57 protein-coding genes, 1 tRNA gene and 1 pseudogene (2 of these 59 only partly in view) are annotated in these 55,777 nt (G+C 60.6%); 33 read left to right on the top strand and 26 right to left on the bottom strand.

Annotation, left to right across the window (positions count from 1 at the left end):
• The 3 genes from clpB to rluD all read right to left on the bottom strand — a co-directional run.
• Window positions 1-2,088, bottom strand: the 5' portion of a protein-coding gene (gene clpB / locus AB4O23_RS00280; protein WP_460085384.1) for an ATP-dependent chaperone ClpB. Its footprint begins 477 nt before the window's first position; only the first 2,088 of its 2,565 coding nucleotides appear in the window; the start codon lies at window positions 2,086-2,088; the stop codon falls past the left edge of the window.
• 131 nt (window positions 2,089-2,219) lie between these two features.
• Window positions 2,220-2,945, bottom strand: coding sequence for a peptidoglycan editing factor PgeF (gene pgeF, locus AB4O23_RS00285; protein ID WP_460070277.1), 726 nt, complete (start codon window positions 2,943-2,945; stop codon window positions 2,220-2,222).
• Window positions 2,942-3,904, bottom strand: coding sequence for a 23S rRNA pseudouridine(1911/1915/1917) synthase RluD (gene rluD, locus AB4O23_RS00290; protein ID WP_003171668.1), 963 nt, complete (start codon window positions 3,902-3,904; stop codon window positions 2,942-2,944). Before rluD ends, pgeF begins: the two co-directional genes overlap by 4 nt.
• 149 nt (window positions 3,905-4,053) lie before the next feature.
• Here rluD and AB4O23_RS00295 point away from each other — a divergent pair, with 149 nt between their 5' ends.
• Window positions 4,054-5,079 (top strand): outer membrane protein assembly factor BamD, encoded by a 1,026-nt coding sequence (locus AB4O23_RS00295; RefSeq protein WP_017529870.1) that lies wholly within the window; start codon window positions 4,054-4,056, stop codon window positions 5,077-5,079.
• 124 nt (window positions 5,080-5,203) lie between these two features.
• Window positions 5,204-5,437 (top strand): PP0621 family protein, encoded by a 234-nt coding sequence (locus tag AB4O23_RS00300; protein WP_017529871.1) that lies wholly within the window; start codon window positions 5,204-5,206, stop codon window positions 5,435-5,437.
• On the opposite strand, the gene thiO is transcribed toward AB4O23_RS00300, so the two are convergent.
• The 5 genes from thiO to pilV all read right to left on the bottom strand — a co-directional run bounded on the left by thiO (window position 5,424) and on the right by pilV (window position 8,727).
• Window positions 5,424-6,533: a glycine oxidase ThiO gene (gene thiO / locus AB4O23_RS00305; protein WP_065877318.1), complete on the bottom strand. Its 1,110-nt coding sequence runs from the start codon at window positions 6,531-6,533 to the stop codon at window positions 5,424-5,426. The genes AB4O23_RS00300 and thiO overlap by 14 nt on opposite strands.
• Before the next feature lie 62 nt (window positions 6,534-6,595).
• Complete coding sequence (locus AB4O23_RS00310; protein ID WP_065877319.1) at window positions 6,596-6,997, bottom strand: type IV pilin protein; 402 nt, start codon at window positions 6,995-6,997, stop codon at window positions 6,596-6,598.
• A gap of 11 nt (window positions 6,998-7,008) precedes the next feature.
• Window positions 7,009-7,533, bottom strand: a complete 525-nt coding sequence (locus AB4O23_RS00315; RefSeq protein ID WP_223495058.1) for a pilus assembly PilX family protein — start codon at window positions 7,531-7,533, stop codon at window positions 7,009-7,011.
• Window positions 7,534-7,543: 10 nt separating this feature from the next.
• A complete protein-coding gene (locus tag AB4O23_RS00320; RefSeq protein ID WP_460106321.1) occupies window positions 7,544-8,251 on the bottom strand; it encodes a PilW family protein in 708 nt (235 codons plus the stop codon).
• Window positions 8,248-8,727, bottom strand: coding sequence for a type IV pilus modification protein PilV (gene pilV, locus AB4O23_RS00325; protein WP_065877320.1), 480 nt, complete (start codon window positions 8,725-8,727; stop codon window positions 8,248-8,250). Before pilV ends, AB4O23_RS00320 begins: the two co-directional genes overlap by 4 nt.
• 202 nt (window positions 8,728-8,929) lie before the next feature.
• Here pilV and AB4O23_RS00330 point away from each other — a divergent pair, with 202 nt between their 5' ends.
• The gene (locus AB4O23_RS00330; protein ID WP_017529877.1) at window positions 8,930-9,502 is read left to right on the top strand and encodes a GspH/FimT family pseudopilin; all 573 of its coding nucleotides are present in this window, start codon (window positions 8,930-8,932) and stop codon (window positions 9,500-9,502) included.
• On the opposite strand, the gene ispH is transcribed toward AB4O23_RS00330, so the two are convergent.
• The 6 genes from ispH to murJ all read right to left on the bottom strand — a co-directional run bounded on the left by ispH (window position 9,465) and on the right by murJ (window position 16,981).
• Window positions 9,465-10,412 (bottom strand): 4-hydroxy-3-methylbut-2-enyl diphosphate reductase, encoded by a 948-nt coding sequence (gene ispH, locus AB4O23_RS00335; protein ID WP_017529878.1) that lies wholly within the window; start codon window positions 10,410-10,412, stop codon window positions 9,465-9,467. The genes AB4O23_RS00330 and ispH overlap by 38 nt on opposite strands.
• 179 nt (window positions 10,413-10,591) lie before the next feature.
• Window positions 10,592-11,029: an FKBP-type peptidyl-prolyl cis-trans isomerase gene (gene fkpB / locus AB4O23_RS00340; protein WP_175404195.1), complete on the bottom strand. Its 438-nt coding sequence runs from the start codon at window positions 11,027-11,029 to the stop codon at window positions 10,592-10,594.
• 7 nt (window positions 11,030-11,036) lie between these two features.
• Entirely contained in the window at window positions 11,037-11,546 is a 510-nt protein-coding gene (lspA, locus tag AB4O23_RS00345) for a signal peptidase II (protein ID WP_017529880.1), read from the bottom strand.
• A complete protein-coding gene (gene ileS, locus AB4O23_RS00350) occupies window positions 11,539-14,370 on the bottom strand; it encodes an isoleucine--tRNA ligase (RefSeq protein ID WP_460061675.1) in 2,832 nt (943 codons plus the stop codon). Before ileS ends, lspA begins: the two co-directional genes overlap by 8 nt.
• A gap of 14 nt (window positions 14,371-14,384) precedes the next feature.
• Window positions 14,385-15,323 (bottom strand): bifunctional riboflavin kinase/FAD synthetase, encoded by a 939-nt coding sequence (gene ribF, locus AB4O23_RS00355; RefSeq protein WP_017529882.1) that lies wholly within the window; start codon window positions 15,321-15,323, stop codon window positions 14,385-14,387.
• Between the two features lie 119 nt (window positions 15,324-15,442).
• A complete protein-coding gene (gene murJ / locus AB4O23_RS00360; protein ID WP_065877323.1) occupies window positions 15,443-16,981 on the bottom strand; it encodes a murein biosynthesis integral membrane protein MurJ in 1,539 nt (512 codons plus the stop codon).
• Between the two features lie 253 nt (window positions 16,982-17,234).
• On the opposite strand from murJ, the gene rpsT reads away from it, so the two are divergent.
• Window positions 17,235-17,513 (top strand): 30S ribosomal protein S20, encoded by a 279-nt coding sequence (gene rpsT / locus AB4O23_RS00365; protein WP_016976313.1) that lies wholly within the window; start codon window positions 17,235-17,237, stop codon window positions 17,511-17,513.
• A gap of 182 nt (window positions 17,514-17,695) precedes the next feature.
• On the opposite strand, the gene AB4O23_RS00370 is transcribed toward rpsT, so the two are convergent.
• Window positions 17,696-18,181, bottom strand: coding sequence for an FKBP-type peptidyl-prolyl cis-trans isomerase (locus tag AB4O23_RS00370; protein WP_003171645.1), 486 nt, complete (start codon window positions 18,179-18,181; stop codon window positions 17,696-17,698).
• Here AB4O23_RS00370 and AB4O23_RS00375 point away from each other — a divergent pair.
• The 3 genes from AB4O23_RS00375 (at window position 18,180) to AB4O23_RS00385 (ending at window position 21,546) form a co-directional block, all read left to right on the top strand.
• Window positions 18,180-18,467 carry a DUF3565 domain-containing protein gene (locus AB4O23_RS00375; RefSeq protein ID WP_065877324.1) on the top strand — a complete coding sequence of 96 codons (288 nt, stop codon included), beginning with the start codon at window positions 18,180-18,182 and terminating at the stop codon, window positions 18,465-18,467. The two genes, AB4O23_RS00370 and AB4O23_RS00375, sit on opposite strands and share 2 nt — an antisense overlap.
• 79 nt (window positions 18,468-18,546) lie before the next feature.
• On the top strand, window positions 18,547-20,646 hold the full coding sequence (gene pta, locus AB4O23_RS00380) for a phosphate acetyltransferase (protein ID WP_017529885.1): 2,100 nt from the start codon (window positions 18,547-18,549) through the stop codon (window positions 20,644-20,646).
• The gene (locus tag AB4O23_RS00385) at window positions 20,647-21,546 is read left to right on the top strand and encodes an acyltransferase (RefSeq protein WP_017529886.1); all 900 of its coding nucleotides are present in this window, start codon (window positions 20,647-20,649) and stop codon (window positions 21,544-21,546) included. It abuts the gene before it with no gap.
• A 50-nt stretch (window positions 21,547-21,596) separates the two neighbouring features.
• Here the strand turns inward: AB4O23_RS00385 and cysN are convergent, their stop codons facing one another.
• The 3 genes from cysN to AB4O23_RS00400 form a co-directional block, all read right to left on the bottom strand.
• A complete protein-coding gene (cysN, locus tag AB4O23_RS00390; protein ID WP_017529887.1) occupies window positions 21,597-23,495 on the bottom strand; it encodes a sulfate adenylyltransferase subunit CysN in 1,899 nt (632 codons plus the stop codon).
• A 9-nt stretch (window positions 23,496-23,504) separates the two neighbouring features.
• Window positions 23,505-24,422, bottom strand: coding sequence for a sulfate adenylyltransferase subunit CysD (cysD, locus tag AB4O23_RS00395; RefSeq protein ID WP_460061680.1), 918 nt, complete (start codon window positions 24,420-24,422; stop codon window positions 23,505-23,507).
• Window positions 24,423-24,578: 156 nt separating this feature from the next.
• Window positions 24,579-25,337, bottom strand: a complete 759-nt coding sequence (locus tag AB4O23_RS00400; protein WP_460106324.1) for a Nif3-like dinuclear metal center hexameric protein — start codon at window positions 25,335-25,337, stop codon at window positions 24,579-24,581.
• 102 nt (window positions 25,338-25,439) lie between these two features.
• On the opposite strand from AB4O23_RS00400, the gene algW reads away from it, so the two are divergent.
• Both algW and AB4O23_RS00410 read left to right on the top strand, forming a co-directional pair.
• Window positions 25,440-26,594, top strand: coding sequence for a Do family serine endopeptidase AlgW (gene algW / locus AB4O23_RS00405; RefSeq protein WP_017529890.1), 1,155 nt, complete (start codon window positions 25,440-25,442; stop codon window positions 26,592-26,594).
• A gap of 146 nt (window positions 26,595-26,740) precedes the next feature.
• Window positions 26,741-28,801 (top strand): TonB-dependent siderophore receptor, encoded by a 2,061-nt coding sequence (locus AB4O23_RS00410; protein WP_460150539.1) that lies wholly within the window; start codon window positions 26,741-26,743, stop codon window positions 28,799-28,801.
• 62 nt (window positions 28,802-28,863) lie between these two features.
• Here the strand turns inward: AB4O23_RS00410 and hemH are convergent.
• Together hemH and AB4O23_RS00420 are read right to left on the bottom strand one after the other, a co-directional pair.
• Window positions 28,864-29,890, bottom strand: a pseudogene (gene hemH / locus AB4O23_RS00415) (ferrochelatase).
• 14 nt (window positions 29,891-29,904) lie between these two features.
• Entirely contained in the window at window positions 29,905-30,804 is a 900-nt protein-coding gene (locus tag AB4O23_RS00420) for a TIGR01777 family oxidoreductase (protein ID WP_137219983.1), read from the bottom strand.
• 222 nt (window positions 30,805-31,026) lie between these two features.
• Here AB4O23_RS00420 and AB4O23_RS00425 point away from each other — a divergent pair, with 222 nt between their 5' ends.
• The 12 genes from AB4O23_RS00425 to AB4O23_RS00480 all read left to right on the top strand — a co-directional run bounded on the left by AB4O23_RS00425 (window position 31,027) and on the right by AB4O23_RS00480 (window position 41,007).
• The gene (locus AB4O23_RS00425; RefSeq protein ID WP_065877327.1) at window positions 31,027-32,013 is read left to right on the top strand and encodes an NAD(P)/FAD-dependent oxidoreductase; all 987 of its coding nucleotides are present in this window, start codon (window positions 31,027-31,029) and stop codon (window positions 32,011-32,013) included.
• Window positions 32,010-32,225: a TIGR02450 family Trp-rich protein gene (locus tag AB4O23_RS00430; protein ID WP_068935953.1), complete on the top strand. Its 216-nt coding sequence runs from the start codon at window positions 32,010-32,012 to the stop codon at window positions 32,223-32,225. Before AB4O23_RS00425 ends, AB4O23_RS00430 begins: the two co-directional genes overlap by 4 nt.
• A 112-nt stretch (window positions 32,226-32,337) precedes the next feature.
• The gene (locus tag AB4O23_RS00435) at window positions 32,338-33,297 is read left to right on the top strand and encodes a YbgA family protein (RefSeq protein WP_017529896.1); all 960 of its coding nucleotides are present in this window, start codon (window positions 32,338-32,340) and stop codon (window positions 33,295-33,297) included.
• A 3-nt stretch (window positions 33,298-33,300) separates the two neighbouring features.
• A complete protein-coding gene (locus AB4O23_RS00440; RefSeq protein ID WP_065877328.1) occupies window positions 33,301-34,230 on the top strand; it encodes a MerR family transcriptional regulator in 930 nt (309 codons plus the stop codon).
• Complete coding sequence (phrB, locus tag AB4O23_RS00445) at window positions 34,231-35,673, top strand: deoxyribodipyrimidine photo-lyase (RefSeq protein ID WP_017529898.1); 1,443 nt, start codon at window positions 34,231-34,233, stop codon at window positions 35,671-35,673.
• A complete protein-coding gene (locus AB4O23_RS00450; RefSeq protein ID WP_017529899.1) occupies window positions 35,666-36,088 on the top strand; it encodes a nuclear transport factor 2 family protein in 423 nt (140 codons plus the stop codon). The genes phrB and AB4O23_RS00450 overlap by 8 nt, the downstream gene beginning before the upstream one ends.
• The gene (locus AB4O23_RS00455; protein WP_017529900.1) at window positions 36,085-36,867 is read left to right on the top strand and encodes an SDR family NAD(P)-dependent oxidoreductase; all 783 of its coding nucleotides are present in this window, start codon (window positions 36,085-36,087) and stop codon (window positions 36,865-36,867) included. Before AB4O23_RS00450 ends, AB4O23_RS00455 begins: the two co-directional genes overlap by 4 nt.
• Window positions 36,864-38,111: an NAD(P)/FAD-dependent oxidoreductase gene (locus AB4O23_RS00460; protein WP_460061694.1), complete on the top strand. Its 1,248-nt coding sequence runs from the start codon at window positions 36,864-36,866 to the stop codon at window positions 38,109-38,111. Before AB4O23_RS00455 ends, AB4O23_RS00460 begins: the two co-directional genes overlap by 4 nt.
• The gene (locus AB4O23_RS00465) at window positions 38,108-38,917 is read left to right on the top strand and encodes a DUF1365 domain-containing protein (protein ID WP_065877330.1); all 810 of its coding nucleotides are present in this window, start codon (window positions 38,108-38,110) and stop codon (window positions 38,915-38,917) included. Before AB4O23_RS00460 ends, AB4O23_RS00465 begins: the two co-directional genes overlap by 4 nt.
• Window positions 38,904-40,175, top strand: a complete 1,272-nt coding sequence (locus AB4O23_RS00470; RefSeq protein WP_065877331.1) for an SAM-dependent methyltransferase — start codon at window positions 38,904-38,906, stop codon at window positions 40,173-40,175. The genes AB4O23_RS00465 and AB4O23_RS00470 overlap by 14 nt, the downstream gene beginning before the upstream one ends.
• The gene (locus tag AB4O23_RS00475) at window positions 40,168-40,647 is read left to right on the top strand and encodes a DUF2878 domain-containing protein (protein ID WP_068935961.1); all 480 of its coding nucleotides are present in this window, start codon (window positions 40,168-40,170) and stop codon (window positions 40,645-40,647) included. Before AB4O23_RS00470 ends, AB4O23_RS00475 begins: the two co-directional genes overlap by 8 nt.
• A 54-nt stretch (window positions 40,648-40,701) precedes the next feature.
• Complete coding sequence (locus tag AB4O23_RS00480; RefSeq protein ID WP_017529905.1) at window positions 40,702-41,007, top strand: YkgJ family cysteine cluster protein; 306 nt, start codon at window positions 40,702-40,704, stop codon at window positions 41,005-41,007.
• 74 nt (window positions 41,008-41,081) lie between these two features.
• On the opposite strand, the gene AB4O23_RS00485 is transcribed toward AB4O23_RS00480, so the two are convergent.
• From AB4O23_RS00485 to hemA, 6 genes are all read right to left on the bottom strand, one after another.
• Complete coding sequence (locus AB4O23_RS00485) at window positions 41,082-41,600, bottom strand: acyloxyacyl hydrolase (RefSeq protein ID WP_065877333.1); 519 nt, start codon at window positions 41,598-41,600, stop codon at window positions 41,082-41,084.
• Between the two features lie 102 nt (window positions 41,601-41,702).
• Window positions 41,703-42,497 (bottom strand): glutamate racemase, encoded by a 795-nt coding sequence (murI, locus tag AB4O23_RS00490; RefSeq protein WP_137219987.1) that lies wholly within the window; start codon window positions 42,495-42,497, stop codon window positions 41,703-41,705.
• Complete coding sequence (locus AB4O23_RS00495; protein ID WP_017529908.1) at window positions 42,490-43,245, bottom strand: molybdopterin-synthase adenylyltransferase MoeB; 756 nt, start codon at window positions 43,243-43,245, stop codon at window positions 42,490-42,492. The genes murI and AB4O23_RS00495 overlap by 8 nt, the downstream gene beginning before the upstream one ends.
• Complete coding sequence (gene prmC / locus AB4O23_RS00500) at window positions 43,239-44,069, bottom strand: peptide chain release factor N(5)-glutamine methyltransferase (RefSeq protein WP_017529909.1); 831 nt, start codon at window positions 44,067-44,069, stop codon at window positions 43,239-43,241. The genes AB4O23_RS00495 and prmC overlap by 7 nt, the downstream gene beginning before the upstream one ends.
• Window positions 44,070-45,152 carry a peptide chain release factor 1 gene (gene prfA / locus AB4O23_RS00505; protein ID WP_017529910.1) on the bottom strand — a complete coding sequence of 361 codons (1,083 nt, stop codon included), beginning with the start codon at window positions 45,150-45,152 and terminating at the stop codon, window positions 44,070-44,072.
• Window positions 45,149-46,438: a glutamyl-tRNA reductase gene (hemA, locus tag AB4O23_RS00510; protein WP_065877336.1), complete on the bottom strand. Its 1,290-nt coding sequence runs from the start codon at window positions 46,436-46,438 to the stop codon at window positions 45,149-45,151. The genes prfA and hemA overlap by 4 nt, the downstream gene beginning before the upstream one ends.
• Window positions 46,439-46,620: 182 nt before the next feature.
• Between hemA and AB4O23_RS00515 the strand changes: the two genes are divergently transcribed.
• From AB4O23_RS00515 to sctJ, 12 genes are all read left to right on the top strand, one after another.
• On the top strand, window positions 46,621-48,345 hold the full coding sequence (locus AB4O23_RS00515) for a tetratricopeptide repeat protein (protein ID WP_065877337.1): 1,725 nt from the start codon (window positions 46,621-46,623) through the stop codon (window positions 48,343-48,345).
• 4 nt (window positions 48,346-48,349) lie between these two features.
• Window positions 48,350-48,967 (top strand): lipoprotein insertase outer membrane protein LolB, encoded by a 618-nt coding sequence (gene lolB / locus AB4O23_RS00520; protein WP_017529913.1) that lies wholly within the window; start codon window positions 48,350-48,352, stop codon window positions 48,965-48,967.
• Window position 48,968: 1 nt separating this feature from the next.
• Window positions 48,969-49,820, top strand: coding sequence for a 4-(cytidine 5'-diphospho)-2-C-methyl-D-erythritol kinase (gene ispE / locus AB4O23_RS00525; RefSeq protein ID WP_460070262.1), 852 nt, complete (start codon window positions 48,969-48,971; stop codon window positions 49,818-49,820).
• 37 nt (window positions 49,821-49,857) lie between these two features.
• A tRNA-Gln gene (locus AB4O23_RS00530) sits at window positions 49,858-49,932 on the top strand.
• A gap of 46 nt (window positions 49,933-49,978) precedes the next feature.
• Entirely contained in the window at window positions 49,979-50,920 is a 942-nt protein-coding gene (locus AB4O23_RS00535) for a ribose-phosphate pyrophosphokinase (protein WP_003171603.1), read from the top strand.
• Between the two features lie 138 nt (window positions 50,921-51,058).
• The gene (locus tag AB4O23_RS00540; protein ID WP_003171597.1) at window positions 51,059-51,658 is read left to right on the top strand and encodes a 50S ribosomal protein L25/general stress protein Ctc; all 600 of its coding nucleotides are present in this window, start codon (window positions 51,059-51,061) and stop codon (window positions 51,656-51,658) included.
• 166 nt (window positions 51,659-51,824) lie between these two features.
• On the top strand, window positions 51,825-52,409 hold the full coding sequence (gene pth, locus AB4O23_RS00545; protein WP_017529915.1) for an aminoacyl-tRNA hydrolase: 585 nt from the start codon (window positions 51,825-51,827) through the stop codon (window positions 52,407-52,409).
• Window positions 52,410-52,430: 21 nt separating this feature from the next.
• A complete protein-coding gene (ychF, locus tag AB4O23_RS00550; RefSeq protein WP_017529916.1) occupies window positions 52,431-53,531 on the top strand; it encodes a redox-regulated ATPase YchF in 1,101 nt (366 codons plus the stop codon).
• Window positions 53,532-53,788: 257 nt separating this feature from the next.
• Window positions 53,789-54,703, top strand: coding sequence for a sigma 54-interacting transcriptional regulator (locus tag AB4O23_RS00555; RefSeq protein WP_460150363.1), 915 nt, complete (start codon window positions 53,789-53,791; stop codon window positions 54,701-54,703).
• A 168-nt stretch (window positions 54,704-54,871) separates the two neighbouring features.
• Window positions 54,872-55,030: a hypothetical protein gene (locus tag AB4O23_RS00560; RefSeq protein WP_017529918.1), complete on the top strand. Its 159-nt coding sequence runs from the start codon at window positions 54,872-54,874 to the stop codon at window positions 55,028-55,030.
• 87 nt (window positions 55,031-55,117) lie between these two features.
• Window positions 55,118-55,483, top strand: coding sequence for a hypothetical protein (locus AB4O23_RS00565; protein WP_460061715.1), 366 nt, complete (start codon window positions 55,118-55,120; stop codon window positions 55,481-55,483).
• 4 nt (window positions 55,484-55,487) lie between these two features.
• On the top strand, window positions 55,488-55,777 hold the 5' portion of the coding sequence (gene sctJ / locus AB4O23_RS00570; RefSeq protein WP_017529920.1) for a type III secretion system inner membrane ring lipoprotein SctJ. 493 nt of this gene lie beyond the right edge of the window; only the first 290 of its 783 coding nucleotides appear in the window; the start codon lies at window positions 55,488-55,490; its stop codon lies off the right edge, out of view.

A 55,777-nucleotide genomic window follows, 5' to 3' on the forward strand; every position in this document is an offset into this window, starting at 1 on the left:
ATCCTCCAATACTTGCAGCAAGATGTTGAACACATCCGGATGCGCCTTCTCCACTTCATCCAGCAGGATCACCGAGTAAGGCTTGCGCCGCACCGCTTCGGTCAGGTAACCGCCCTCTTCATAGCCCACATAGCCTGGCGGCGCACCGATCAGGCGAGCCACCGAGTGTTTCTCCATGAACTCAGACATATCGATCCGCACCATGGCCTCTTCAGTATCAAAGAGAAACTCGGCCAACGCTTTGCAAAGCTCTGTCTTACCCACACCGGTCGGGCCGAGGAACATAAACGAGCCGCTTGGACGGTTCGGGTCGGACAGGTCGGCCCGGGAACGGCGCACCGCATTGGACACCGCCACCACAGCTTCTTCCTGGCCGATCACGCGCTGGTGCAACAGGTGCTCCATCTTCAGCAGCTTATCGCGCTCGCCTTCGAGCATTTTCGACACCGGAATGCCGGTCCACTTCGAGACGACTTCGGCGATTTCCTCTTCGGTCACCTTGCTGCGCAGCAGCTGGTTTTCCGCCTTCCCGTGCTGGTCAACCATTTGCAGGCTGCGCTCCAGGTCGGGAATGACCCCGTACTGCAACTCGGCCATGCGGTTCAAGTCGCCTTTACGGCGCGCGGCTTCCAGTTCCTGGCGGGATTGCTCGATCTTCTGCTGGATTTGCGCAGAGCCCTGCACTTCGGCTTTTTCCGAAGTCCAGATTTCTTCGAGGTCCGAATATTCACGCTCCAGGCGCACGATTTCTTCCTGGAGTTTTTCCAGGCGTTTCTTCGCGGCGTCGTCCTCTTCTTTTTTCAGCGCCTGGGATTCGACTTTGAGTTGAATCAAGCGTCGGTCGAGACGGTCGAGCACTTCCGGCTTGGAATCGATTTCCATGCGAATACGGCTGGCCGCTTCGTCGATCAAGTCGATCGCCTTGTCCGGCAACTGACGGTCGGTGATATAGCGATGGCTCAGTTTGGCCGCCGCAATGATCGCGCCGTCGGTGATCGCCACCTTATGGTGGACCTCGTAACGCTCCTTCAGGCCGCGCAGGATCGCGATGGTGTCTTCCTCGCTCGGCTCTTCTACCAGCACTTTCTGGAAACGCCGCTCAAGGGCTGCGTCTTTTTCAATGTATTGGCGATATTCGTTGAGCGTGGTCGCACCGACGCAATGCAATTCGCCCCGCGCCAAGGCGGGCTTGAGCATGTTGCCAGCATCCATGGAGCCCTCGCCTTTACCGGCGCCGACCATAGTGTGCAGTTCGTCGATGAATAGAATGATCTGCCCTTCCTGCTTCGACAGCTCATTGAGCAGGGATTTGAGGCGCTCTTCGAACTCGCCACGGAACTTGGCACCCGCGATCAACGCCCCCATGTCCAGGGACAGCAAGCGCTTGCCTTTAAGGCCGTCCGGCACTTCACCATTAATGATGCGCTGGGCCAAACCCTCGGCAATCGCGGTTTTACCCACGCCAGGCTCACCGATCAGTACCGGGTTGTTCTTGGTACGCCGCTGCAGGACCTGGATGGTGCGACGGATTTCATCGTCACGCCCGATCACCGGGTCAAGCTTGCCGTCTTCGGCGCGCTTGGTCAGGTCGACGGTGTACTTGTCCAGGGCCTGGCGCGACTCCTCGTGGTTGGGGTCGTTGACCGCGTCGCCACCACGCAGGTTGTTGATGGCATTTTCCAAGGCTTTCTTGCTCACGCCCTGCCCCAACAGCAATTTGCCGAGCTTGCTGTTTTCGTCCATCGCGGCGAGCAACACCAGTTCGCTGGAAATGAACTGGTCGCCTTTTTGCTGGGCGAGGCGGTCGGCCTGGTTAAGCAGGCGCGCCAAGTCCTGCGACATGTTCACGTCGCCGGTCGGGTTCTGGATTTTCGGCAGTTGGTCGAGCTCTTTGCTCAACTCCTTGCGCAGGCTGTTGACGTCAAAGCCCACCTGCATCAGCAAAGGTTTGATAGAACCACCTTGCTGCTCCAGGAGCGCCTGCATCAAGTGCGCGGGCTCGATGGCCGGGTGGTCGAGGCCGACCGCCAAGGATTGGGAGTCCGATAAGGCCAACTGCAATTTGCTGGTTAAACGATCAATACGCATTAGTCACCTTCCTTTTGAGCAGGCCGGAGCTATAAAACATTCCTGAATGAAGAAACCTGCCAGATACCCTTATAGATGGGGTGGATTCTGGAGGATTCAAGCGGGCGATGCTTGATATGGATCAGGAGAGTCTAGCGTTCCAGCCAGATAAGGGAGGCAAACCGACCGGTGCGCGGGCTGCGGCGGTAAGAGAAGAAACGCGGGTCGGTCACCGTGCACAAACCGCCACCGTACACGGCCGTGACGCCACGCGCAGCGAGGCGCAGACGCGCCAGCATATAAATGTCGGCCATGAACTTGCCAAGGTTGCGGCTCGGCACAAAGGCGTCGACGGTACCCGGCAGTTGCTTCACGAAGGCGTCACGCACTTCCGGGCCGACCTCGAAGGCTTGCGGACCGATTGCCGGGCCCAGCCAGACCAATACATCGGCGGGCTCTGCGGCCAGGCTTTCAAAAGCAGCTTCCAACACACCCGCCGCCAGCCCACGCCAACCGGCATGGGCCGCCGCGACACGGGTACCCGCACGGTTGCAGAACAACGCAGGCAGGCAATCGGCGGTCATGGCGGTGCAGGCGATGCCCGGCGTGCTGGTCCAACTGCCATCGGCTTCAGCCGTGCGGTCGGGGTCGACCTCGACCACACTCACGCCATGAACCTGGCGCAGCCAGGCCGGCTGAATACCAAAGGCTTCGGTAAGACGGCGGCGGTTCTCGAGGATGGCCTCAAGGCTGTCCTCGACATGATCGCCCAGGTTGAGGCTGTCGAACGGCGCCAGGCTCACGCCGCCCGCACGGGTGGTGACGCAGGCCTTTACCCGGTCCGGCGCGGGCCAGTCAGGTATCAGCCAGTCACTCATCCGACAAACGCCTCGCGATCTTGCTTGAGCAGCGACAGCAACCAGACAAAATCGTCAGGAAGTGGCGATTCCCAGCTCATGCGCTGACCGCTCGTCGGATGGTCCAGCTCCAGGAAGCGCGCATGCAGCGCCTGGCGCGGGAACGTTTTGAGCGACTCGACCATGGTCTGGCTGGCTGCCGGCGGAATACGGAAACGACCACCGTAGGCAGGATCGCCGACCAGCGGGAAGTTGATATGGGCCATGTGCACGCGAATCTGGTGGGTACGACCGGTTTCCAGCTTAACCCGCACGTGGGTGTGGGAACGGAAACGCTCCAGCACGCGGTAGTGGCTCACGGCCTGCTTACCACCTTCCATCACCGCCATACGCTGGCGCTGCTGGCCGTGGCGACCGATCGGGGCGTTGATCTTGCCACCCGCCACGACCACGCCGATCACGATGCACTCATAGATCCGGCTGACGCTACGGCTCTGCAACTGCGTAACCAGTTGCGTCTGCGCCTGAATGGTCTTGGCCACCACCATCAAGCCGGTGGTGTCCTTGTCCAGACGGTGCACGATGCCGCAGCGAGGCACATTGATAATGTCGGGGATGTGGTGCAACAAGGCATTGAGCAAAGTGCCATCAGCGTGCCCGGCCGCCGGGTGAACCACCAGGCCTGCGGGTTTATTGATGACCAGGATGTCGTCGTCTTCATAGACGATATCCAGCTCGATGTCCTGGGCGACCCATTCTCCCTGGGCTTCCTGCTCGGCAGTCAGCTCAAGAATCGCACCGCCATGGACTATGTCTCGCGGGCGGATAACCGCTCCATCCACAGTCAGGCGGCCGTCTTTGATCCAGGCGGAAAGGCGCGAGCGCGAGTGCTCAGCGAATAATTGTGCGGCGACTTGATCGAGGCGTTGGCCGCCCAATTCGGACGGCACCTCTGCGCGAAGTTCAATTTTATCGGACATGCTCAGACTAGGCGTGGCACAGCCTTTGGTTTCGGCTGCGCGCTTGTGGTTAAATACGGCGTCTTTTGCCCCGAGGCTTTCAACGGGGCGCTCATCATAACAGGACGGCCCCGCCCAAGACAGCGGCCGTCATAGGGACGCAAGCCGCCATGCAAGTGAAACACCTGCTGCTGATCGCCATCCTCGCCATGACTGCTGCTTGCTCGTCAACAAAGGAAGTCGTCGACGAAAACCTGAGCGAAGTCGAGTTGTACCAACTGGCTCAGAAAGACTTGGACAATAATAGCTACACCAGCGCCACAGCGAAGCTGAAGGCACTGGAGTCGCGCTATCCGTTCGGGCGCTATGCTGACCAGGCGCAGCTTGAACTCATCTACGCCAACTACAAGAACGCCGAGCCGGAGGCCGCCAAGTCCGCCGCCGAGCGCTTTATCCGCTTGCACCCACAGCACCCGAACGTCGACTACGCCTACTACATGAAGGGCCTGACCTCGTTCGATCAGGATGTTGGCCTGCTGGCGCGCTTCCTGCCGCTGGACATGACCAAGCGTGACCCCGGCGCCGCCCGCGATTCCTACAACGAGTTCGCCCAGCTGACCAGCCGCTACCCCAACAGCCGCTACGCGCCGGACGCCAAGCAGCGCATGATCTACCTGCGCAACCTGCTGGCGTCCTACGAAATTCACGTGGCGCACTACTACCTGACCCGTCAGGCCTACGTCGCTGCCGCCAACCGTGGCCGTTACGTGGTCGAGAACTTCCAGGAAACCCCTTCGGTGGGTGATGGCCTGGCCGTGATGACCGAGGCTTACCAGCGCCTGCACCTGGACGATCTGGCCAGCACCAGCCTGGAAACCCTGAAGCTCAACTACCCGGATCACCCTAGCCTGAAAGACGGCCAGTTCGTGCCTCAGGTTGCCGAAGCGGACAACCGTTCGTGGTTGAGCAAATATACCCTGGGCCTGATCGAGTCCCGCCCACCATTGCCGCCGGGCGAAACCCGCGCCAATCAGGACGTGATCAAGCAGTACCAGGACGCGAAAGACGCCATCCCTTCGGATCTCAAGCCTCACGACGAGAACGGCGACGTGATCGAAGAGGAAGCACCGCAAGCCCTGGGCAACAATCAGGACCGCTCGTGGTTCAGCTACATGACGTTCGGCGTGTTCGACTGATCAGTCGGCGAAACGTAAAAAGGAGCCCCCAGGGGGCTCCTTTTTTATGGGTGAGCATTATTACTCTGTGCGCCCGACATGTCCTTGGCTAAACTGGCGCATTACTTGTCGAGAACTGCCCACTATGCTTCGTCTTCTGTTCTGGATCGCCGTTATTGCTGCCGCGGTATGGTTCTGGCGCAAATTCAAAAGCCCAGCCGCCAAGCAACAGCGTGCCGGCGAGCCCCATTCGGCACTGATGGTGCGCTGCGCTCACTGCGGCGTGCACCTGCCGCAGGACCGCGCCCTCAGCTTGCGCCAGGAGTGGTACTGCACCCAGGCGCATTTGGAGCAAGGGCCGAAGTCTATCCAGCGTTGACTCGCCCTTCAGGCGCATAAGGTGAAGGGTCGATGATCGGCGTACGAGCCAGCAACAGATCGGCGAACAACTGACAGGAAGCCGGCGCCAGCACCAGGCCATTGCGATAATGCCCGCAATTGAGCCACAACCCTTCGAAGCCCGGCACCTGGCCGATATACGGAATGCCTTCCGGCGAACCTGGCCGCAAACCGGCCCAGTGCCCAACCACCTCGGCGTCCGCCAGTGCGGGAATCAGCTCGACGGCTGAGGCCTTGAGGCTTTCCAATGCGGTGTCAGTGGGGGTCTTGTCGAAGCCTTCGTGCTCCAGAGTACTGCCAATCAGGATATGCCCGTCGCGCCGCGGGATCGCATAACGCCCCTTGGCCAGCACCATGCACGACAGAAAATCCGCAGCGCATTTGTAGAGGATCATCTGGCCTTTTACCGGCTCCACTGGCAGCGACAAGCCCAGCGTGCCCAGCAGTTCACCGCTCCACGCGCCCGCCGCCAGCACCACCTGTTTGCCCAGGATCGGGCCATGTGCCGTATTCACCCCCAACACGCGCCCATCGCCGAGGACAAACCCGCTGACTTCGCACTGTTCGTGGAGGGTGACGCCGGGTAGAGCCAGCAACGCAGCCTTGAGCGACTTGACCAGGCGCGGGTTACGCACATTCGCCACGTCGGCCATATGGATCGCCTGGGAATACCCACCACCCAGCACCGGAACCGCGTCATGGGCAGCCGCCATATCGACCTTGCTCAGGGGGCGACCTTCACGGGCAGCCCAAGCCAGCGCCTCGGTTTCGTCGTCCAGGTCCAGCCAGTACAGGCCAGTGGTATGTACCTGCGGGTCGATACCCGTAGCGGCAAACAGCCGCTCGGCCAGTTGTGGATAAAAATCTTGGGACCAATGCGCCAGCGCGGTGACCGCCGGGCTATAGCGCCACGGATACAGGGGCGAAACAATACCGCCCCCCGCCCAGGACGACTCCTGCCCCACGCCCGCGCGCTCCAGCAGCACCACCGCCTGCCCCTGGGTCGCAAGGTTGTACGCCGTCAACAAACCGATGACTCCGCCACCGACGATCACCACTTGCTGTTGCCTAGCCATCATTCGATCCAGCCGATAAAAAGAAACAAGCGCACCCGGCGCCCAGTCATCCAACACTCTCATCACTGCCCCCAGCACTGGTGCCGCGACATTTCAGGCGCTGCACCCGGGTTTTCCCGCGCACCGGTGCTGGTCAAGCTGAAGTTACCGCACGGGTCGTCGACCATAGCTGAGCCTGTGATCGGCACCGCCAGCAGGTGGAAATCCTGAGGATTCAACACAGCGGTGATTCTATAGCGATCATTGCCCGCGCTGATGCCACTGGCGTCAATAAAAGTGCCGTTGCTCGTATAAAAGCGCTCCAGGTGCTGGGCTTGCTCGTTCAACAACGCGACAATTTCCGCGCGATAAACCTTCTTCACATGGCCGGAGTAGCCGGGGTAAGCGATCCCGGCCATAAATGCGATGATCGCCATGGCGATCAGTAACTCGATCAGGGTAAAGCCCAGGCTGTCCTTGCCCATCCCACTGCTCCTCATTGAAGTTGTCGCCACGCCACTCGCTGAAACCGCGAGCACCCCTGCTCTTCTACCCGCGCATACACGGTCTCCAATACGGTGCGCGATTGACCACTGAGGCCGACCGCCGTGACCCGGAACAACGCCGCAGAACTGTGCGGCGGCAAATGCACCAGCCCGGTCCCAACCCCCAAGGATTGAACCCCATAAAGCCCAGCCTTGAGGGCAACCCAGCTAACCGCCGAAACAGGATGAGCCCCGGCGCCCAGCACCGAAAATGCCTCGCCCGGCGGCGCACAATGGATGATCGACCGGCACAGGGGCATGACGGCGCCCATTTGCTGCACAGCCCGTTCCCCCAGCCTCAAGCCGCTCTCGGCACTTTGGAACGACTGGTTGCGATGCCAAAGGCTGCCGGCGATCTTTTGCTGGGTAACGGCCCCCTGCATCGACGACAAGCCGATCAACGACAACAGCAGCAGAAGGACCAGGCTGGTCAGCAAGACCATGCCCGTCTGTCGCGAAGAAATACCCACCATCATCAAGATGCCCCTACCCCAGGCGGTTTCGCAGCGCCGCCACGACACTGTAGGTTTGGTCTTTGACACGGCCAGCTGGGTCTTGCAGAGTCATGCGCAGGCGCACGCTGCGGATCAAGGCTTCGTCGGCGGGGCGGGTCTCGTAACGCACAACGCCTGTCGAATCCAACCTGGCGGCCACGCCGAAACTGATATCGAATGCCCGTACGTTATCCACCAGTACCGCCTTGGCCGGTGCATTGGGCGTGGCGACCTTCAACTGCCCGGTCTCGAAGGTATAGGTGAGTTGGCGTATAGCAAAACGGATCTGCCCGGGCTCGGGCGCAGGAGCGTTACCGATATAGGCGTGGGCAGTGGACGTGCAGTCCGACAGTACCGTCCAATCCGGCTCGCCACCCTCTTCGCCAACCTGCGCCGTGAGCAACGTCAGCGAAGTCGAACCGCCCCCGGCACTCCAGGTGATGGGTCGATCAAAGGCTAAAGGCGCATTCTCGATAAACGCCGGGGCCAAACAGCCAAACATGCCTGCCTGACGAATATCCTGGATCATTTTGCTCAGTACAAAGCGTGCGTCATCTTGCAGCAGCATCGCCGCCTGTTGACTGGCGTGGGTCACGCGGGAACTGATCAGCACCTGGCTTGCGCCAAGCAACAGCACAAGCCCGATAACCAAGGCCAATAACAACTCCACCAGACTGAAACCGCGAACCCGGTACCTCATTGCGCCACTCGTGACGCAGAGCCGATGCGACTGGTCAGCGTGAACGTTTCCCGGGCTCCGGCCGTGTGCGTCGCCCTGCTGTCATCCCAACGGATGCTCACGGTCACTTCATCTGCACTGACCGCTACCGCGCCTTTGGCGCTCTCGCCGGCAAACCCGAGGATGTTGCTCTGGAAATCGCGCAGATCCAGGTCGCGCACCCCGGCAGAGGTGGTCGGGGCTCGCTCAATTCGCCCCCATTGGTAGTCCGCGCTGGAATTGGCGCGGATTCGGTCGAGCATGTCATAGGCGATGAAACTGGCTTGGCTGGCCATCCTCGCGCTGTCGGTGTACTTGAGCGCATTGAGCTGAAGCGCAGCCGCACCTAACAGACCAACGGTAAGAATCAGCACCGCTACCAGCGCCTCGATCAGCGTCATGCCGATTTGGTACCGGGGTAAAGAGCAGGAAAAACAAGTGTTCACATAAATCTGCATTACCGTCGCGATCCGTGTCGAAGGCCAGAAAAGCAGGCAAAGCCCGCCGTGCGACTCAAGCCTAGCGCTGGTTTTTCGCCCGTGCCGCTCGCGGAACAAAGGGAAATACTTTGGACGTAAAGGCCATCATCCAGCGCCTCGTTCCAGCCGCTATACCTTTGACTGAGCCGCATCCAGACCTGCGTCCACGGAGGGACATTACATGCGCCAACGGGGTTTCACTTTAATAGAGCTGCTGCTCGGGCTGCTGGTGAGCGGCATCCTGGCGCACCTGGCCGTGCCCGGTTTCAAGAGCCTGCTCGAGTCACAGCAACGACAGAGCGCGGCACGATCACTGGCGAGCGGGCTTCGCTTCGCCCGCACTGAAGCCATCGTACGCAACCGGGCGGTGGTCATTTACGCCGTCAATGATGACTGGAGCCAAGGCTGGCGGGTAATCGCGGATCTGAGCGGGCGCGGTCAAGAGGACGATGACAACCCCGTACTGCTGGAGCGTCAGGACAGCGGGCGCGTGCCCATCGTCGGCAATGGGCCGGTCAAGAGCCAGGTACGTTTCAACGGGCTGGGCGAACCGGTGTTTTCAGGAGGAGGGTTTCGGGCCGGCACGGTGCATGTCTGCGCCACGGACCAGCCCCAGAGCTTGCACCAGGTGGTGCTGGCACCCAGCGGGCGCATCAGCCTGCGCAGCGACAAAGCCGAGCAGGCGTTGTGCCGGAGCTATTCCGGCATCCCGGCCGTCACAGCAGCGAGCGCACCCGCAGCTCCTTGGGCATAGAGAACGTGATGTTCTCCTCACGGCCAGCCAATTCATCAGCGCCGGTAGCACCCCAGGCATGCAGTTGCTGGATAACGCCGCGCACCAGCACTTCCGGGGCCGAGGCGCCGGCGGTGATACCAATCCGCTCGACACCGTCGAACCAGCTGCGCTGCAGGTCTTCGGCACCGTCGATCAGGTATGCCGGTGTCGCCATGCGCTCAGCCAACTCGCGCAGGCGGTTGGAGTTGGAGCTGTTTGGGCTGCCGACGACCAGTACCACATCGCATTCATCAGCCAGTTGCTTGACCGCATCCTGGCGGTTTTGGGTGGCGTAGCAAATGTCGTCTTTGCGCGGGCCGCCAATGGCTGGAAAGCGGGTGCGCAGGGCATCGATCACGCGACTGGTATCGTCCATGGACAAGGTGGTCTGGGTCACGAAGGCCAAACGTTCAGGGTTATTCACCTGTAGGCTGGCGACGTCTTTTTCGTCTTCCACCAGGTAAATCGCGCCGCCATTACTGGCGTCGTACTGGCCCATGGTGCCTTCAACTTCCGGGTGGCCGGCATGGCCGATCAGGATGCATTCACGACCGTCGCGACTGTAGCGCGCGACTTCGATATGCACCTTGGTGACCAGCGGGCACGTGGCGTCGAAGACTTTCAGGCCACGGCCTGCCGCTTCGGTACGCACGGCCTGGGAAACACCATGGGCGCTGAAGATAACGATAACGTCGTCCGGCACCTGATCCAGCTCTTCGACAAAGATCGCACCGCGTGCGCGCAGGTCCTCGACCACGAATTTGTTGTGGACGACTTCATGGCGCACGTAGATAGGCGGCCCGAAGACTTCAAGGGCGCGGTTGACGATTTCGATCGCCCTATCCACGCCGGCGCAGAAACCACGGGGGTTGGCGAGTTTGATTTGCATGCTGTGCCTCGTGTTTTGCAGCCACATTGAGTCAATTTGACACTGACTCAACCAACAATGGAGATCAAAGGTGGGAGGGGGCTGGCTCCCGATATCGGTATATCAGTCTGTACATATTTAGCTGATACGCCGCTATCGGGAGCTAGCCCCCTCCCACATTTTAGAGCGCGTACGCTCAGTTACAGCGCTTTGACGTTAATAATCTCGACGTCAAAGGTCAGTGTCTTGCCAGCCAACGGGTGGTTGAAGTCGATGGTCACTTGCGCGTCATCAAATGCTTTCACCACGCCAGGCAATTCAGTGTTCGCCGCATCGTTGAAAATCACCAGCAGGCCTTCCGACAGTTCCATATCCTGGAACTGCGAACGCGGGATGATCTGTACGTTTTGCGGGTTGGGCTGGCCAAAGGCGTTTTCCGGCAGGATCTGCAGGGTGCGCTTGTCACCGGCCTTGAAACCGAACAGTGCCGCTTCGAAACCCGGCAGCAGGTTGCCGTCGCCGACTTTGAAGGTCGCCGGGGCCTTGTCGAACGTGCTGTCGACCGTGTCGCCATTTTCCAGACGCAGTGCGAAATGCAAAGTGACTTCCGTGTTCTGGCCGATGCGTTGCTCAGCCAATACCTGATCAGTCATTGACGGTCTCTCCGGTTTTCTTACTTTTAAACATATCCAGCGCCAGCATGATTGCGCCCACGGTGATGGCACTGTCGGCGAAGTTGAACGCAGGGAAATAATGACGGTTCTGCCAATGCACCAGGATGAAGTCGATCACATGGCCGAGGGCAATGCGGTCGTACAGGTTACCCAGTGCACCGCCCAGCACCAGGGCCAGGGCGACGGCAAGCCAGGTGTCATCACGGCCCAGGCGCTTGAGCCAGACCACCAGCACCGCACTGACCACCAAGGCGATCAGGGCAAACAACCAACGCTGCCAACCACCACCATCGGCGAGGAAACTGAAGGCGGCGCCGGTGTTGTAGGCCAGGGTCCAACTGAAGTAATCCGGGATCACCACGATTTGCTGGAACATTTCCAGGGAGCCTTCGAAGTGAGCCTTGCTGACCTGGTCAATGATCAGGATCAGCAGGCTCAACACGAGCAAGCCCAGGCGTCCGAAACGACGGGTGTCAGGCATAGTGACGAACCTCGCCTTCACCGGAAATGTTGTCGACGCAACGACCGCAGATTTCCGGATGCTCCGGGTTTACGCCGACATCTTCACGGCAGTGCCAGCAACGCGCGCACTTGGGGAAGGCCGACTTGACCACTTTGAGCTTGAGGCCCGGCACTTCGGTGGCCACGGCGTCCGCCGGGGCCTGGGCGAATGGCGCCAGGCTCGCGGTGGAGGTGATCAGCACAAAGCGCAGTTCGTTGCTCAGCTTGGCCAGGTCGGCCGTCAGGCCTTCCTCGGCAAACAGGGTGACTTCGGCTTGCAGGTTGCCGCCAACGGCTTTGGCCGCACGCTGAACCTCCAGCTCCTTGTTCACCGCGACCTTGACGGCCATTACGCCTTCCCAGTATTCGCGGCCCAGTTCGAAGTCAGCCGGCAACTCGGTCAGGCCTTCATACCAGGTGTTGAGCATGACCGATTCGTTACGCTCGCCCGGCAGGTATTCCCACAGCTCGTCGGCGGTGAAGGCCAGGATCGGCGCGATCCAGCGCACCAGCGCTTCAGAGATGTGGTACAGCGCGGTCTGCGCCGAGCGGCGTGCCTTGCTGTTGGCGCCGGTGGTGTACTGGCGGTCCTTGATGATGTCGAGGTAGAAACCACCGAGCTCCTGCACGCAGAAGTTGTGGATTTTCGAGTAGACGTTCCAGAAGCGGTATTCGCCGTAGTGTTCCTGCAACTCGCGCTGCAGCAACAGGGTACGGTCCACGGCCCAACGGTCCAGGGCGAGCATGTCCTCGGCCGGCAGGATGTCGGTGGCCGGGTTAAAACCGGTCAGGTTCGACAGCAGGAAGCGCGCGGTATTACGGATACGGCGGTAGGCATCGGCGCTGCGGGCCAGGATCTGGTCCGACACGGCGATTTCGCCCGAGTAATCGGTAGACGCCACCCACAGGCGCATGATGTCGGCGCCCAGGGTGTCGTTGATTTTTTTCGGTTCGATCACGTTTTTCAGCGACTTGGACATCTTGCGACCCGTCTCGTCGACGGTGAAGCCGTGGGTCAGCAGTTCGCGGTACGGCGCGTGATTGTCGATAGCGCAACCGGTCAGCAACGAAGAGTGGAACCAGCCACGGTGCTGGTCGGAACCTTCCAGGTACAGGTCGGCACGCGGGCCAGCGTCATGGCCCATCGGGTGCGAACCACGCAGCACGTGCCAATGGGTGGTGCCGGAGTCGAACCACACGTCGAGGGTGTCGCTGATCTTGTCGTACTGCGGCGCTTCGTCGCCCAGCAGCTCGGCGGCGTCCAGCTTGAACCAGGCTTCGATGCCTTCCTGTTCAACGCGCTGGGCCACGACTTCCATTAGTTCGACGGTGCGCGGGTGCAGTTCGCCGCTTTCCTTGTTCAGGAAGAACGGGATCGGCACGCCCCAGTTACGTTGGCGGGAGATGCACCAGTCCGGGCGATTGGCGATCATCGAGTGCAGGCGCGCCTGGCCCCAGGTCGGCACGAACTGGGTGTCTTCAATGGCTTTGAGCGAGCGAACACGCAGGGTATCGCCGCTGGTCGGCGCCTTGTCCATGCCGATGAACCACTGCGCAGTGGCGCGGTAGATCAGCGGAGTCTTGTGGCGCCAGCAGTGCATGTAGCTGTGCTTGATGGTGTCGGTTTGCATCAGCGCACCGACTTCACGCAACTTGTCGATGATCGGCTGATCGGCCTTGAAGATGAACTGGCCGCCGAAGAACTCCAGCGACGGCACGTAGACACCGTTGCTCTGTACCGGGTTGATGATGTCGTCGTTGACCATGCCGTATTTCTTGCAGATCACGAAGTCGTCCACGCCGTAGGCCGGCGAGCAGTGGACAATGCCAGTACCCGAACCCAGCTCGACGTAGTCAGCCAGGTACACCGGCGACAGGCGGTCATAGAACGGGTGACGGAAGTTGATCAGTTCCAGCGCGGAGCCGGTGGTGGTGGCGATCACCGAGCCTTGCAGTTCGTAACGCGCCAGGCACGCCTCGACCATTTCCTCGGCGAGCACCAGCAGGCGATCACCCACGTCCACCAGGGCGTAGGTGAATTCCGGGTGCACGTTCAGCGCCTGGTTGGCGGGAATGGTCCAGGGGGTGGTGGTCCAGATCACGATGGCAGCCGGCTTGGCCAGGCTTGCCAGGCCGAAAGCCTCGGCCAGCTTGGCGTCGTCGGCGATCGGGAAGGCCACGTCGATGGTCGAGGACTTCTTGTCTTCGTACTCGACTTCCGCTTCAGCCAGGGCCGAACCGCAGTCAAAGCACCAGTTCACGGGCTTGAGGCCCTTGAACACGAAACCGCCCTTGACGATTTCGGCCAAGGCACGGATTTCACCGGCCTCGTTCTTGAAGTTCATGGTTTTGTACGGGTTGGCCCAGTCGCCCAGCACACCCAGGCGGATGAACTCGGACTTCTGCCCTTCGATCTGCTCGGTGGCGTAGGCACGGCACAGTTCGCGGGTTTTATCGGCACCCAGGTTCTTGCCGTAGGTCACTTCGACTTTGTGCTCGATCGGCAGGCCGTGGCAGTCCCAACCCGGGACATAGGGTGCGTCGAAGCCCGAAAGGGTTTTGGAGCGCAGGATCATGTCCTTGAGAATCTTGTTCAGCGCATGACCGATGTGAATCGTGCCGTTGGCATAAGGAGGGCCGTCGTGCAGGACGAACTTCGGACGATCCTTGCCAATTTCGCGCAACTTTCCGTACAGGCCAATACTGTCCCAGCGCTGCAGGATCTGCGGTTCGCGCTGTGGCAGGCCGGCCTTCATTGGGAAGGCGGTGTCCGGAAGGTTTAGCGTGGCTTTATAGTCGGTCATTTAAGGCTCTTCGGTTAGCGATGGGCGCTAGGTGCGGCTAGTGCACGGGCGGCGGCGACATCCGCATTGATCGCCGTTTTCAACGCCTCAAGGGAGGCGAAACGCTGCTCTTCACGCAGCTTTTGGTGGAAAACCACCGTCAAACGCCGGTCGTATAAATCACCGGCAAAATCCAAAAGGTGAACTTCCAGGTGGGCCTTGCCATCACCTGCAACCGTGGGCCTGACGCCTATATTGGCGACTCCCGGCCACGATTGGCCGTCGATGTCGACGCTCACCAGGTAAACCCCGGTCAACGGCACTCGACGGCGCTTGAGTTGCACGTTGGCGGTAGGCGTGCCTAATTGGCGCGCCAACTTCTGGCCGTGCAACACCCGCCCGGCAATGCGGAACGGGCGACCGAGCAATCGCTCGGCCAAGGCGAAGTCGGCAGCGGCCAGGGCGTTACGCACCTGTGTACTGCTCACGCGCAGGCCGTCCAGTTCGACGGTTTGCGCGGCCTCGACGGTAAAACCCTGCTCTACGCCAGCGTGTTGCAGGAAATCGAAATCGCCGACGCGGTCGCAACCAAAACGGAAGTCGTCACCGACCTCCAGGTGTTGTACGCCCAAGCCATCCACCAGGATGCGATCGACGAATTCGGCGGCGCTGAGGCTTTGCAAGCGCTGGTTGAAAGCCAGGCAGAGAACGCGGTCCACGCCTTCTTCAGCCAGCAGTTGCAGCTTGTCCCGCAAGCGGGCCAGGCGGGCCGGAGCCGTTTCTGGGGTAAAGAACTCCCGCGGCTGTGGCTCAAAAATCACCACGCAGCTGGGTACGCCCAACTCGACGGCGCGCTCGCGCAGCCGGGCCAGGATAGCCTGGTGGCCACGGTGAACACCGTCAAAGTTGCCAATAGTGGCGACGCAGCCCCGATGCTCGGGGCGCAGGTTGTGGAGACCTCGAACCAGCTGCATAACGCGCTTCTTGCTCATAAAGTGGTCGATTATAACCACACCCGGCCCCGGACGACAGGCAACAGCGCAGGCCAAATGGGTCGAATCGATAAAACTGCCGTTTTATCGCGGCAAACTCTCTAACTCAGGGACTTGCGATTGAAATCCCGCAAACGGAAACCCTGCAGCAGCAACATGCCGAAGTACACCACCACGCCAGCGACGACCAGCACGCCCAGGCGCATGAAGCGCTCCAGCATATGGCCTTCGCTCCAGGCGGGCATCACGTGCATCAGCCCGAGCAGCACCGCCGACATCATTGCCACCGCCACCAGCAGCTTGAGCGCAAACAGGCCCCAACCCGGCTGCGGCTGGAACATCTGCTGTTTGCGCAGTTGGTAAAACAAAAGGCCAGCGTTGATGCACGCACCGGCGCTGATCGCCAGGGCCAGGCCGGCGTGGGCCAGCGGGCCGATAAACACCAGGTTCAGCAGTTGGGTGACGATCAAGGTGAAGATCGCGATTTTTACCGGCGTACGGATGTTCTGCTGCGCATAAAACCCCGGTGCCAGCACTTTGATCACGATGATGCCCAGCAGGCCCACGGAATAGGCGACCAGCGCGTGCTGCGTCATTAACGCGTCATGGGCATCGAATTGCCCGTATTGGAACAGCGCCACCGTCAGCGGCTCGGCGAGGATGCCCAGGGCCAGGGCGCAGGGCAACACCAGGACGAAGCACAGGCGCAGCCCCCAATCGAGGATGCGCGAGTATTCCTGGCGGTCCTTGCTCGCGTAGGTGCGCGCCAGGGTTGGCAGCAGAATGGTACCGAGGGCCACGCCGAGCACGCCGGAGGGCAGTTCCATCAGGCGGTCGGCGTAGTACATCCACGACACAGAGCCCGACACCAGCAACGAAGCGAACGCAGTGTTAATGATCAGGGAGATCTGGCTGACCGACACGCCGAGGATCGCCGGCAGCATATTGCGCATGACGCGCCACACGCCGGTGTCCTTGAGGTTCAAACGCGGCAACACCAGCATGCCGATCTTTTTCAGGTGCGGCAGCTGGTACAACAATTGCGCCAGGCCACCGGCCAGCACGGCCCAGCCCAGGGCCATCACCGGCGGCTCGAAGTACGGCGTGAGGAACAACGCGAAGACGATCATGCTGACGTTAAGCAGGGTCGGTACGAATGCCGGCACCGAGAAACGGTTCCAGGTATTGAGGATCGCCCCGGCCAGGGACGACAGGGAGATCAGCAATATATAAGGAAAGGTCACTCGCAGCAGGTCGGTGGTCAGCGCGAATTTTTCCGGGGTATTGGCAAAGCCGGGGGCCGTGGCCCAGATGACCCAGGGCGCCGCAAGCATGCCGATGAGCGTCACCAGCATCAACACCAGGGTCAGCAGGCCCGAGACGTAGGCAATAAAGGTTCGGGTCGCCTCCTCGCCCTGCTGGGTTTTGTATTCCGCCAGGATCGGTACAAATGCCTGGGAAAAGGCCCCCTCGGCGAAGATCCGCCGCAGCAGGTTGGGCAATTTAAAGGCAATAAAGAACGCATCCGTGGCCATACTGGCGCCAAAAATACGCGCCAGCAGGGTGTCACGCACAAACCCTAAAACCCGGGAGATCATCGTGATAGAGCTGACGGCGGCCAACGATTTGAGCAGATTCATTGAAAGAGTTTGCGCCTATGGATAAAGAGCAGGCGAACAAAGCGCCTACTTATGCGATACTGCGCGCCTGCAACAGCACAGAGCCAAAGCTCGCGAGTTTACAGGTCAAGCGCCGGAAATAAATCACCCGCCTCTTCAGATCGACCACTCAGCAGTTCGCATCAGCCGCCCTTGACAACCCGTCAAGTCATCGGCATGATTCGCGGCCTATTTTGTTTGCTATTTCCTAAAAAGTCTTTCGAGGAGCTCGACGGTGGCCAACACACCTTCCGCCAAAAAACGTGCAAAACAGGCTGAGAAGCGTCGCAGCCACAACGCCAGCCTGCGTTCCATGGTTCGTACCTACATCAAGAATGTAGTTAAAGCCATCGACACCAAAGACGCTGAAAAAGCTCAAGCAGCTTACGTTCTGGCTGTGCCTGTTATCGACCGTATGGCCGATAAAGGCATCATCCACAAGAACAAGGCCGCTCGTCATAAGAGCCGCCTGAATGGCCACATCAAGGCTCTGAGCGTTGCTGCCGCAGCCTAAGTGGTAACAACTGCAACGCAGCCCAGGTTGCGAAACAGTTAAGAAATGCCCCGTACCGAAAGGTCCGGGGCATTTTTGTTTTCTGAAGTGCGCCTCCCACATTTGGAACGCGGTGAATTTCAGATAAAAAAACGCCCCGAACAGGTCGGGGCGTTTTGGCTACCGCTTGATCAAAACATCAATCAATGGTGATGACCGCCTTCACCGTGGACGTGACCATGGGCCACTTCTTCCTGGGAGGCGTCGCGGATGGCAACGATCTTCACCTGGAAGTTCAGGCGCTGACCCGCCAGCGGGTGGTTGCCATCAACGGTCACGTCGTCGCCGTCCAGATCACGGATGGTCACGATCTGCATTTGGCCATCCGGCGCGGAAGCGTGGAACTGCATGCCCACTTCCAGTTCGTCGACGCCTTCGAACATGCTGCGGCTCAGGGTGCTGACCAGTTCGGCGGAATATTCGCCATACGCATCTTCAGGTTCTACGGCAACGGTCAGTTCATCACCAACTGCCTTGCCTTCCAGAGCCTTTTCCAGGCCTGGGATGATGTTACCTGCGCCTTGCAGGTAGACCAGCGGCGCGCCGCCGGCTGAGCTGTCGATGACCTCACCAGCGTCGTTGGTCAGGGTATAGTCGATGGAGACAGCCTTGTTAGCGGCGATCGTCATGGGGCGAGACCTTTTGCATAAGAATGAAGAACGGACAAGTCTAAACAAGGATTTGCCCGAAAGCGAACGGAACCCGGACAGACGGGGCCGACAAACGGTCACTGTCTGTGGTTTTCATCAGGACGAAGACGGGCACTGGGTGGCCGAGCTGTCCTGCGGCCACACCCAGCACCTGCGCCACCAGCCGCCATGGCAGTCGCGCGCCTGGGTGCTCGACCCCGCACAACGTCTGGAAAAAATAGGCCAGCCCTTTGCCTGCGGCTGGTGTACGCAAGCGCGTGAATAACGATAACCTTGGCGCCTGATTCCCGGTAGGCACTCAGCCATAGAGCGCCGCCGAAGCCATGCACCTCCAGAGAATTCGCATGCAGACTTTTTTTATCGCGCCCACCGATTTTGGTGTGGGCCTGACCTCCATCAGCCTTGGGCTGGTGCGTACCCTTGAGCGAGCCGGGCTTAAAGTCGGCTTTTTCAAGCCGATTGCCCAACCGCACCCAGGCGATACCGGCCCTGAGCGCTCCACCGAACTGGTGGCACGCACCCACGGCCTCAAACCGCCGCCCCCGCTGGGCCTGCCCCATGTCGAGCGGATGCTCGGCGACGGCCAGCTCGACGAGTTGCTCGAAGAAATCATCACGCTGTATCAGCAGGCGGCCGTGGGCAAAGACGTGCTGATCGTCGAAGGCATGGTGCCCACGCGCAGCGCCAGTTATGCGGCGCGGGTCAACCTGCACTTGGCCAAGAGCCTGGATGCCGAGGTGATCCTGGTATCGGCGCCGGAAAACGAAGTGCTCACCGAACTCTCCGGCCGCGTGGAATTGCAGGCACAACTGTTCGGCGGCCCAAAAGACCCGAAAGTACTCGGCGTCATCCTGAACAAGGTGCGCACCGACGAGAGCATGGAAGCGTTCTCGGCGCGCCTTAAAGAACATTCGCCGCTGTTGCGCAGCGGTGATTTCCGCCTGCTTGGCTGCATTCCTTATCAGCCCGAACTCAACGCGCCGCGCACCCGCGACGTGGCCGACCTGATGGGCGCACAGATCCTCAATGCCGGCGACTATGAAACCCGGCGCATGACCAAGATCATTATTTGCGCGCGCACCATGCGTAACACCGTGGAACTGCTCAAGCCCGGCGTGCTGGTGGTAACGCCCGGCGACCGTGACGACATCATCCTCGCCGTCAGCCTGGCCGCGATCAACGGCGTGCCCTTGGCCGGCCTGCTGTTGACCAGCGATACCCTGCCCGACCCGCGCATCATGGAGCTGTGCCGCGGCGCGTTCCAGGCCGGGTTGCCGGTGCTGTCGGTGAGTACCGGTTCCTACGAGACCGCCAACCTGCTTAACAACCTGAACAAGGAAATCCCCATCGATGACCGCGAGCGGGCCGAGATCATCACCGATTTCGTCGCCAGCCACCTCGATGCGCGCTGGCTGCACCAGCGTTGCGGCACGCCACGGGAAATGCGCCTGTCGCCGGCGGTGTTCCGCTACCAACTGATCCAGCGAGCCCAGGCCGCCAACAAACGCATCGTGTTGCCCGAAGGCAGCGAACCGCTGACCGTGCAGGCGGCCGCCATCTGTCAGGCCCGTGGCATTGCCCGTTGCGTGCTGCTGGCCAAGCCTGCGGATGTGGAAGCGGTGGCCCGCGCCCAAGGCATCGAATTGCCCGAAGGGCTGGAGATCCTTGACCCGGACCTGATCCGCCAGCGCTATGTCGAGCCAATGGTGGCGCTGCGCAAGAGCAAGAGCCTCAACGCGCCGATGGCCGAGCAGCAACTGGAAGACACCGTGGTGATCGCCACCATGATGCTCGCGCTGGATGAAGTCGACGGCCTGGTCTCCGGCGTCATTCACTCCACCGCGAATACCATCCGCCCCGCCCTGCAACTGATCAAGACCGCGCCGGGCTGTACGCTGGTGTCGTCGGTGTTCTTCATGCTGTTCCCCGAGCAGGTGCTGGTGTATGGCGACTGCGTGATGAACCCGCACCCAAGCGCCGCCGAACTGGCAGAAATCGCCCTGCAAAGCGCCGACTCGGCGGCCGCGTTCGGCATCACCCCGCGCGTGGCGATGATCAGCTATTCCAGCGGCGATTCCGCCAGCGGCGAGGAAGTGGAGAAGGTTCGCGAAGCCACCCTGCTCGCCCATGAACAGCAAAGCTCTCTGTTGATCGACGGCCCGCTGCAATACGACGCCGCCGCCAACGAAAACGTGGCACGGCAGTTGGCCCCCAATAGCCAGGTCGCCGGCAAGGCCACGGTGTTTGTGTTCCCCGACCTGAACACCGGCAATACCACCCACAAAGCGGTGCAACGCAGCGCCGATTGCGTGAGTCTGGGGCCGATGCTCCAAGGCCTGCGCAAACCGGTCAACGACCTGCCGCGCGGCGCCCAAGTGGATGACATCGTGTACACCATCGCGCTGACTGCGATCCAAGCCGCCAACCGACCTATGGATATCTAAATGCTGGCTTTTCTACCTGCCGCCATGCGCGGGGTGATCGCATCACTGCTGTTGGCGCTGAACACGATCCTGCTGTGTTCGTTCCTGTTTATCGTCGCGCTGTTCAAGGCACTGCCGTTTGCCAAGCGTTTCAGCGAATGGCTGATGAACCACACTCACGAAGCCTGGGTCACCAACAACAAAGGCTGGATGAACCTGGTGCAACGCACGCGCTGGCACCTCAAAGGGCTTGAGGGCCTGGACTATCAGCACTCGTACCTGGTGACCAGCAACCACCAGAGCTGGGTCGACATCATGGTGCTGCAATACGTGCTCAACCGCCGCATTCGCCCGCTCAAGTTCTTTCTCAAGCAAGAGCTGATCTGGGTGCCGGTGATTGGCCTGGCGTGGTGGGCGCTGGGCTTTCCGTTCATGAAGCGCTACACCAAGGCCTACCTGGAGAAACACCCGGAGAAGAAAGGCAAGGACCTGGAAACCACCCGTAAGACCTGCGCGAAATTTCGCGACAACCCGGTGGGCATTTTCAACTTTGCCGAGGGCACACGGTTTACGCCGGGCAAACATGCGCAGCAGAACTCACCGTTTCGCTATTTGCTCAAGCCCAAGGCTGGCGGTATCGCGTTTGTGCTGGATGCCATGGGGGAACAGCTCAAATCACTGGTCAACGTGACCATCCACTACCCTCCCGGGCGCCCAGGCTACTGGGATTTGCTGTGCGGCAAGGTGAAGGACGTGGTGGTGCAGTTTGAAGAAGTGCCGATCCCGGCCGAGTTCATTGGCAAGAATTATGAGCAGGATGCCGAGTACAGGCTGGCGTTCCAGGGCTGGATCAACCGGCTGTGGGAAGAGAAGGATCAGTTGCTGGACAAGCTGCACACCGATTACCCAGACAAAAAATGATCAAAATGTGGGAGGGGCTTGCCCCCTCCCACATTTGACCGCGGCGAGTGTTAGATCGCGCCGCGCTGACGCAACAGCTCCAGCACTTGCTTGACGCTCTCTTCCAGCGACAGGGCCTGGGTGTCGATTACCAGATCGGCGTTCAACGGCACGTCGTAAGGGAAGGATTCGCCAGGGATGTTATCCCCGCCCGCAGCGTACAAACCTTGCGGATCACGCTCGGCACACACCAGCGGCGACGCCTGCACGTACACGGTCAGCAGGCGATCGGCGCCAATCAGCGACTTGGCCTGTTCACGGCCTTCGGCATCCGGGGCGACAAACGCGGCCAGCGTCAACAGGCCGGCTTCGTTGAACTGGCGCGCAACGTGGGCGGCACGACGCCAGTTCTCGGTACGGCCGGCACGGTCATGCGGCAAGCCCTTGTTCAGGTCATGACGCAGGTTCTGGCCATCCAGTACGAACACGGCACGGCCCATGTCGAACAGCTTGCGTTCAACCGCATAGGCCAGGGTGCTCTTGCCGGCGCCCGACAGGCCGCTGAACAACACGGTGGCCGGCTGCTGGCCGAAGCGCAGGGCGCGCTCCTCGGTGGCTACATGGGCCAACTTGCCGTGCTGCGCCGCGCTGCCGTGAGTGACCGGCGGTGCGATGATCATGCCGGCGGCCACGGTGCCGTTGGTCAAGCGGTCGATGACGATAAACGCGCCGGTGGTGCGGTTGCTGTCATAACCGTCCAGGGCGATGGCTGCGTCGAGGCTGACCTTGACCCGGCCAATCTCGTTCAATTGCAGCGAACTCGCAGGGCCTTCGGCCAGGGTGTTCACGTCCACGCGGTGCACGATGCTGGTGATGGAGCCCGGCACGTAGCTGGTGGCACGCTTGATGTCATATTTCTTGCCCGGCAGCATCGGTTCTTCGGCCATCCACACCAGCATGGCGTCGAAGGCGTCGGCCACTTGCGGCACGTTGTCGGCATGCACCAGCAGGTCGCCACGGGAGATGTCGATCTCGTCTTCCATGGTCAGGGTCACGGCCTGGCCTGGGCCGGCATGCTCCAGTTCACCGTCGAAGGTGACGATGGATTTGACGCGGCTGCTCTTGCCCGACGGCAGCACCACGACTTCGTCGCCCTTGTGCACGATGCCGCTGGCCAGGGTGCCGGCGAAACCACGGAAGTTCAGGTTCGGACGGTTGACGTACTGCACCGGGAAACGCAGGTCGGTGTAGTTGCGGTCGTTGGCGATCTCGACGGTTTCGAGGATCTCCATCAGCGACTGGCCGGTGTACCAAGGCGAGCGCTCGCTCTTGTTCACCACGTTGTCACCCTTGAGCGCCGACATCGGCACAAAGGCCATGGTGCTCGGCTTGAACGCGATACCGTCGGCAAACTTCAGGTAATCGGCCTTGATGGCCTCGAATACGCTTTGGTCAAAGCCATTGATGTCCATCTTGTTGACGGCGATCACGATGTGCTTGATACCCAGCAACGAGGCGATATAGCTGTGGCGACGGGTCTGGGTTTGCACGCCGTAGCGGGCGTCGATGAGGATGATCGCCAGGTCACAGGTAGACGCGCCAGTGGCCATGTTGCGGGTGTACTGCTCATGGCCTGGGGTGTCGGCGATGATGAATTTGCGCTTGGCGGTGGAGAAGTAGCGGTAAGCGACATCGATGGTGATGCCCTGCTCACGCTCAGCCTGCAAGCCGTCGACCAGCAACGCCAGGTCGATGTCATCGCCGGTGGTGCCGGACTTCTTCGAATCGCGGGTAATGGCTTCCAGGTGATCTTCGTAGATCATCTTGGAGTCGTGCAGCAGGCGCCCGATCAGGGTGCTCTTGCCGTCGTCGACGTTGCCGCAGGTCAGGAAGCGCAACATCTCTTTGCGCTCGTGCTGGCCCAGGTAGGCGAGGATGTCCTCGCTGATCAAATCAGATTGATGCGACATGACAGCCCCTTAGAAATAACCTTGACGTTTTTTATCTTCCATTGAGCCTGCGCCATCGTGGTCGATGACCCGGCCCTGGCGCTCGGAAGTTCGCGTCAGGAGCATTTCCTGGATGATGTCCGTCAGCGTCTCGGCTTCGGACTCCACCGCGCCCGTCAACGGGTAGCAGCCAAGGGTACGGAAACGTACTTTCTTTTTGACGATGCGGGCTTTGTCTTCGTCGGACAGGTGCTCGAGGATGCGGTCGTCGTCGATCATGATCAACGTGCCGTTCTTCTCGATCACGTCACGCTCGGCGGCGAAATACAGCGGAACGATCGGGATGCCTTCGAGGTAGATGTATTGCCAGATGTCCAGCTCGGTCCAGTTGGACAGCGGGAACACGCGAATCGACTCGCCCTTGTTGACGTTGCCGTTATAAACGTTCCACAGCTCCGGGCGCTGGTTCTTCGGGTCCCAGCGGTGCTTGCTGTCGCGGAACGAGTACACGCGCTCTTTGGCGCGGGATTTCTCTTCATCGCGACGGGCACCGCCGAACGCGGCATCGAAACCATGCTTGTCCAACGCCTGCTTGAGGCCTTCGGTCTTCATGATATCGGTGTGCGTGGCGCTGCCGTGGGTGAACGGGTTGATGCCCTGCGCAACACCATCCGGGTTGACGTGGGTGATCAGGTCCAGGCCAAGCTCCTCGACCATCTTGTCGCGGAACCTGTACATCTCCTGGAATTTCCAGCGGGTGTCGACGTGCATCACGGGGAACGGCAGTTTGCCCGGGAAGAAGGCCTTGCGTGCCAGATGCAGCATCACGGCGGAGTCTTTACCGATCGAGTAGAGCATTACCGGGTTGTCGAACTCGGCGGCGACCTCGCGGATGATGTGGATGCTTTCCGCCTCCAGCTGTTTCAGATGCGTCAGTTTGTCGACCATGGCTACTCACGGAAAAACGATCTTATGGACGGCCAGCGGGCCGTGTTCGAGCGGGGCATGCTAGCACAGCACCTTCTTCTATTCAGGGCGCCGGCTAGATCGAAACGGTATATGAATATGCCCCCGAGTTTGGGCTTCCTGCGGGAGCTGTGTGGCTTAGATCGGATTCGGGCAATCGATAAACAAATGCTCCAGGGCGAAGCGCCGGGCCAGGTAGTCGCCCAGTGCCTGCACGCCGTAGCGCTCGGTGGCGTGATGGCCGGCAGCGATGAAGCTGATGTCGTTTTCGCGCGCGCTGTGGAAGGTTTGCTCGCTGGCTTCGCCACTGAGGAACAGGTCGACACCGGCGGCAATTGCGTCATCGATATAACCCTGGCCACCACCGGTGCACCAGCCGACGCGGCGGATCATCTCGCTGCCTTCGATCAGCAGCGGCTCGCGGCCCATGACCTCCTGCACGCGGCGCGCAAAATCGCGCGGCGACAGGGGTTCGGCGAGGGAGCCGACCAGGCCGACGACCTTGGGGTTGCCAGGGTCCAGCGGGCCTTCGACGGTGATGTCCAATTGGCGGGCCAGTTGCACGTTGTTGCCGACATCCGGGTGCAGGTCCAGAGGCAGGTGGTAGGTCAGTAGACTGATATCGTGCTTGAGCAAGGTTTTCAGGCGACGCTGCTTCATACCGGTGATGCAGGGGTTTTCGCCTTTCCAGAAATAACCGTGGTGCACCAGGATCAAATCGGCCTGGGCCTCGACGGCGGCGTCCAGCAGGGCCTGGCTGGCGGTCACGCCGCTGACGATGCGCATCACCTGCGGGCGACCTTCGACCTGCAGGCCATTGGGGCAATAATCAGCAATTTTTGCGCTGGCGAGGTAGCGGTCCGCTTCCTCGACGAGGGTGGTAAGAGGGACGGCCATAAAAGACTCCTAAATATCCGGTTCCGAGGTGCTCGCAGCCTCGTATAATGCGCGACATTATGGGCGCTCTCCCGCCCCCTGCAACCTGTCAGGACTTACTTGATGCTCAAGGCACTGCGTTTTTTTGGATGGCCATTGTTGGCTGGCGTGCTGATCGCGATGCTGATTATTCAGCGTTTCCCACAGTGGGTGGGCTTACCAAGCCTTGACGTAAACCTGCAGCAGGCACCGCAGACCAGCGCGGTGGTGCAAGGCCCGGTGACCTACGCGGATGCGGTGGTCATTGCCGCGCCGGCCGTGGTTAACCTGTACACCACCAAAGTCATCAACAAACCGGCGCACCCGCTGTTTGAAGACCCGCAGTTCCGCCGCTATTTCGGCGACAACGGGCCCAAGCAGCGTCGAATGGAATCCAGCCTGGGTTCCGGGGTGATCATGAGCCCCGAAGGCTACATCCTCACCAACAACCACGTGACCACCGGCGCCGACCAGATTGTGGTGGCCCTGCGTGACGGCCGCGAGACCTTGGCCCGCGTGGTCGGCAGCGACCCGGAAACCGACCTGGCGGTGCTGAAGATAGACCTCAAGAGCCTGCCGGCCATCACCCTGGGCCGCTCCGATGGCCTGCGGGTGGGCGACGTGGCGCTGGCCATCGGCAACCCTTTCGGCGTGGGCCAGACCGTGACCATGGGCATCATCAGCGCCACCGGGCGCAATCAGTTGGGGCTTAACAGCTACGAAGACTTCATCCAGACCGACGCCGCGATCAACCCGGGCAACTCCGGCGGCGCGCTGGTGGATGCCAACGGCAACCTGACCGGCATCAACACGGCAATCTTCTCCAAATCCGGCGGTTCCCAGGGCATCGGTTTTGCGATCCCGGTGAAGCTGGCGATGGAGGTGATGAAGTCGATCATCGAGCACGGCCAGGTGATTCGCGGCTGGCTGGGCATTGAAGTGCAGCCGCTGACCAAGGAACTGGCCGAGTCATTTGGCCTGACCGGGCGCCCTGGCATCGTGGTCGCCGGGATCTTCCGCGACGGCCCGGCGCAAAAAGCCGGTTTGCAACTGGGGGATGTGATCCTCAGCATCAACGGCGAACCGGCCGGCGATGGGCGCAAGTCGATGAACCAGGTGGCGCGGATCAAACCCACCGACAAAGTTGCGATCCTGGTGATGCGCAACGGTAAAGAGATCAAATTGGCGGCCGAAATCGGTCTGCGTCCGCCGCCCGCCCCGGTCAAAGAAGAAGAATAAGCCGTTGCGCACAGGTGCCCGTTCGCGGGCATCTGTGCGCTGACATTTAAAAGCGATTCAGTCTCATCTGGCATGTTATATTGTTTCAATATCGACATTGGAACGCTCTATCATGCCGTCTCGAAAAAATCGCTCCCCTGGCCGACCTGGCCTTGGGTTTACTGCTGGACCCCGCCTTCGCCGAAGAAAACACCCTGGAACTCGATACCATCAGCGTCACGTCTGATGCCTATGAGTCCGCCACCGGCCCGGTCGATGGCTACCGTGCCACCCGTTCGACCAGCGCGACAAAAACCGACACGGCCCTGCGCGACATCCCACAGTCCATCAGCGTAATTCCCGCTACGGTGCTCAAGGACCTAGGCAGTACCAATGTGGAACGCGCTCTGGAATTTGCCGGCGGTGTGTCCAAGCAAAACAACTTCGGCGGCCTCACGCTCTACGAATACAGCGTGCGCGGTTTCACTACGTCGGAGTTCTATCAGGACGGTTTCAGCGCCAACCGTGGCTACCCGAGCACACCGGATGTGGCCAACATCGAACGCATCGAAGTGCTCAAAGGTCCCGCTGCCAGTTTGTACGGGCGCGGCGATCCGGGCGGCACGGTCAATATCGTTACCAAAAAGCCCCAGCCGCAAGCCTTCACCACCCTGCAAACCAGTGCCGGCAGCTGGGACCGCTATCGCACCGCCCTGGACGTCAACACTCCGCTGGACGCCGAAGGCAATCTGCTGTCACGGGTCAATCTGGCCGTGGAAGACAACAACAGCTTCCGTGATCACGTCGAAAGCAAGCGCGTGTTCGTCGCGCCTTCATTCAGTTGGCAACTGAGCCCGGACACCAGCTTGCTGGTAGAAAGCGAATTCGTGCGCCACAGCTCCACCTTCGATCGCGGCATCGTCGACGCACCCGGGGTATCACGCTCCACTTTCCTCGGCGAACCCAACGACGGCGACATCGACAACCACAACAATCGCATCCAGGCCACCCTGGAACATCACCTCAACGATGCCTGGAAACTGCGCCTGGCCAGCCACTACAAACAGGGCAGCCTGTGGGGCGACGCGTCGGAAAACCGGGCCCTGAACGCCGACGGCCACACCCTCAACCGGCGCTACCGCGAGCGCTCCATGGGCTGGCACGACAGCATCACTCAGTTGGAACTGCGCGGCCTGTTCGACATCGGCAGTTGGCAGCATGAACTGCTGGTGGGCACCGAATACGAGGACTACCGCAAGAACGAACGCGTTACCGCTATCGCGGGCAGCTACCCCATCGACCTCTACAACCCGGTCTACGGCCAGCCAAAACCCAACGGCACACGCTCCGGTACCGACTTCTTTGAGCAGACCAAAAGCCACGCGCTCAACCTGCAAGACCAGATCGTCTTTACCGACCGCCTGCGCGGCATGATTGGCGCGCGCTTTGAGCATTTCGAGCAAACCGTCGACGACTTCACCCGTAACGCCCCACCCAGCCGGCAAACCCACGACGCGCTCACCCAGCGCGCCGGCCTGCTTTACCAGCTCACGCCCGAAATCGGCGTGTTTGCCAACGCCTCGACCTCGTTCAAGCCCAACAGTGGCCTGGACGCCACCGGCAATACCTTCAAGCCTGAGGAAGGCGTGGGTTATGAAGTGGGGGTCAAGAGCGAATTGTTCGACGACCGCCTCAGCGCCACACTCGCCGCGTTCCATATCGAGAAGGAAAACGTGCTGGCCCTGGACCCGTCCACCAACCTCAACCGCGCCATGGGCAAGGCCCGTAGCCAAGGTTTCGACCTGCAACTGACCGGGCAAGTGACCGATGCCGTGCGAGTGATCGGCGCCTTCGCCTACATCGACGCCGAAGTGACCAAGGGTGACAAAACCATTCCAACGGGCAGCCGCATTCTTGGCGTGGCCAAGCGCAGCGGCAGCCTGTTGGGCGTGTATGAGTTCCGGGATGGCGCATTGCGCGGCTCAGACCTGGGCGCGGCGTTCACCTACGTGGGCGACCGCTCCGGCGAGGCCGGGGGCAGCTTCGAACTGCCCGCCTACCACACCGTGGATTTACTGGCTCATTACAAAGCCACTGACAACGTGACCGTGGGCCTGAACCTCAACAACCTGTTTGACGAGAAGTACTACGAGCGGTCCTACAGCAACTACTGGGTCAACCCCGGTGAACCGCGCAATTTAACGGTCAGCCTGACCCTAAAGCTCTAACACAAATCAAACATGTGGGAGGGAGCAAGCCCCTCCCACATTTGGATCTGCGCCAGGTTCAATTACAGGGAAAGAGGTGCTCTTTCACACAGCGTATTGAGCGCCGCCGCCCACTGCGGGTCATCATTCAAACACGGCACCAACACCAACGCCTCCCCCCCGGCTCTCGCGGAACTGCTCCCGCCCGCGATCGCCGATCTCTTCCAGGGTCTCGATGCAATCGGCCACAAACGCCGGGCACATCACCAGCAGCTTTTTCACGCCTTGCCGGGCCAGTGCATCCAGGCGCGCCTCGGTGTAGGGTTCGATCCACTTCGCACGGCCCAGGCGCGATTGGAACGCCACCGACCATTTGCCGTCAGGCAAGCCCAAGCGCTCGGCAACGTCGCGAGCAACGCTGAAGCATTGCGCCCGATAGCAGGTGGCGAGCACCTCGGCAGAGGCGTTTTTGCAGCAGTCGGCGTCCTTGAAACAATGCTGGCCGGTGGGGTCGAGCTTGGTGAGATGACGCTCGGGCAAGCCGTGGAAACTCAACAGCAAATGATCGTAGTCCTGCTCGACATAAGACCGTGCGCTCGCCGCCAGGGCATCCAGGTATTCCGGCTGATCGTAGAACGGCTGCAGGATCGAGAATTGCACATTGAGTTTTTTGTCCTGCACCACGCGGCGCGCCTCTTCGATCACCGTGGTGACGGTGCTGTCGGCAAACTGTGGGTACAGTGGCGCCAGGGTGACGTTCTGAATACCCTGGGCGGCCAGACGGGTGAGGGTCGTTTCCAGGGACGGCTCGCCGTAGCGCATCGCCAACTCCACGGGCCCCTGGGTCCACTGGGCGGTCATCTGCTGTTGCAGGCGGCGGCTGAGCACCACCAGCGGCGAGCCTTCATCCCACCAGATCGACGCATAGGCATGGGCCGACTGCTCGGGGCGCTTGATCAGGATCAGCGACACCAGCAAGCGCCGCACCGGCCACGGCAGGTCGATCACGTAAGGGTCCATCAGGAACTGATTGAGGTAGCTGCGCACATCGGCCACCGAAGTGGAGGCCGGTGAACCCAGGTTGACCAGTAACAACGCGTGATCCGTCATGCAACATCCTATGGCTAGAGGCGGCTGGACAGGTCGTCCAGAGCCGCGCGCAACTCAGTGAACTGAAAAGTGAAACCGGCGGCCAGCAGGCGTTCGGGCACCGCCTTCTGCCCGCCCAGCAACAAGCCGGACAACTCCCCCAAGCCAACCTTCAAGGCAAACGCCGGCATCGGCATGAATGCAGGGCGGTGCAACACCTGGCCCAGGGTCTTGGCGAACTCGCGGTTACGCACCGGGCGCGGCGCGCACGCATTATAAGGACCGCTGGCGTCATCCTTGTGCAGAAGAAAATCAATCAGGGCGATTTGATCCTTGATATGCACCCATGGCATCCACTGCCGCCCATTGCCGATAGGCCCGCCCAGCGCCAGTTTGAAGGGCAGCAGCAACCGCGACAAAAAGCCGCCCTCGGCCGCCAGCACCAGGCCGGTGCGCACCAGCACCACACGAATACCCAGGGCTTCGGCGCGTTGGGCGGTTTCTTCCCAGGCGATGCACAGCTGACTGGGAAAATCGTCCAGTACCGGGCCGCCGGCCTCGGTCAATTCACGTTCGCCACCGTCGCCGTACCAACCCACCGCCGAGCCGGACACCAACACCGCCGGTCTTTGCGCAAGGCGCTCCAGCCACGCCAGCAGGGTTTCAGTGAGCCCGATACGGCTACTCCACAACAACGCCTTGCGCTTGTGGGTCCAGGGGCGGTCGGCGATGGGCGCGCCGGCCAGGTTGACCACCGCATCCACGACGCCGATCACCTCTTCCAGGCGCGCAACCCCCAACACCTGCGCACCGCACAAGGCGGCAACGCGTTCAGGTTGACGGCTCCATACGGTCAGGCGATGCCCCTGGGCCAGCCAGTGTCGGCAGAGTTGGCGGCCGATCAAACCCGTACCGCCGGTCAGCAAAATATGCATGGGATCTTCCTCATGTAACGTTCGCCGCCCGTCATTGGTCTATTTTATAAGCAGGGATCAACTTAATCGGGCGCGGCCTTTGTTTAGGCATCAGGTTTAAGTCTTAGCTTAACCATAGGTCACGCCACACGTTCAGGCACGCCAAAACTTATACCAAAAAACGAGATTGTACAGCTATTGGTGTCGGCGTAGTCTGTACCCAACGGTAAAACGAGGCCTCCCATGACTGTCCCCATCGCGATCATCGGTACCGGCATAGCCGGTCTCTCCGCCGCCCGAGCGCTTAAAGACGCCGGGCATGTCGTACAACTCTTCGATAAAAGCCGCGGCAGTGGTGGCCGCATGTCCAGCAAGCGCAGCGATGCCGGCGCACTGGACATGGGCGCCCAATATTTCACCGCCCGCGACCGGCGCTTCGTCAACGAGGTGCAACGCTGGCAGAGCAACGGCTGGGCCGAGCAGTGGAAACCGCAGCTGTACAATTTCAAGTCCGGCCAGCTCACGCCCTCCCCTGATGAGCAGATCCGCTGGGTCGGCACGCCGCGCATGAGCGCCATTACCCGCGCCTTGCTCGACGACCTGCCCGTGGAGTTTGGCTGTCGCATCACCGAGGTGTTCCAGGGCGCACAACATTGGAACCTGCTCGACGCCGACGGCGGCAACCATGGCCCCTTCAGCCATGTGGTCATCGCCACACCGGCACCCCAGGCCACCACTCTGCTGGCTGCAGCGCCCAAACTGGCGAGCGCCGCCGCCGGGGTAAAAATGGACCCGACCTGGGCCATTGCGCTGGCCTTCGACAAGCCGCTGGACACGCCGATGGAAGGCTGTTTCGTACAAGACAGCCCCCTCGACTGGCTGGCGCGCAACCGCAGTAAACCGGGGCGTGACAGCACCCTCGACACCTGGGTGCTGCACGCCACCAGCGCCTGGAGCAAAGCGCACCTGGACCTGCCCAAGGAAGCCGTGATCGAGCACCTGCACGGCGCCTTCGCCGAGCTGCTGCACAGCGCCATGCCCGCGCCGTCGTTCAGCATGGCGCACCGCTGGCTCTACGCCCGACCGTCCGGCGCCCACGAGTTTGGCGTGCTGGCCGATGCCGACCTGGGCCTATACGTGTGTGGTGACTGGTGCCTCTCCGGCCGCGTGGAAGGCGCCTGGCTCAGCGGCCAGGAAGCCGCCCGACGCTTGACGGAACACCTGCAATGAACCGCATCAACCCGGCAAAACTGCTGCTGTCGAAGTGGACGGCAGCCCGCCCCTTGCGCAAGGAAAAACACTTTCTGGTCACCGAGTTGTTTCGCGATGAGGAAGGCACCGTGCTGGAAATCGAGCTGCAAGCCGTCCTCACCCGCCGCGGCGAACGCCTGCCGTGGCAAACGCTGCAGAACGCCGACGCGTGGAAAATAGGCTGGAAATAGCCTCAACGCACAAACCTGTACAAATAATTTGACTTGTACAGCTTCAAACCTATGATAAGACCTAGTTGTACAGCGACTTTAGTTTGTACAGGAATCTTGCAGAGGTTTGCTTATGTCCACTCCCGCGAAACCGAAGATCGGCATCAGCGCCTGCCTTTTGGGCGAGAACGTGCGTTTCAACGGCGGACACAAACAATCCCTGCTGTGCAGCCAGACCCTGGCTGACTATTTCGACTTTGTGCCGCTGTGCCCTGAAGTCGCCATCGGCCTGGGTATCCCTCGCGAGACCATTCGCCTGGTGGGCGACGCCGCCAACCCACAGGCCGTGGGCACCGTGCACCGCGAGCTCAACGTGACCCAGCCGCTGGATGAATACGGTCAGCAAATGGCGCGCGAACACACCGACCTGTGCGGCTACATCTTTATGCAAAAGTCGCCGTCCTGTGGCTTGGAACGGGTCAAGGTTTACCGCGACAACGGCGCGCCGGTGGACGGCGGTGGGCGCGGCATCTACGCCCAGGCGTTCTGTGCCCGGCACCCCCACCTGCCGGTCGAAGAGGATGGCAGGCTGAATGACCCGGTATTGCGGGAAAACTTCCTGACACGCGTCTTCGTCTACGCCAGTTGGCAACGCTTGCTGGCCGAGGGCCTGACCCGTCATCGCCTGCTCGCATTCCACTCGCGTTACAAATACCTGCTGATGGCCCACAGCCCGGCGCATTACAAAAGCCTCGGCCACCTGCTGGGCAGCATGGACAAACACATCGACCTTAAAGCACTGGCCACCGGCTACTTTGGCGAATTGATGGCCGGGTTGAAAAAGTGCGCCACCCGCGGCACCCACACCAATGTGCTGCACCACATCAGCGGTCATCTCAAACAGGTGATCAGCGCCGACGATAAACAGGAAATGCAGGCGCTCATTGGCCAATACCGCCACGGCATCGTGCCACTGGTGGTGCCGCTGACCCTGCTCAAGCATCACTTTCGCCAACACCCGGACCGTTACATCGCGCAGCAGGCCTACCTGCAACCGCACCCGGAAAATCTCAGCCTGCGTAATGCGATCTAGACCATGAAAGCCGCCTTGCAAGACGAACCCGGCGAAGACATCGCCCAAGCCCTCCAGGACGGCTGGTTGCCGATCCGTGAAGTGGCGCGCCAGACCGGCGTCAACGCCGTGACCCTGCGCGCGTGGGAACGCCGCTATGGCCTGATCGTGCCCCAGCGTACGCCCAAGGGTCATCGGTTGTTCAGTGCCGAGCACGTGCAACGCATCCACGCCATCCTGACCTGGCTCAATCGTGGCGTGCCGGTCAGCCAGGTGAAACACCTGATCGACTCCGCCCAAACCAGCCCCGACGCGGTCGAAAATGAATGGCATGCCCTGCGCCAGACCCTGGTGCAGGCCATCGGCGAACTGGCCGAACGCCGGGTCGACGACGCCTTTAACCAGGCCATGGCGCTGTATCCGCCGCGCACCCTGTGCGAACAATTGCTGTTGCCGCTGATCAACGAACTGGAGCAGCGCTGGCAAGGCCAGTTCGGCGCACAGATGGAACGGGTGTTTTTCCTGTCGTGGCTGCGCAGCAAATTCGGCGCGCGCATCTACCACAACAACCGTCAGCTACAGGGCCCGCCGCTGCTGCTGGTCAACCAGTCCGACCTGCCGCTGGAGCCACACCTGTGGCTCAGCGCCTGGCTGGCCAGCAGCGCCGACTGCCCGGTGGAAGTGTTCGATTGGCCGCTGCCCGCCGGCGAATTGGCCCTGGCGGCGGAGCATCTGCAACCGCGTGCGGTGCTGCTGTATTCAAGCAAGGCCCTGCACCTGCCCACGCTGCACAAACTGCTGGGCGGCGTCAGTTGCCCAACGTTGATCGTCGGGCCGACCGTGTGTATCCACCAGGCCGAGTTGGCCGTGCTGACCCGTGACAACCCAACACTGTCCGTCGCCGAAGACCCCTTGTCGGCCCACCAGTTGTTGCTCCAGCGTGGACTCCTGTAAATGCACCTGATCTGGCTGCGCACCGACCTGCGCCTTCACGACAACACCGCCCTGGCCACCGCGAGCCAGCGCGGCCCGGTTGCGGCCGTGTACCTGATCACGCCCGAGCAATGGCTGGCCCATGACGATGCGCCGTGCAAAGTGGACTTCTGGCTGCGCAACCTGCAGCACATGAGCCGGGCCCTGGGCGAGTTGAACATTCCCCTGCTGATCCGCAGCGCCGCCACCTGGGACCAGGCGCCCGGCGTACTCAGCGCACTGTGCCGGGAGCTGTCGGTAAAGTCGGTACACGTCAACGAGGAATATGGCATCCATGAAAGCCGCCGCGATGCGGCAGTGGCCCAGCAATTGGAAGCCTGCGGCGTGACCTTCCACAGTTACCTGGACCAATTGTTTTTCCAACCGGGCAGTGTGCTGACCAAGACCGGCACTTATTTCCAGGTGTTCAGCCAGTTCCGCAAGGTCTGCTACGCGCGCCTGCACAGCGCCTTGCCGCCTATCATCGCGACGCCGAAAGCCCAGCCGAAACTCGACCTCGCCAGCGACCCGGTTCCGACAACCGTCGACGGCTTCGAGCCGCCGAGCGCCACCCTGCGCGCGCTGTGGCCCGCAGGCGAGGACGAAGCCCGTCGCCGCCTCGACGCCTTTGCCGACCAACAGATCAGCTACTACAAAGACGAACGCGACTATCCCGCCAAGCCCGGCACCAGCCAACTATCGGCGTACCTCGCCGCCGGCGTGGTTTCGCCGCGCCAGTGCCTGCATGCGGCATTGCAAAGCAACAGGGGCGAGTTCGAGAGCGGTGACATCGGCACCATTACCTGGATCAACGAGCTGCTCTGGCGCGAGTTCTACAAGCACATTCTGGTGGGCTACCCACGGGTCTCGCGCCACCGCGCATTCCGCCCCGAGACCGAAGCCGTGGCCTGGCGACAGGCGCCCAAGGACCTCGCCGCCTGGCAAGAAGCGCGCACCGGCCTGCCGATCATCGACGCAGCCATGCGCCAGCTATTGGAAACCGGCTGGATGCACAATCGCCTGCGCATGGTAGTGGCGATGTTCCTGACCAAGAACCTGTTGATCGACTGGCGTGAAGGCGAGCGCTTTTTTATGCGCCACCTGATCGACGGCGATCTGGCGGCCAACAACGGGGGCTGGCAATGGAGTTCGTCCACCGGCACCGATTCGGCGCCCTACTTCCGGATTTTCAGCCCCTTGAGCCAGTCGGAAAAATTCGACAGCGAAGGCCTGTTTATCAAGCACTGGCTGCCGGAGCTGGCCGCATTGAATAAAAAGGAAGTCCATAACCCCGAGGCCGCCGGCGGTCTGTTTGGCGTGGCGGATTACCCACGCGCCATCGTCGACTTGAAAAAATCCCGCGAGCGCGCCTTGGCCGCTTTCCGCAGCCTGCCTTCACGCCAGGAGGTGGCCGAGCATGAGTGATTTCCTGCGCCGCTTCGCCCACACCTTCGCCACGCTGGACAAGCACAACCTGCACCTGCTCGACAGCTTGTACAGCAAGGACGTCGCCTTCACCGACCCGCTGCATGAGGTCCACGGCCTGACGGCGCTGCACCGTTACTTCGAAACGCTGTACAGCAACGTCAGCCAGCTGCGCTTCGATTTTCATGGCTTCGATCAGGTGGCCGAGGGCGAAGGCTACCTGCGCTGGAACATGAGTTTTTGCCACCCGCGCCTGGCCAAGGGCCAAGTCATACGGGTGGAGGGTTGTTCGCACCTGATGTGGCGCGACAAGGTTTACCGCCATCGCGACTATTTCGATGCCGGCGCCATGCTGTACGAACACCTGCCCGTGCTGGGCAGAGTCGTCAGTTGGCTGAAAAGGAGAGTGGGATGAACGCTGTATCACCCCGTCGTTATTGGCTGACCGGCGCCAGCAGTGGCATTGGCGCCGCATTGGCCGTGGAACTGCTCGACAGCGGCGCCCATGTGGCCTTGAGCTCACGCAGCAAAGCGCCGTTGGACGCCCTGGCGCAACGTTATCCTGGCCAAGTGTTGGTAGTGGCCGGCGACCTGACCAACAGCCAGACCGTGCGCGAAATCGGCGAACGGATCGCCGCGGACTGGGGCTCGCTGGATACGGTGATTCTCAATGCCGGCACCTGTGAATATGTCGACGCGCGGCAGTTCGATGCATCCATCATCGAACACGTGGTGCGCACCAACCTGCTGGCCAGCAGTTACTGCATCGAAGCGGCCCTGCCGTTGTTGCGCGCCGGGGTTACCCCGCACCTGGTAGGCGTCGCCAGCGCCGTGACGTACCTGCCGATGCCTCGCGCCGAAGCCTACGGCGCGTCCAAAGCCGGCCTGCGTTACCTGTTCGAATCCCTGCGCATCAGCCTGTCGCCGGAAAACATCGACGTCACGGTGATCAGCCCAGGCTTTGTCGACACCCCGCTGACCGAGCGCAACGACTTCCCCATGCCCCTGAGCTGGCCGGCCGACAAAGCCGCTCGGCATATCTTCGCCAAGCTGGAAAAACGCCCGCTGGAAATCGCCTTCCCGGCGTTGTTTATCGCCACGCTGTGGCCGCTGTCGAAACTGCCCAACCGCGCGCAACTGATCATCGGTAAACGCATGCTGCGCAGCCCGCCACCGAAAAAGGACAACCCGTGAAAATCGCCATTATCGGCAGCGGCATTGCCGGGCTGACCAGCGCCTACCTGCTCAGCCGGCGGCACGACATTACCGTGTTCGAAGCGGGCGACCGCATCGGCGGGCATACCCACACGGTCAATGTCACGGTGGAAGGCAAAGGCTACGCGGTGGACACCGGTTTTATCGTGTTCAACGACTGGACCTACCCCAACTTCATTCGCCTGTTGGGGCAAATCGGGGTGACGTTCAAACCTACCGAGATGAGCTTTTCGGTGTGCGATGAAAGCACGCGGTTCGAGTACAACGGCAACAACCTCAATAGCCTGTTCGCGCAGCGGCGCAATCTCTTGTCGCCGGGCTTCTGGGGCATGTTGCGCGATATTCTGCGCTTCAACCGCGAGGCGCCGCGAGACTTGCAAGAGCAGCGCATCAGCGCCGAGATGACCTTGGGCGATTACCTTGCCGCCGGCGGCTACGGCGAGCGCTTTGTGCGGCATTACATCGTGCCGATGGGCGCGGCGATCTGGTCGATGTCCCTGGCCGACATGCTGGGCTTTCCCTTGCAGTTTTTCGTCCGCTTCTTCAAGAACCACGGTTTGCTCTCGGTCAACAATCGCCCGCAGTGGTGCGTGATCGAAGGCGGCTCCTCCTGCTATATCGAACCGTTGACCCGCAGCTTTCGCGAGCAGGTACGCCTCAATTGCCCGGTACACCGGGTTGAGCGCAACGCAGACGGGGTGATTATCCACAGCGCGGCCGGCACCGAGGCGTACGACAACGTGGTGTTTGCCTGTCACAGCGACCAGGCACTGGCGTTGCTCGGCGACCCAAGCCAGGCCGAGCAGGAGATCCTCGGTGCCCTGCCCTACGCTGACAACGACGTGGTGCTGCACACCGATACACGCCTGTTGCCCGACCGCAAACTGGCATGGGCCAGCTGGAACTACCGGCTGAGCGGCCCTGCCCAGGCCCAGGCGGCCGTGACCTATGACATGAACATCCTGCAAGGCATCGACAGCGCCACGACCTTTTGCGTGAGCCTGAACCAGACAGCCATGATCAACCCGTTGAAGATCCTTGCGCGCTACACCTATGCCCACCCGCAATACAGCCTGGCGGCGGTGGCCGCGCAAAACCGCTGGGAAGAACTGGCGGGCGCGCAAAACACCTTTTATTGCGGCGCCTATTGGGCCAATGGTTTCCATGAAGACGGCGTGGTCAGCGCCTTGCGCGTAGCCCAAGCCTTTGGGGAGGCCCTGTGAACAGTGCCTTGTACAGCGGCTGGATCGCCCATCGCCGGTTTGCGCCCAGGGCCCACGCCTTTCGCTACCGCATCGGCCTGCTGTACCTGGATCTAAGCGAAGAAGAGCACGTACTTGGGCTATCGCCCCTGGCCGGACGCAGCCTGTTCGCGCCTTTTGGCTTTCGCCAGCAGGATTACCTGCGTGAATTGACGCGCCACGGCATGAGTTTGAGCGATGCCGTGCGCCAGGAAGTCGGCAAGGCCCTTGGGCATGCGCCCCAGGGCGTTATCTGCCTGCTGACCCAGGCCCGCAGTTGGGGCCTGGCTTTTAACCCAGTGAGTTTCTTCTATTGCTTCGAGGCCGATGGGCAATTGGCCGCGATCCTCTGTGAAGTGACCAACACCCCATGGCGCGAGCGCTACCACTACGTGCTGCCGGCCCAAGCCCTGGGCGCGGATGAACACCAGCATTTCGCCGTGGCCAAGGCCTTTCATGTGTCGCCGTTTTTACCGCGCGACCTGGAATACCGCATGAGCTTCAGCCCACCCGCTGCCCGGCTCGGCGTGCACATGGCCGACTGGCAGGGCGAGCTGAAAATCTTCGACGCCACCCTGAGCCTGCAAAAACACACACTGAACCGCGCCAGCCTGCATCGCTACTTGTGGCGTTTTCCGTGGATGACCGCCAAGACCTGCCTGGCGATTTATTGGCAGGCGCTGCGCCTGCTGCTCAAACGCACACCGATTTTTTCCCACCGGGCCGCCGATGGCGCCTCTCGCACAGCCGTCGGTTACACCAAGGATCGCCGCCATGAAACCCCCTAGCTTATCGGTCAAGGCCAACCGCCTGAACGTCAACGGCATGACCACCGCGCTGCTGCGCAAGGGTGTGCTGCGTCAACTCAGCCAATTGCGCCACGGCCAACTGGTGGTGATTGAAGACGGCGAACGGCAAATATTCGGCGCACGGGAAGCGCATTTGCTGGGAGAGATCCAGATCCTCGACCCGGCCGTGTGGGGCCTGGTGGCAGCCAACGGTTCCATTGGCGCCGGCGAAGCGTTTATCCATGGGTACTGGACCAGCCCGGACCTGACCGCCGTGGTGCGCGTGATGGTCAGCAACCTGGACGTACTCGACGCAATGGAAGGTGGCCTGGCGCGCCTGGCTCGGCCATTGACCCAAGGCCTGCACTGGTTGAACCGCAATACACGCAAGGGCTCGCAGAAAAACATCGCCGCCCACTACGACCTGGGCAATGACCTGTTCGAAGAGTTTCTCGACCCGACCATGATGTATTCGGCGGCGCAATTCTTGAGCGCCGACGACACGCTGGAACAAGCGCAACTGAACAAACTGGAGCGCATCTGCCAGAAACTCGCGCTCAAACCCACCGACCACTTGCTGGAAATCGGCACCGGTTGGGGCAGCATGGCGCTATATGCGGCGCAGCATTACGGCTGCAAGGTCACCACCACGACGCTGTCCAAGGAGCAATTCGCCTACACCGAACGGCGCATCGAAGCCTTGGGCTTGCACGGCCAGGTCACGCTGTTGCTGCAGGACTATCGCGACCTGACCGGCCAGTACGACAAGCTGGTGTCCATCGAGATGATCGAAGCGGTGGGCCATCGCTTTCTGCCGACCTACTTCAAACAATGCGCGCATCTGCTCAGGAACGACGGCTTGATGCTGCTGCAAGCCATCACCATCCGCGACCAGCGGTTCGAGCAGGCCAAGAACAGCGTCGACTTTATCCAGCGCTACATCTTCCCCGGTGGCGCGCTGCCGAGCGTGCAGAACATGCTGCATATCGTCAGCCGTGACACCGATATGAACCTGCTGCACATGGAGGATTTCGGCCTGCATTACGCGCGAACCCTGCGCCTGTGGCGTGAGAACTTTCGCCGCGCCCACGGCCGCCTCGCGGAACTGGGCTATGACGAGTACTTCCTGCGGCTGTGGGAGTTTTACCTGTGCTACTGCGAAGGCGGCTTTATGGAGCGCACCATCGGCACCGCGCAATTGCTGTTGGCCAAGCCCTCGGCGATCAACCCGCCGCTGCTGGGACGCTTCGATGCTTAAAAACCTGGCCAATGCCGTGCTGTTCCAGTGCGGCTGGTTTGCCTGTGTGCTCGGCGGTGACAGCCTGTGGCTGCTGGTGGGGGTGGCGGCGCTGGTCATTCACCTGTTGTGGATAAGTTCGGCCGCCGAGGATGGCGTGTTGATTATCAGCGTCACGCTGGCAGGCACGCTGCTGGACACGCTGCTACGTAGCCTGGGCGTGTTCCACTTCAGCGAACCGGGGCCATTGATTCCGTTTTGGCTGATGTTGCTGTGGGCGTTGCTGGCGACCACGTTGCACCATTGCCTGGCCTGGAGCGCTCGGCCCTGGTGGTGCGCCGCCCTGCTCGGCGCGATGGGGGGGCCGTTGTCCTACTACGCCGGGAGCCAGCTGGCAGGCGTGCAGTTCGGTTTCGGCCTGGGGCCGACGATGGCCGGGTTGGCCGTCATCTGGGCCTGGGTTTTCGTCGGGCTACACCGGCTGGCGCGCTGATGTCCGTCAGAGCATTCATACGCACAGCATCGGCTTGCCTTACACTGCGCGCCTATGACCAACATCCCCCACACCCAAATCACCGAACCCGCCGTCACCTGCTCAACGTGCGCCGCCTGCTGCTGCCAGCTGGAAGTCATGTTGATCACCGACACCGGCGTGCCGGAGCGCTATATCGACACGGACGATTGGGGCGGCGAAGTGATGCTGCGCCTGGACGACGGCTGGTGCGCGGCGCTGGATCGGGACACGATGATGTGTACGATTTATGAACGGCGGCCGCTGATTTGCCGGGAGTTCGAGATGGGCGCGCCGGAATGCCTGGAAGAGCGCGAAGGAATCGCCACGGCCTACCGCTGATCTAAAACTTATGGAGATCAAATGTGGGAGGGGGCTTGCTCCCTCCCACAGGAGACCTGCAGTGTTGTGAGGAATTACAACGGCAGGGTGTAGTGCAGCGAGTAGCTCTCGACCCCATCGTTATGACTGCTGATGCCGGCGTTGGAGTAGTGCGTGGCGCGAATGCCCACTTCATGTCCACCGGTAAACCGCAGGCCGAACCCCAGGCGGTCTTCGAACTGGAAGGCCTGCCCGATGTTGTTGTCTTCCAGTTGGGTACGGGAGAACACCGCCACGCCGATCCCGGCTTCGATGTAGGGTTTGACCGATTGCCCGGCAAACTCGTACACAAACACCGGCGAAAACGACAGGCTGCTGGCACCGGCACGCTCGTCGCCATCCCAGTAGGTGTAGGCGCCGCTCCAGTAGCCGGTCAACCGGCCCACGTCGCTTTGCCACCAGCTTTTATCCCACTCCGAAGTCAGCCCCAACCGATAGGTCATGGTGGAGTCGCTGGTGCTTCCCACCCCCAATTCCAGGCCGGCAGCCTGGGCTGAAACCGAGTGTCCCACCACTACGGCTGCGATTGCAGCCAAACAGAACAAGCGCTTCATAAGAAACAATCCTTTGAAAACGAAGTTGTATGGTTTTGTACAGGCCATCTCGCTATAGAAGCTGACCCACAGCCAGAAGTTCAGCGACGTTTCACGAAATTTTCACGAATCGAAGCTTCGCACAACTCCGGAATGTTTCCATAGTGTCGGTAGGATATTTCTGAGATGACGCACATCGCCGCTGGTCCAGAACTGTGCGGGCTCGGGCGGGCCGACCGCCAGCAGGTCGCGCTCGCCCAGCAAGCGCTTGAGCTGGCGGGCCACGGCGGCGCCGGTGTCGATGAGGATGATGCTGGGGGGCAGCATCTGTGCCAGCAGGGGCTTGAGGAAGGGATAGTGGGTGCAACCGAGGATGATGGTGTCGCAACCGGCACTGAGCAGCGGGCGTATATAGCCCAGCAACAACTGGCGCAGGGCCGGGCTGTTCAGGTCTCCGGTTTCAATCAATTCCACCAGGCCCGGACATGGCTGGGTGATCACTTGCACATCGGTGGCGAAACGGTCGAGCAAGGCTGCGAACTTGGCGCTTTGCAGGGTGCCGGTGGTGGCCAACACGCCGACCACACCACTGCGGGTAGCGGCAGCGGCGGGTTTGACGGCGGGCTCCATGCCCACCAGTGACCAGTCGGGGTAGTCCTGGCGTAAATCGGCCACTGCCGCGACGGTGGCCGTGTTGCACGCGATCACGAATGCCTTGGCGCCTTTCGCGCGGAAAAACTCGGCCACCCGCCGCGAGCGTTCAAGAATGAATGCGGGGGTTTTCTCGCCGTAGGGGATATGCCCGCCATCGGCGACATACAGCAGTGATTCGTGGGGCAATAGTTGCTGGATTTCATCCAGCACCGACAAGCCGCCGACACCGGAATCGAACACACCGACCGGCGCGCCCTTAACCATGCTGCGTCCCGCAGACGCTGCAACCTGGGTCACGCTTGACGCGCAACTCGCGAAAGCGCGTGGTCAAGGCATCAATCAGCAACAAGCGGCCCACCAGCGGCTCGCCGAAGCCGGCCAGCAGCTTCAAGGCTTCCAGCGCTTGCAGGCTGCCCACCAAACCGACCAGCGGCCCTACCACGCCGGCTTCGCTGCAGGTGAGCTCGGTGTCGCTGCCGTGCCCATATAAACAGTGGTAACACGGGCTGTCGGCGCGGCGCGGGTCGAACACCGACAATTGCCCCTCCAGGCGAATCGCCGCGCCGCTGATCAAGGGCGTGGCGCCAGCGACACAGGCCGCATTGACGGCTTCGCGGGTGGAGAAGTTGTCGCTGCAATCGAGCACCACATCCACCGCTGCCACGGCCGCCGCCAGGGAGTCCGCATCGAGTGCGCGGCGATGAGGAACCAAGGCGATGTCCGGGTTGATCGCCGTCAGGCGGCGCATGGCCGAATCGACCTTGGCCTGCCCGACACTGTCGGTGTCATGGATGATCTGGCGTTGCAGGTTGGTCAGGTCAACCGTATCGAAGTCGGCCAGATGCAACTCGCCCACGCCGGCGGCCGCCAGATACAGCGCCACGGGCGCGCCCAGGCCACCCAGGCCGACAATCAACGCGCGGGCGTTTTTCAGACGCAGTTGGCCGTCGATGTCGACATGCTGCAACAGAATCTGTCGGCTATAGCGCAACAGCTCTTGGTCGGTCAGCACGGCCGGCGCCCCAACGTGATGCGTTCGTGGCCGCCCAGATCGATGCGGCTATGCACGTCGTCAAAGCCCTGGCTCAGTAACAGATCGCGCACGGCCAGAGCCTGGTCGTAACCGTGTTCGAGCAGTAGCCAGCCACCGGCATTCAAGTGGGCCGGAGCCTCTTTGATGATCAAGCGCAGGTCGTCCAGGCCATCATGGCCCGCTACCAGCGCGCTGGCCGGTTCGAAACGCACATCGCCCGCCGCCAGGTGCGGGTCGTTATCGGCGATGTAGGGCGGGTTACTGATGATCAGGTCATAAGTATGACCTTGCAGGGCGCTGAACCAATGGCTGTTGAGCACCGTGGCGTTGTTCAGGTGTAGGCGCTGGCGGTTGCGTTCGGCCAAGGCCACTGCCTCCAGCACGCGATCAACGGCCGTGACCCGCCAGGCGGGACGCTCGCTGGCCAGGGCCAATGCAATGGCGCCGCTGCCGGTGCCCAGGTCGAGGACCTGGGTGGGCGTGGCCGGCAATAATTCCAGCGCCGCTTCCACCAGCAATTCGGTGTCCGGACGCGGGATCAGCGTGTGCGGCGCGACCTCCAGGTCGAGTTTCCAGAAACCTTGCTGGCCAAGAATGTAAGCCACCGGCTCGCCGGCGCGGCGGCGTTGCAGGTAGCCGGCGAAGGTCAGCGCATCTTCGCTGCTGACGATTTTCTCCGGCCAGGTGTGCAGGTAGCTGCGCGATTTTCCCAGGGCAGCGGCCAGCAGCAATTCGGCGTCCAGGCGCGCGGTGGGCGAGTCCGGCAGGTCGGCGGCGCGCAATAGGCTGGCGATGATGGTCATTTATTCACCTATCGCCGCCAATTGATCGGCCTGGTATTCGGCGAGCAGCGGCTCGATCACCGCATCGACGCCACCGGCGAGGATCTCGTCAAGGGAGTAAAGGGTGAGGTTGACCCGGTGGTCGGTGACCCGGCCCTGGGCGAAGTTGTAGGTACGGATGCGCTCGGAACGGTCGCCCGAGCCCACCAGCAATTTACGCTCGCTGGCAATCGCATTGGCGGCGGCGCTGGTCTGCTGGTCGTTGAGCTTGGCCGACAGCCAGGACATGGCGCGGGCACGGTTCTTGTGCTGGGAACGTTCTTCCTGGCACTCCACCACGATGCCCGACGGCAAGTGGGTGATGCGGATCGCCGAATCGGTTTTGTTGACGTGCTGGCCACCGGCGCCCGACGAGCGGTAGGTGTCGACGCGCAGGTCCGCCGGGTTGATCTCGATCGCTTCCTGCTCATCCGGCTCGGGCAATACGGCCACCGTGCACGCCGAGGTATGGATGCGGCCCTGGGATTCGGTCGCCGGCACCCGCTGTACACGGTGCGCGCCGGATTCGAACTTCAGCTTGCCGTAGACATTCTCGCCTTCGACCCGCGCGATGACTTCTTTATAGCCCCCGTGCTCGCCTTCGTTCTCGGACAGGATCTCCACCCGCCAGCCACGCCGCTCGGCATAGCGCGAATACATGCGGAACAGGTCGCCGGAAAAAATCGCCGCCTCGTCGCCACCGGTGCCGGCGCGTATTTCGAGGAACACGTTGCGCCCGTCGTTGGGGTCCTTGGGCAGCAACATGCGTTGCAGGTCGCCTTCCAGCTCGGCCAGTTTGTCCTTGGCTTCGCGGACTTCTTCCACGGCCATTTCGCGCATGTCCGGGTCGCTGTCCTTGAGCAGCGCCTGGGCACCTTCAAGGTCGGCCTGCACTTTCAGCAAGTTTTTGTAGGTCGCCACGACAGGCTCGACTTCGGCGTATTCCTTGGAATAAGCGCGGAACCTGGCCTGATCGGAGATGACCTCGCCATCGCCGAGCAAGGCGGTCAGTTCTTCGAAACGGTCCTGGAGCACGTCCAGTTTATTGAGCAGTGACGCTTTCATTGCGGTTTTTTATCCGAAGAGCTTTCTGACGCGCCCTCACCGAGGGCAAAGAGTTCCTGGGCCATGGCCAACGCATCGAGGCGGCCTTCGGCGGTAAGCTTTTTCAATTGCACGCTGGGCGCGTGGAGCAGCTTGTTGGTAAGGCCGCGAGCCAGTTGCATCAGCACCTCTTCGGCGCTGCTGCCGTTGGCCAGCAAGCGCTGAGCCTTGAGCAACTCCTCGTCGCGCAGGCGTTCACCCTGCTGACGATACGCCTTGAGCACGTCCACCGCCGCCAGTTCACGTAAGCGCACCATGAAGTCTTCGGCGCCGGTGCTGACCATTTCCTCGGCGGCCTGGGCAGCGCCCTGGCGGCTCTTGAGGTTTTCGGCGACCACTTCATGCAGATCATCGACGCTGTAGAGGTAAACGTCGTCCAACTCGCCGACTTCGGGCTCGATATCCCGGGGAACGGCGATATCCACCATAAAGATCGGCTTGTGCTTGCGCAGCTTCAGCGCGCTTTCCACCGCGCCCTTGCCAAGAATAGGCAATTGGCTGGCGGTGGAGCTGATCACGATATCGCTTCGCACCAGCTCGGCCGGAATATCCGCCAGCAGCACGGCGTGGGCGCCAAACTGTTCGGCCAGGATGCTTGCGCGCTCCAGGGTGCGGTTGGCGACCACGATGCGCTTCACACCCAGATCATGCAGGTGGCGGGCCACCAGAGTGATGGTTTCACCGGCGCCGATCAGCAAGGCCTGGCTGCGCTGCAAGTCGCTGAAAATCTGCTTGGCCAGGCTGACGGCGGCAAACGCCACGGACACTGGGTTTTCGCCGATGGCGGTGTCGGTGCGCACCTGCTTGGCCGAATTGAACGTGGCCTGGAACAGGCGACCCAGCAGCGGGCCGACGGTACCGGCCTCGCGCGCTACCGCGTAGGCGGACTTCATCTGGCCGAGGATCTGCGGCTCGCCGAGTACCAGCGAATCGAGACCGGCAGCCACACGCATCATGTGACGAACTGCCGCATCGTCTTCGTGCACATAGGCACTGGCGCGCAGGTCATCGAGGCTTAAATGGTGATAATCCGCCAGCCAGCGCAAGACGACATCCGCGCTGAGATGTTCCTGCTCTATATAAAGTTCGCTGCGATTGCAGGTTGAAAGGATCGCAGCTTCGCGGCTGTCGGTGAGCCGGCAGAGCTGCTGCAAGGCCTCAACCAACTGCTCTGGGGTAAACGCCACGCGCTCGCGCACGTCTACGGAGGCAGTCTTGTGGTTAATACCGAGTGCGAGGAAGGCCATTCAATATCGCTGATGATGTCGGGAAGCCGACAATTGTCCTACTTCGAAAGATTCAGAACAACCACCGTCGTCTATTGTCCCTATACCTTGTGCCTATAAAGGTATCCACTGAGACTCGGTTATGTTTGGCCGAAGGCTTGTGTCATGATGATCCGACCGCAGGTTAGTCGTCCTCTTCCTATATGAATAGATCCTCCGCGTTGCTCCTTGCTTTTGTCTTCCTCAGCGGCTGCCAGGCCTTGGCCCCCGTGTCGCCGGACGGTACCCCGCCGGTGGAAGACAGCACTCCCGCCCCTGAAAAGCCCAAGGTTTACTCCTCGTTCAGTGAAGAAACGGTGTTCAGCCTGCTGAGTGCGGAACTGGCCGGCCAACGCAATCGCTTCGACATTGCGCTGGATAATTACGTGACCCAGGCCATCAACACCCAGGACCCGGGAATCTCCGAGCGAGCGTTTCGCATCGCCGAGTACCTGGGTGCCGATCAGGCTGCGCTGGATACCTCGTTGATCTGGGCGAAAAACGCGCCCGATGATCTGGAAGCGCAGCGCGCAGCCGCCATTCAGTTGGCACGAGCAGGGCGTTATGACGACTCCATGGTGTATATGGAGAAAGTCCTGCAGGGCAAGGGTGACACGCATTTCGACTTTCTCGCGCTATCGGCCGCCGACACCGACCAGGACACGCGCAATGGGTTGATGAAAGGTTTCGACCGCCTGCTGCAAAAGCATCCAAAGAACAGCCAGCTGATTTTCGGCAAGGCGTTGTTGCTGCAACAGGATGACGAAGCCGAAGCGGCCCTTAAGCTGCTGGAGCAGAACCCGCCGGAAGAGGGCGAGGTCGCGCCGATCCTGCTGCGCGCGCGCCTGCTGCAGAACCTCAATCGTGGCAAGGAAGCGATTGTACTGCTGGAAAAAAGCATCAAGAAGTACCCGGAAGACAAACGCCTGCGCCTGACTTATGCGCGCATGCTGGTCGAGCAGGACCGCATGGAGGACGCCAAAGTGCAGTTCGCCAGCCTGGTCCAGCAATACCCGGACGATGACGAACTGCGTTACTCCCTGGCGCTGGTGTGCCTGGAAGCCAAGGCCTGGGACGAGGCCAAGGGGTATCTGGAAGAGCTGATTGCCCGGGAAAGCCACGTGGACTCCGCGCACCTGAACCTGGGCCGTATCGCTGAAGAGCGCAACGACCCACAGGCCGCCCTGCTCGAATACGCCCAGGTCGGCCCCGGTAATGACTACCTGCCGGCTCAGTTGCGCCAAGCCGATATCCTGATAAGCAACGGCCGCACCGACGAGGCCGAAAAACGCCTGGCCGCCGCCCGCGATGCCGAGCCGGATTACGCAATCCAACTGTACTTGATCCAGGCCGAAACCTTGTCAGCCAACAATCAGGGCGAGCGCGCCTGGAAACTGCTGCAACAAGCCTTGCTGCAATTCCCCGACGACTTGAATCTGCTGTACACCCGCGCCATGCAGGCGGAAAAACGCAACGATTTGGCGCAGATGGAAAAAGACCTGCGGCTGATCATCAAGCGCGACCCCGACAACGCCATGGCGCTGAATGCCTTGGGCTACACCTTGTCCGACCGCACCACGCGCTACGACGAAGCCAAGGTACTGATCGAACAAGCGCACAAGCTCAACCCCGAAGACCCGGCCGTGCTCGACAGCCTGGGCTGGGTGAACTACCGCCTGGGTAACCTGGACGAAGCCGAACGTTTGCTGCGCCAGGCGCTGGAGCGCTTCCCCGATCAGGAAGTCGCCGCCCACCTAGGCGAAGTGTTGTGGGCCAATGGCAAACAGCGCGAAGCACGCCAAATCTGGGAAAAATTCCTCAACGAACAACCCGAAAGCCCCATCCTGCGCGGCACCATCAAGCGCCTGACCGGATCCGAGACCCTTTAAGCTTATGTTCTTGCGCCACGTTGTAATGTTCAGTCTTATCGCCCTGCTCGCCGGTTGCGCAGGCCTGGGCAACCGTGAATCCGTTGAAGGCCAGGGCAACCCGGCGCAATGGAAGCAGCATAAGGATCAGCTAGCCAGCATCGATGGCTGGCAGATCGAAGGCAAAGTCGGGGTGCGCGCACCGAAAGACTCCGGCAGCGGCACGTTGTTCTGGCTGCAACGCCAGGATTATTACGACATTCGTTTATCGGGCCCACTGGGCCGTGGCGCGGCTCGCCTGACCGGGCGTCCGGGGCAGGTGAGCCTTGAAGTGGCCAACCAGGGCCGCTATGAAGCGACGTCACCGGAAGCTTTGCTGCAAGAGCAGATCGGCTGGAAGCTGCCTGTCTCGCACTTGGTGTGGTGGGTTCGCGGCCTGCCCGCGCCGGACAGCAAGAGTCGCCTGAGCCTCAACGGTGACAGCCGCCTGGCCACCCTGGAACAGGATGGCTGGCAGGTCGAGTACCTCAGTTATGTGCAACAAAGCGGTTATTGGCTGCCCGAGCGCATCAAGCTGCACGGTACCGACCTGGACGTGACGCTGGTGATCAAGGACTGGCAACCGCGCAAATTGGGGCAGTGACGTGAGCGTAGACAAACTGACTCTGCCCTCCCCGGTCAAACTGAACCTGATGCTGCACATTCTGGGGCGCCGCGAAGACGGCTACCACGAGTTGCAGACGCTGTTTCAATTTCTCGACTATGGCGATGAGCTGACCTTCGCCGTACGCGACGATGGCATGATCCAACTGCACACCGAATTCGACGGCGTGCCCCACGACAGCAATCTGATTGTGCGGGCGGCAAAAAAACTTCAGGAACAATCCGGCTGTTCGCAGGGCATCGACATCTGGATCGATAAAATCCTGCCGATGGGTGGCGGGATCGGCGGGGGCAGCTCAAATGCCGCGACCACCCTGCTGGGTCTCAACCACTTGTGGCAACTGGGCTGGGGCCAAGATCGCCTGGCCGCGCTGGGCCTCACGCTGGGCGCCGATGTCCCGGTTTTCGTGCATGGGCATGCGGCTTTTGCCGAGGGCGTAGGGGAGAAACTTACCCCGCAATTCCCCGAAGAGCCGTGGTATGTCGTGCTTGTCCCGCAAGTATCTGTAAGTACAGCAGAAATTTTTTCAGATCCGTTGTTGACACGTAACTCTTCTCCCATTAAAGTGCGCCCCGTTCCCAAGGGAAACAGTCGAAATGACTGCTTACCGGTTGTAGCAAGGCGTTATCCAGAGGTACGTAACGCTTTGAATTTTTTAGGTAAATTTACCGAAGCAAAATTAACCGGAACTGGAAGTTGTGTGTTTGGGGGCTTCCCAAGCAAAGCTGAAGCTGATAAAGTCTCGGCCCTTCTTACAGAGACCCTTACAGGGTTTGTAGCAAAGGGAAGCAACGTTTCGATGTTGCATCGCAAGCTGCAAAGTCTGCTCTAAAAGGAATCGAGTACTGGGTACTCGTTGCAACAGATACAGGGGCGTCGCCAAGCGGTAAGGCAGCAGGTTTTGATCCTGCCATGCGTTGGTTCGAATCCAGCCGCCCCTGCCATTTTCTAATACTCATCCAGGTTACCCTCAGCCTCTAGGTACTGCGCGTGTCCAAGATGATGGTCTTTACGGGGAACGCCAACCCCGATCTGGCTCGACGTGTCGTACGTCAGCTGCATATCCCTCTCGGTGACATCTCTGTCGGTAAGTTCTCCGACGGCGAAATTACAGCCGAGATCAATGAAAACGTTCGCGGTAAAGACGTATTCATTATTCAGCCGACCTGCGCTCCGACCAACGATAACCTGATGGAACTCGTCGTGATGGCTGATGCCTTCCGCCGCTCCTCAGCGACTCGAATCACAGCTGTAATCCCTTACTTTGGTTATGCCCGTCAGGATCGCCGTCCGCGTTCCGCACGGGTGGCTATCAGCGCGAAAGTCGTTGCTGACATGCTCACCGTGGTAGGCATCGACCGTGTTCTCACGGTTGACCTGCACGCTGACCAAATCCAGGGGTTCTTCGATATTCCGGTAGATAACATCTACGGCTCCCCCGTATTGGTGGATGACATCGAAGATCAGCGCTTTGAAAACCTGATGATCGTGTCCCCGGACATTGGTGGCGTCGTGCGTGCACGGGCCGTTGCCAAATCCCTGGGTGTGGATCTCGGGATCATCGACAAACGCCGCGAGAAAGCCAATCACTCTGAAGTGATGCATATCATCGGTGATGTCGAAGGGCGTACCTGTATTCTGGTTGATGACATGGTCGACACCGCCGGCACCCTGTGCCACGCGGCTAAAGCCTTGAAAGAGCACGGTGCGGCTAAAGTCTTCGCCTACTGCACACACCCTGTGCTGTCGGGCCGAGCGATCGAGAACATCGAGAATTCCGTGCTGGACGAACTGGTGGTGACCAACACCATCCCGTTGTCCGCCGCTGCTCAAGCCTGTGCGCGTATCCGTCAACTGGATATCGCACCGGTCGTTGCCGAAGCGGTTCGCCGTATCAGCAATGAAGAATCGATCAGCGCGATGTTCCGTTAAGGGTCAAACCTTAGCGACATCAACCTGACGAAAAGCGCCCCGCCCCAGCATTCTGTTGGGGCGGGGCTTTTTTGCCCATATCGCCTTTAGCGCTGGTCGCAAACGCTGGGGCGAATGTGGTTAATTTGGAGATACAACATGAACAACTTTACTTTGAATGCTGAACTGCGTTCCGACCTGGGGAAAGGTGCGAGCCGCCGCCTGCGTCGTCTCGCAAGCCTGGTTCCAGCTGTAGTTTACGGTGGCGACAAAGCCCCTGAATCCATCAGCATGCTGGCTAAAGAAGTTGCCAAACTGCTCGAAAACGATGCTGCCTACAGCCACGTTATCGAACTGAACGTTGGCGGCAAAAAGCAGAACGTCATCATCAAGGCCCTGCAACGTCACCCGTCCAAGGGTCACGTACTGCACGCCGACTTCGTACGCGTCGTAGCCGGTCAGAAACTGACCGCTATCGTTCCAGTACACTTTGTTGGTGAAGAAGCTCCGGTCAAGAAAGGCGGCGAGATCTCTCACGTCCTGAACGAAATCGAAGTGACTTGCCTGCCGAAAGATCTGCCTGAGTTCATCGAAGTCGACCTGTCGGCTCTGGAAATCGGCGCAATCGTTCACCTGTCCGACCTCAAAGCCCCTAAAGGCGTTGAGTTCGTTGCACTGGCTCACGGTGACGACAAAGCTGTTGCAAACGTACACGCTCCACGCGTTGCACCAGAAGCTGAAGAAGGCGCTGCAGAGTAATTCACTCTGTCTTGCCGGAGCTTGAGGCAACATCGCGGACCGGAACGTAGCGAGAAAGCGGGCGACAACGCGAAGTTTATCTCTGGATAAGTGAGCTCCTGTCATCCACTTTCGCCGCACTCAGGTCGGCGATGTTATCCACAACTCCAAAGGAAGGGCCCCTGTCGTGACTGCCATTAAACTGATCGTTGGCCTGGGAAATCCAGGCGCCGAATACGAACAGACCCGGCATAACGCGGGGGCCCTTTTTGTTGAGCGTATCGCCCATGCCCAGGGTGTAAACCTGGCGGCCGATCGCAAGTATTTTGGCCTGACCGGGCGCTTCTCGCACCAGGGTCAGGATGTTCGTCTGCTGATTCCCACCACCTACATGAACCGCAGCGGCCAGTCTGTCGCGGCGCTTGCGGGCTTCTTCCGGATCAAACCCGAAGAAATCCTGGTGGCCCATGACGAACTGGACCTGCCACCCGGCGTTGCCAAGCTCAAGCTGGGCGGCGGGCACGGTGGGCACAACGGCCTGCGCGACATCATCGCGCAGTTGGGTAATCAGAATAATTTCTACCGCCTGCGGCTCGGCATTGGCCACCCAGGCGTTGCCAGTATGGTTTCAAATTTCGTCCTGGGTCGTGCGCCACGCGCCGAACAGGAAAAACTCGATGCCAGCATCGACTTTGCCCTCGGCGTGCTGCCGGATATCTTCGCCGGGGAATGGAACCGTGCGATGAAAAACCTGCACAGCCAGAAGGCCTGACTCTTACCGAGGGGAAACACCATGGGATTCAATTGCGGCATCGTCGGCCTGCCCAACGTCGGCAAATCCACCTTGTTCAACGCTTTGACCAAGTCCGGTATTGCGGCGGAGAACTTCCCCTTCTGCACCATCGAACCCAACAGCGGTATCGTGCCGATGCCGGACCCGCGTCTTGACGCGCTGGCAGCCATCGTCAACCCCAAGCGCATCCTGCCAACCACCATGGAATTCGTCGACATCGCCGGCCTGGTGGCTGGCGCATCGAAAGGTGAGGGCCTGGGCAACAAGTTCCTGGCCAACATCCGCGAAACCGATGCCATCGCCCACGTGGTCCGCTGCTTCGAAGACGAGAACGTGATTCACGTCTCCAACAGTGTCGACCCGAAACGCGACATCGAGATCATTGACCTGGAACTGATCTTCGCCGACCTCGACAGCTGCGAAAAGCAATTGCAGAAAGTTGCGCGTAACGCCAAGGGCGGTGACAAGGACGCAGTGGTCCAGAAAGGCCTGCTGGAGCAGTTGATCGCTCACTTCACCGAAGGCAAGCCTGCGCGCAGCCTGATGAAGAACATGGGCGTTGATGAGAAGGCCGTGATCAAGGGCTTCCACCTGCTGACCACCAAACCGGTAATGTACATCGCCAACGTGGCTGAAGACGGTTTTGAGAACAACCCGCTGCTGGATGTGGTCAAGGCCATTGCCGACGAAGAAGGCGCCATAGTTGTTCCGGTGTGCAACAAGATCGAAGCGGAAATCGCCGAACTCGACGACGGCGAAGAAAAAGATATGTTCCTTGAGGCCCTGGGCCTGGAAGAGCCTGGTCTGAATCGCGTGATCCGTGCCGGCTACGAAATGCTCAACTTGCAGACCTACTTCACCGCCGGCGTCGAAGAAGTCCGCGCCTGGACCGTCAAAGTCGGCGCCACCGCGCCACAGGCTGCCGGCGTGATCCACACCGACTTCGAAAAAGGCTTTATCCGCGCCGAAGTGATCGCCTACAACGACTTTATCCAGTTCAAGGGTGAAGCCGGTGCCAAGGAAGCCGGTAAATGGCGCCTGGAAGGCAAGGAATACATCGTCAAGGATGGCGACGTGATGCATTTCCGTTTCAACGTGTAAGTAGTATTCGCGGCTTACCCCGCACTTAAAAAGCCGATGCATTGCATCGGCTTTTTTGTGGGCAATTATTTAACACCCGAACTTTGACGCGTTCGTAATTAGCCACAACAAAACATAAACCTATCTAACTTTTCCTACAGCATTCACGTAACTTCCTACTTCAAGCTCCGTGTGAGAAACCTATAATTTTTCGCGCCAGTGAAGGCGTGGCTGATCACGGCCTTCTCAATCGCGAAACATAATGGAGCACCCCTTCGATGTTGAATTCCTGTCATGGGGAAGTTGAAACGGACATGTCGTTCCTGGAAGACCCAGACATTGAAAGTACGCTTCACAGCACCGCGAAACTCAACATCGATATTTTATTGCTGGGAGAAACCGGCACCGGCAAGGACACGCTGGCCCAACGGGTTCATCGTTTATCGGGACGGCGCGGTAACTTCGTTGCCGTGAACTGTGCGGCCATCCCCGAAAGCCTTGCGGAAAGCCAGTTGTTTGGGGTCAACAGCGGCGCCTTTACGGGGGCGGTGCAGTCGCGGGCAGGCGTTGTGGAAGCCGCTCATCTGGGCACGCTTTACCTCGACGAGATCGACAGCATGCCGTTGAACCTGCAAGCCAAACTGCTGCGGGTACTGGAGTCTCGCGGCGTGGAGCGCCTAGGCTCAACCCGTTTCATCCCGGTGGATATGCGCGTCATTGCCTCAGCCCAGCAGTCGCTGCACCAGATGGTCGAATCAGGCACTTTCAGACGTGACCTGTACTTTCGATTGAACATTGTCAGCCTCCAGCTTCCCGCCCTGCGCGACCAACGAGAACGGATCATCCCGTTGTTTCTCAACATGGTCCGGCAGGAGGCCGAACAGTTCCAATGTCCTGCGCCAACCCCGCCCGCCCAGTTGTTGCAACAAATACTCTGCCATTCCTGGCTGGGAAACATTCGTGAGCTACGCTCGGTCGCCAAACGCTTCGTATTGGGCCTGGCACCGCTCGCAACCCCGATGAGCAACCCACAAGGTAACGAAATAGGCCTCAAGACCCGCCTGCAACAAATCGAAAAAGCGCTGATTGAAGAGTCACTGCAGCGCAACGACCACTGTGTCGATAGCGTGGCGACTGAGTTGGGGGTGGTAAAGCGCACACTCTATTACCGGATGAAACAACTCGAAATATAAACACTACCGCACCAACCGAAATGAATTTAAATATTTCACGCGCAATAAAATGGAACGTTTCATTTGTAACCAACCACCCAAAGCCTGAGCAACTTCAACGTCGCTCAACATGCACAGATAGCAGGTTACTTGCTATCACTCTTTTATTTAAAACTTGAAAGGTGATCTATGATCTCTGGCATTGGTGGTAGCGCTGGCAACCAAGCACAATTGGACGCAATCAACGCAGACAAAGAACGAAAAGTGGTTGAAGAAGCAAAAAAAACCGCTGAGCAAGAACTGACCACAGCTAAAGCGGGCCGCATTAAATCCCTGCGATTCGCCTAAGTAAGACGAGCCTCCTCAACCCGCAGGTTGAGGAGGTTTTTACGCTCACTGCAGGCACAGCACCTGATTCGTTCGATAGAGGTTCACATGGATATTACCCATGCCGGGTTTCGAAAAAACGCGACCATCGCTGCCCAGGTCGACACGCCAGACGCGAACAGCGCGGTTTCTGACATTAATTTTTTCAACGCCCAACTCAACACCACCGAACAGTCCGGTAACGGCATTGCGCCCGCCCTGGCCTCTGCCGCATCGCCCTGGGACTCCACTGAGTCGCTAACACTGTCCAGACGCGTATCCAAAGGGTTTCGGGATGCAAGCCAGAACAAGAAGACCAAGGATGCGAACGAGTTTCCCCAATCGCTCGCCGAGGCGCATATAGACGTGATGTCACGCGTCAAGGTCATTGGCGCAATCGCAAAAGGCGTCGATAAAATTTCAAACCTGGGGTAGATGCATGTATCGCCGCCTGATCGCCCTCGTGTTTCTGTCATCGGCGCTGATGCTGACTGGCTGTGGTGAAAGCGTAGAGCTTCATCGCAACATCTCTGAGCAGGAAGCTAACGAAGTCATCGCAGAACTGGCCGATAAACAGATCCGCGCCCAGAAAATCCCAGGCAAAGACGGCGTCGCCGTTCGCGTCAATGCCAGTGACATAAGTCGAGCGGTGCGTACCCTGGACGCTGCGGGGCTGCCCAGGCTGGCCCGTTCGACACTGGGGGACGTATTTCGCAAGGAAGGCGTCAT

The organism is Pseudomonas sp. H2_A10, assembly GCF_054680085.1.

What these genes read in the sequence shown, in the direction of transcription:
- murJ (WP_065877323.1), bottom strand. Translation starts at nt 16,981, where the DNA reads ATGAATCTGCTCAAATCGTTGGCCGCCGTCAGCTCTATCACGATGATC.
- AB4O23_RS00470 (WP_065877331.1), top strand. Translation starts at nt 38,904, where the DNA reads ATGAAACCCCCTAGCTTATCGGTCAAGGCCAACCGCCTGAACGTCAAC.
- algW (WP_017529890.1), top strand. Translation starts at nt 25,440, where the DNA reads ATGCTCAAGGCACTGCGTTTTTTTGGATGGCCATTGTTGGCTGGCGTG.
- AB4O23_RS00480 (WP_017529905.1), top strand. Translation starts at nt 40,702, where the DNA reads ATGACCAACATCCCCCACACCCAAATCACCGAACCCGCCGTCACCTGC.
- murI (WP_137219987.1), bottom strand. Translation starts at nt 42,497, where the DNA reads ATGGTTAAGGGCGCGCCGGTCGGTGTGTTCGATTCCGGTGTCGGCGGC.
- phrB (WP_017529898.1), top strand. Translation starts at nt 34,231, where the DNA reads ATGCACCTGATCTGGCTGCGCACCGACCTGCGCCTTCACGACAACACC.
- thiO (WP_065877318.1), bottom strand. Translation starts at nt 6,533, where the DNA reads ATGGCTAGGCAACAGCAAGTGGTGATCGTCGGTGGCGGAGTCATCGGT.
- AB4O23_RS00555 (WP_460150363.1), top strand. Translation starts at nt 53,789, where the DNA reads ATGTTGAATTCCTGTCATGGGGAAGTTGAAACGGACATGTCGTTCCTG.
- AB4O23_RS00560 (WP_017529918.1), top strand. Translation starts at nt 54,872, where the DNA reads ATGATCTCTGGCATTGGTGGTAGCGCTGGCAACCAAGCACAATTGGAC.
- hemA (WP_065877336.1), bottom strand. Translation starts at nt 46,438, where the DNA reads ATGGCCTTCCTCGCACTCGGTATTAACCACAAGACTGCCTCCGTAGAC.
- prmC (WP_017529909.1), bottom strand. Translation starts at nt 44,069, where the DNA reads ATGACCATCATCGCCAGCCTATTGCGCGCCGCCGACCTGCCGGACTCG.
- pgeF (WP_460070277.1), bottom strand. Translation starts at nt 2,945, where the DNA reads ATGAGTGACTGGCTGATACCTGACTGGCCCGCGCCGGACCGGGTAAAG.
- AB4O23_RS00565 (WP_460061715.1), top strand. Translation starts at nt 55,118, where the DNA reads ATGGATATTACCCATGCCGGGTTTCGAAAAAACGCGACCATCGCTGCC.
- AB4O23_RS00540 (WP_003171597.1), top strand. Translation starts at nt 51,059, where the DNA reads ATGAACAACTTTACTTTGAATGCTGAACTGCGTTCCGACCTGGGGAAA.
- prfA (WP_017529910.1), bottom strand. Translation starts at nt 45,152, where the DNA reads ATGAAAGCGTCACTGCTCAATAAACTGGACGTGCTCCAGGACCGTTTC.
- ispH (WP_017529878.1), bottom strand. Translation starts at nt 10,412, where the DNA reads ATGCAAATCAAACTCGCCAACCCCCGTGGTTTCTGCGCCGGCGTGGAT.
- lolB (WP_017529913.1), top strand. Translation starts at nt 48,350, where the DNA reads ATGTTCTTGCGCCACGTTGTAATGTTCAGTCTTATCGCCCTGCTCGCC.
- AB4O23_RS00450 (WP_017529899.1), top strand. Translation starts at nt 35,666, where the DNA reads ATGAGTGATTTCCTGCGCCGCTTCGCCCACACCTTCGCCACGCTGGAC.
- AB4O23_RS00310 (WP_065877319.1), bottom strand. Translation starts at nt 6,997, where the DNA reads ATGGGCAAGGACAGCCTGGGCTTTACCCTGATCGAGTTACTGATCGCC.
- AB4O23_RS00485 (WP_065877333.1), bottom strand. Translation starts at nt 41,600, where the DNA reads ATGAAGCGCTTGTTCTGTTTGGCTGCAATCGCAGCCGTAGTGGTGGGA.
- AB4O23_RS00315 (WP_223495058.1), bottom strand. Translation starts at nt 7,533, where the DNA reads ATGATGGTGGGTATTTCTTCGCGACAGACGGGCATGGTCTTGCTGACC.
- AB4O23_RS00375 (WP_065877324.1), top strand. Translation starts at nt 18,180, where the DNA reads ATGGGGCGAGACCTTTTGCATAAGAATGAAGAACGGACAAGTCTAAAC.
- AB4O23_RS00385 (WP_017529886.1), top strand. Translation starts at nt 20,647, where the DNA reads ATGCTGGCTTTTCTACCTGCCGCCATGCGCGGGGTGATCGCATCACTG.
- cysN (WP_017529887.1), bottom strand. Translation starts at nt 23,495, where the DNA reads ATGTCGCATCAATCTGATTTGATCAGCGAGGACATCCTCGCCTACCTG.
- AB4O23_RS00370 (WP_003171645.1), bottom strand. Translation starts at nt 18,181, where the DNA reads ATGACGATCGCCGCTAACAAGGCTGTCTCCATCGACTATACCCTGACC.
- rluD (WP_003171668.1), bottom strand. Translation starts at nt 3,904, where the DNA reads ATGTCCGATAAAATTGAACTTCGCGCAGAGGTGCCGTCCGAATTGGGC.
- cysD (WP_460061680.1), bottom strand. Translation starts at nt 24,422, where the DNA reads ATGGTCGACAAACTGACGCATCTGAAACAGCTGGAGGCGGAAAGCATC.
- AB4O23_RS00455 (WP_017529900.1), top strand. Translation starts at nt 36,085, where the DNA reads ATGAACGCTGTATCACCCCGTCGTTATTGGCTGACCGGCGCCAGCAGT.
- AB4O23_RS00430 (WP_068935953.1), top strand. Translation starts at nt 32,010, where the DNA reads ATGAACCGCATCAACCCGGCAAAACTGCTGCTGTCGAAGTGGACGGCA.
- AB4O23_RS00300 (WP_017529871.1), top strand. Translation starts at nt 5,204, where the DNA reads ATGCTTCGTCTTCTGTTCTGGATCGCCGTTATTGCTGCCGCGGTATGG.
- AB4O23_RS00420 (WP_137219983.1), bottom strand. Translation starts at nt 30,804, where the DNA reads ATGCATATTTTGCTGACCGGCGGTACGGGTTTGATCGGCCGCCAACTC.
- ileS (WP_460061675.1), bottom strand. Translation starts at nt 14,370, where the DNA reads ATGACCGACTATAAAGCCACGCTAAACCTTCCGGACACCGCCTTCCCA.
- AB4O23_RS00435 (WP_017529896.1), top strand. Translation starts at nt 32,338, where the DNA reads ATGTCCACTCCCGCGAAACCGAAGATCGGCATCAGCGCCTGCCTTTTG.
- AB4O23_RS00425 (WP_065877327.1), top strand. Translation starts at nt 31,027, where the DNA reads ATGACTGTCCCCATCGCGATCATCGGTACCGGCATAGCCGGTCTCTCC.
- AB4O23_RS00475 (WP_068935961.1), top strand. Translation starts at nt 40,168, where the DNA reads ATGCTTAAAAACCTGGCCAATGCCGTGCTGTTCCAGTGCGGCTGGTTT.
- lspA (WP_017529880.1), bottom strand. Translation starts at nt 11,546, where the DNA reads ATGCCTGACACCCGTCGTTTCGGACGCCTGGGCTTGCTCGTGTTGAGC.
- pilV (WP_065877320.1), bottom strand. Translation starts at nt 8,727, where the DNA reads ATGCAGATTTATGTGAACACTTGTTTTTCCTGCTCTTTACCCCGGTAC.
- ribF (WP_017529882.1), bottom strand. Translation starts at nt 15,323, where the DNA reads ATGCAGCTGGTTCGAGGTCTCCACAACCTGCGCCCCGAGCATCGGGGC.
- AB4O23_RS00400 (WP_460106324.1), bottom strand. Translation starts at nt 25,337, where the DNA reads ATGGCCGTCCCTCTTACCACCCTCGTCGAGGAAGCGGACCGCTACCTC.
- AB4O23_RS00330 (WP_017529877.1), top strand. Translation starts at nt 8,930, where the DNA reads ATGCGCCAACGGGGTTTCACTTTAATAGAGCTGCTGCTCGGGCTGCTG.
- ychF (WP_017529916.1), top strand. Translation starts at nt 52,431, where the DNA reads ATGGGATTCAATTGCGGCATCGTCGGCCTGCCCAACGTCGGCAAATCC.
- AB4O23_RS00295 (WP_017529870.1), top strand. Translation starts at nt 4,054, where the DNA reads ATGCAAGTGAAACACCTGCTGCTGATCGCCATCCTCGCCATGACTGCT.
- AB4O23_RS00515 (WP_065877337.1), top strand. Translation starts at nt 46,621, where the DNA reads ATGAATAGATCCTCCGCGTTGCTCCTTGCTTTTGTCTTCCTCAGCGGC.
- pta (WP_017529885.1), top strand. Translation starts at nt 18,547, where the DNA reads ATGCAGACTTTTTTTATCGCGCCCACCGATTTTGGTGTGGGCCTGACC.
- AB4O23_RS00440 (WP_065877328.1), top strand. Translation starts at nt 33,301, where the DNA reads ATGAAAGCCGCCTTGCAAGACGAACCCGGCGAAGACATCGCCCAAGCC.
- AB4O23_RS00320 (WP_460106321.1), bottom strand. Translation starts at nt 8,251, where the DNA reads ATGAGGTACCGGGTTCGCGGTTTCAGTCTGGTGGAGTTGTTATTGGCC.